This window comes from Streptacidiphilus sp. EB103A (genome assembly GCF_041261405.1).
In the GTDB taxonomy this organism is placed as follows: Bacteria; Actinomycetota; Actinomycetes; order Streptomycetales; family Streptomycetaceae; genus Streptacidiphilus.
This window is the reverse complement of record NZ_JBGCAQ010000034.1, coordinates 1-52,835: the sequence shown is the minus strand read 5'-3', so window position 1 is coordinate 52,835 and position 52,835 is coordinate 1. Positions and strand designations below refer to the sequence as shown.

General features: G+C 71.1%; 47 protein-coding genes, 1 pseudogene and 1 riboswitch. Of the genes and pseudogenes, 29 read left to right on the top strand and 19 right to left on the bottom strand.

The genetic code is table 11. The annotated features are described in order from the left end of the window. A partial coding sequence (locus ABH941_RS38555) for a hypothetical protein (protein ID WP_370135875.1) occupies positions 1-243 on the top strand: 243 nt, incomplete at its 5' end. 104 nt (positions 244-347) lie between these two features. Here the strand turns inward: ABH941_RS38555 and ABH941_RS38550 are convergent. After that, a pseudogene (locus tag ABH941_RS38550) lies at positions 348-550 on the bottom strand (cold-shock protein). 338 nt (positions 551-888) lie between these two features. On the opposite strand from ABH941_RS38550, the gene ABH941_RS38545 reads away from it, so the two are divergent. Continuing rightward, positions 889-1,173, top strand: a complete 285-nt coding sequence (locus tag ABH941_RS38545) for a hypothetical protein (protein WP_370135872.1) — start codon at positions 889-891, stop codon at positions 1,171-1,173. 295 nt (positions 1,174-1,468) lie between these two features. Here ABH941_RS38545 and ABH941_RS38540 read toward each other — a convergent pair whose 3' ends face one another. From ABH941_RS38540 to ABH941_RS38530, 3 genes are all read right to left on the bottom strand, one after another. Continuing rightward, positions 1,469-2,014, bottom strand: a complete 546-nt coding sequence (locus tag ABH941_RS38540) for a hypothetical protein (protein WP_370135870.1) — start codon at positions 2,012-2,014, stop codon at positions 1,469-1,471. A gap of 51 nt (positions 2,015-2,065) precedes the next feature. Further along, entirely contained in the window at positions 2,066-2,221 is a 156-nt protein-coding gene (locus ABH941_RS38535) for a hypothetical protein (RefSeq protein ID WP_370135867.1), read from the bottom strand. Between the two features lie 516 nt (positions 2,222-2,737). After that, positions 2,738-3,058, bottom strand: coding sequence for a DUF6879 family protein (locus ABH941_RS38530; protein WP_370135864.1), 321 nt, complete (start codon positions 3,056-3,058; stop codon positions 2,738-2,740). Positions 3,059-3,789: 731 nt separating this feature from the next. Here ABH941_RS38530 and ABH941_RS38525 point away from each other — a divergent pair. Next, the gene (locus ABH941_RS38525; protein ID WP_370135861.1) at positions 3,790-3,999 is read left to right on the top strand and encodes a hypothetical protein; all 210 of its coding nucleotides are present in this window, start codon (positions 3,790-3,792) and stop codon (positions 3,997-3,999) included. 547 nt (positions 4,000-4,546) lie between these two features. On the opposite strand, the gene ABH941_RS38520 is transcribed toward ABH941_RS38525, so the two are convergent. Continuing rightward, complete coding sequence (locus ABH941_RS38520) at positions 4,547-4,768, bottom strand: DUF6479 family protein (protein WP_370135858.1); 222 nt, start codon at positions 4,766-4,768, stop codon at positions 4,547-4,549. A gap of 377 nt (positions 4,769-5,145) precedes the next feature. On the opposite strand from ABH941_RS38520, the gene ABH941_RS38515 reads away from it, so the two are divergent. Beyond that, on the top strand, positions 5,146-5,958 hold the full coding sequence (locus ABH941_RS38515; RefSeq protein WP_370135856.1) for an MHYT domain-containing protein: 813 nt from the start codon (positions 5,146-5,148) through the stop codon (positions 5,956-5,958). A 538-nt stretch (positions 5,959-6,496) separates the two neighbouring features. Here the strand turns inward: ABH941_RS38515 and ABH941_RS38510 are convergent. Next, complete coding sequence (locus tag ABH941_RS38510) at positions 6,497-6,718, bottom strand: hypothetical protein (protein ID WP_370135854.1); 222 nt, start codon at positions 6,716-6,718, stop codon at positions 6,497-6,499. 22 nt (positions 6,719-6,740) lie between these two features. Between ABH941_RS38510 and ABH941_RS38505 the strand changes: the two genes are divergently transcribed. The 12 genes from ABH941_RS38505 (at position 6,741) to ABH941_RS38450 (ending at position 17,419) form a co-directional block, all read left to right on the top strand. After that, on the top strand, positions 6,741-7,046 hold the full coding sequence (locus ABH941_RS38505; RefSeq protein ID WP_370135851.1) for a hypothetical protein: 306 nt from the start codon (positions 6,741-6,743) through the stop codon (positions 7,044-7,046). Positions 7,047-7,134: 88 nt separating this feature from the next. Further along, positions 7,135-7,329, top strand: coding sequence for a hypothetical protein (locus ABH941_RS38500; protein WP_370135849.1), 195 nt, complete (start codon positions 7,135-7,137; stop codon positions 7,327-7,329). 299 nt (positions 7,330-7,628) lie between these two features. Then, a complete protein-coding gene (locus ABH941_RS38495; RefSeq protein ID WP_370135846.1) occupies positions 7,629-8,048 on the top strand; it encodes a hypothetical protein in 420 nt (139 codons plus the stop codon). Positions 8,049-8,222: 174 nt separating this feature from the next. Beyond that, the gene (locus tag ABH941_RS38490; protein ID WP_370135843.1) at positions 8,223-11,066 is read left to right on the top strand and encodes a PKD domain-containing protein; all 2,844 of its coding nucleotides are present in this window, start codon (positions 8,223-8,225) and stop codon (positions 11,064-11,066) included. A 139-nt stretch (positions 11,067-11,205) separates the two neighbouring features. Further along, positions 11,206-11,532: an STAS domain-containing protein gene (locus tag ABH941_RS38485; protein ID WP_370135840.1), complete on the top strand. Its 327-nt coding sequence runs from the start codon at positions 11,206-11,208 to the stop codon at positions 11,530-11,532. Positions 11,533-11,673: 141 nt separating this feature from the next. Then, on the top strand, positions 11,674-12,801 hold the full coding sequence (locus tag ABH941_RS38480; protein WP_370135882.1) for a molybdopterin-dependent oxidoreductase: 1,128 nt from the start codon (positions 11,674-11,676) through the stop codon (positions 12,799-12,801). Next, a complete protein-coding gene (locus ABH941_RS38475; protein ID WP_370135837.1) occupies positions 12,798-13,277 on the top strand; it encodes a hypothetical protein in 480 nt (159 codons plus the stop codon). The genes ABH941_RS38480 and ABH941_RS38475 overlap by 4 nt, the downstream gene beginning before the upstream one ends. 90 nt (positions 13,278-13,367) lie before the next feature. After that, a complete protein-coding gene (locus ABH941_RS38470) occupies positions 13,368-13,955 on the top strand; it encodes a sigma-70 family RNA polymerase sigma factor (protein ID WP_370135835.1) in 588 nt (195 codons plus the stop codon). Next, positions 13,952-14,719, top strand: coding sequence for an anti-sigma factor domain-containing protein (locus ABH941_RS38465; protein ID WP_370135832.1), 768 nt, complete (start codon positions 13,952-13,954; stop codon positions 14,717-14,719). Before ABH941_RS38470 ends, ABH941_RS38465 begins: the two co-directional genes overlap by 4 nt. Positions 14,720-15,878: 1,159 nt before the next feature. Further along, positions 15,879-16,547, top strand: a complete 669-nt coding sequence (locus tag ABH941_RS38460) for a LysE family translocator (RefSeq protein ID WP_370135830.1) — start codon at positions 15,879-15,881, stop codon at positions 16,545-16,547. Positions 16,548-16,601: 54 nt separating this feature from the next. Next, the gene (locus tag ABH941_RS38455) at positions 16,602-16,841 is read left to right on the top strand and encodes an RNA polymerase subunit sigma-70 (protein WP_134002169.1); all 240 of its coding nucleotides are present in this window, start codon (positions 16,602-16,604) and stop codon (positions 16,839-16,841) included. Positions 16,842-16,843: 2 nt separating this feature from the next. Continuing rightward, a complete protein-coding gene (locus ABH941_RS38450; protein WP_370135826.1) occupies positions 16,844-17,419 on the top strand; it encodes a Clp protease N-terminal domain-containing protein in 576 nt (191 codons plus the stop codon). Positions 17,420-17,526: 107 nt separating this feature from the next. Here the strand turns inward: ABH941_RS38450 and ABH941_RS38445 are convergent, their stop codons facing one another. Continuing rightward, positions 17,527-19,278 carry an LCP family protein gene (locus tag ABH941_RS38445; protein ID WP_370135823.1) on the bottom strand — a complete coding sequence of 584 codons (1,752 nt, stop codon included), beginning with the start codon at positions 19,276-19,278 and terminating at the stop codon, positions 17,527-17,529. Positions 19,279-19,787: 509 nt separating this feature from the next. Here ABH941_RS38445 and ABH941_RS38440 point away from each other — a divergent pair. From ABH941_RS38440 to ABH941_RS38430, 3 genes are read left to right on the top strand one after another with little or no spacing between them, the layout of a single operon-like run. After that, positions 19,788-20,948 carry an ABC transporter ATP-binding protein gene (locus tag ABH941_RS38440; RefSeq protein ID WP_370135820.1) on the top strand — a complete coding sequence of 387 codons (1,161 nt, stop codon included), beginning with the start codon at positions 19,788-19,790 and terminating at the stop codon, positions 20,946-20,948. Beyond that, complete coding sequence (locus ABH941_RS38435) at positions 20,948-21,586, top strand: ABC transporter permease (RefSeq protein WP_134002163.1); 639 nt, start codon at positions 20,948-20,950, stop codon at positions 21,584-21,586. The genes ABH941_RS38440 and ABH941_RS38435 overlap by 1 nt, the downstream gene beginning before the upstream one ends. Beyond that, on the top strand, positions 21,583-22,254 hold the full coding sequence (locus tag ABH941_RS38430; RefSeq protein WP_370135816.1) for an ABC transporter permease: 672 nt from the start codon (positions 21,583-21,585) through the stop codon (positions 22,252-22,254). The genes ABH941_RS38435 and ABH941_RS38430 overlap by 4 nt, the downstream gene beginning before the upstream one ends. Before the next feature lie 175 nt (positions 22,255-22,429). Here ABH941_RS38430 and ABH941_RS38425 read toward each other — a convergent pair whose 3' ends face one another. From ABH941_RS38425 to ABH941_RS38410, 4 genes are all read right to left on the bottom strand, one after another. Next, on the bottom strand, positions 22,430-22,957 hold the full coding sequence (locus ABH941_RS38425) for an ATP/GTP-binding protein (RefSeq protein ID WP_236655659.1): 528 nt from the start codon (positions 22,955-22,957) through the stop codon (positions 22,430-22,432). Positions 22,958-23,009: 52 nt separating this feature from the next. After that, positions 23,010-23,480: a DUF742 domain-containing protein gene (locus ABH941_RS38420; protein WP_134005952.1), complete on the bottom strand. Its 471-nt coding sequence runs from the start codon at positions 23,478-23,480 to the stop codon at positions 23,010-23,012. A 185-nt stretch (positions 23,481-23,665) separates the two neighbouring features. Then, on the bottom strand, positions 23,666-24,121 hold the full coding sequence (locus ABH941_RS38415; protein ID WP_370135813.1) for a roadblock/LC7 domain-containing protein: 456 nt from the start codon (positions 24,119-24,121) through the stop codon (positions 23,666-23,668). Beyond that, a complete protein-coding gene (locus ABH941_RS38410) occupies positions 24,118-26,805 on the bottom strand; it encodes an ATP-binding protein (protein WP_370135811.1) in 2,688 nt (895 codons plus the stop codon). Before ABH941_RS38410 ends, ABH941_RS38415 begins: the two co-directional genes overlap by 4 nt. Before the next feature lie 386 nt (positions 26,806-27,191). Here ABH941_RS38410 and ABH941_RS38405 point away from each other — a divergent pair, with 386 nt between their 5' ends. Continuing rightward, on the top strand, positions 27,192-28,160 hold the full coding sequence (locus ABH941_RS38405; RefSeq protein WP_370135808.1) for an ABC transporter substrate-binding protein: 969 nt from the start codon (positions 27,192-27,194) through the stop codon (positions 28,158-28,160). Between the two features lie 75 nt (positions 28,161-28,235). Here the strand turns inward: ABH941_RS38405 and ABH941_RS38400 are convergent, their stop codons facing one another. Next, positions 28,236-28,805: a MarR family winged helix-turn-helix transcriptional regulator gene (locus ABH941_RS38400; RefSeq protein ID WP_370135805.1), complete on the bottom strand. Its 570-nt coding sequence runs from the start codon at positions 28,803-28,805 to the stop codon at positions 28,236-28,238. 118 nt (positions 28,806-28,923) lie between these two features. Between ABH941_RS38400 and ABH941_RS38395 the strand changes: the two genes are divergently transcribed. The 4 genes from ABH941_RS38395 to ABH941_RS38380 all read left to right on the top strand — a co-directional run bounded on the left by ABH941_RS38395 (position 28,924) and on the right by ABH941_RS38380 (position 33,458). Beyond that, a complete protein-coding gene (locus ABH941_RS38395) occupies positions 28,924-30,261 on the top strand; it encodes an MFS transporter (protein WP_370135802.1) in 1,338 nt (445 codons plus the stop codon). 152 nt (positions 30,262-30,413) lie between these two features. Continuing rightward, a complete protein-coding gene (locus tag ABH941_RS38390) occupies positions 30,414-31,349 on the top strand; it encodes an undecaprenyl-diphosphate phosphatase (protein WP_370135799.1) in 936 nt (311 codons plus the stop codon). Between the two features lie 166 nt (positions 31,350-31,515). Further along, on the top strand, positions 31,516-32,127 hold the full coding sequence (locus tag ABH941_RS38385) for a thioredoxin family protein (RefSeq protein WP_370135796.1): 612 nt from the start codon (positions 31,516-31,518) through the stop codon (positions 32,125-32,127). A gap of 224 nt (positions 32,128-32,351) precedes the next feature. Then, positions 32,352-32,483, top strand: a riboswitch (cyclic di-AMP (ydaO/yuaA leader). A 12-nt stretch (positions 32,484-32,495) separates the two neighbouring features. Continuing rightward, the gene (locus tag ABH941_RS38380) at positions 32,496-33,458 is read left to right on the top strand and encodes a M23 family metallopeptidase (protein WP_370135793.1); all 963 of its coding nucleotides are present in this window, start codon (positions 32,496-32,498) and stop codon (positions 33,456-33,458) included. Positions 33,459-33,571: 113 nt separating this feature from the next. On the opposite strand, the gene ABH941_RS38375 is transcribed toward ABH941_RS38380, so the two are convergent. The 5 genes from ABH941_RS38375 to ABH941_RS38355 all read right to left on the bottom strand — a co-directional run bounded on the left by ABH941_RS38375 (position 33,572) and on the right by ABH941_RS38355 (position 41,012). After that, complete coding sequence (locus tag ABH941_RS38375) at positions 33,572-35,257, bottom strand: hypothetical protein (protein ID WP_370135790.1); 1,686 nt, start codon at positions 35,255-35,257, stop codon at positions 33,572-33,574. Between the two features lie 156 nt (positions 35,258-35,413). Beyond that, positions 35,414-37,189, bottom strand: a complete 1,776-nt coding sequence (locus tag ABH941_RS38370) for a PrsW family intramembrane metalloprotease (RefSeq protein WP_370135788.1) — start codon at positions 37,187-37,189, stop codon at positions 35,414-35,416. A 78-nt stretch (positions 37,190-37,267) separates the two neighbouring features. Next, entirely contained in the window at positions 37,268-38,038 is a 771-nt protein-coding gene (trmB, locus tag ABH941_RS38365) for a tRNA (guanosine(46)-N7)-methyltransferase TrmB (protein WP_370135784.1), read from the bottom strand. Between the two features lie 34 nt (positions 38,039-38,072). Then, on the bottom strand, positions 38,073-39,281 hold the full coding sequence (gene lhgO, locus ABH941_RS38360; RefSeq protein ID WP_370135781.1) for an L-2-hydroxyglutarate oxidase: 1,209 nt from the start codon (positions 39,279-39,281) through the stop codon (positions 38,073-38,075). Positions 39,282-39,482: 201 nt separating this feature from the next. Further along, complete coding sequence (locus ABH941_RS38355; RefSeq protein ID WP_370135778.1) at positions 39,483-41,012, bottom strand: MFS transporter; 1,530 nt, start codon at positions 41,010-41,012, stop codon at positions 39,483-39,485. 691 nt (positions 41,013-41,703) lie between these two features. Between ABH941_RS38355 and ABH941_RS38350 the strand changes: the two genes are divergently transcribed. The 3 genes from ABH941_RS38350 to ABH941_RS38340 are packed head-to-tail and all read left to right on the top strand — an operon-like array spanning position 41,704 to position 45,528. Next, on the top strand, positions 41,704-44,043 hold the full coding sequence (locus ABH941_RS38350; RefSeq protein WP_370135775.1) for an asparagine synthase-related protein: 2,340 nt from the start codon (positions 41,704-41,706) through the stop codon (positions 44,041-44,043). Positions 44,044-44,078: 35 nt separating this feature from the next. Further along, positions 44,079-44,828 (top strand): universal stress protein, encoded by a 750-nt coding sequence (locus tag ABH941_RS38345; RefSeq protein WP_370135772.1) that lies wholly within the window; start codon positions 44,079-44,081, stop codon positions 44,826-44,828. A gap of 22 nt (positions 44,829-44,850) precedes the next feature. Beyond that, on the top strand, positions 44,851-45,528 hold the full coding sequence (locus ABH941_RS38340; protein ID WP_370135769.1) for a DsbA family protein: 678 nt from the start codon (positions 44,851-44,853) through the stop codon (positions 45,526-45,528). A 32-nt stretch (positions 45,529-45,560) separates the two neighbouring features. Here ABH941_RS38340 and ABH941_RS38335 read toward each other — a convergent pair whose 3' ends face one another. Continuing rightward, a complete protein-coding gene (locus tag ABH941_RS38335; RefSeq protein ID WP_370135766.1) occupies positions 45,561-47,423 on the bottom strand; it encodes a sigma-70 family RNA polymerase sigma factor in 1,863 nt (620 codons plus the stop codon). Positions 47,424-47,726: 303 nt separating this feature from the next. Continuing rightward, complete coding sequence (locus tag ABH941_RS38330) at positions 47,727-48,383, bottom strand: TetR/AcrR family transcriptional regulator (protein WP_370135762.1); 657 nt, start codon at positions 48,381-48,383, stop codon at positions 47,727-47,729. Between the two features lie 633 nt (positions 48,384-49,016). On the opposite strand from ABH941_RS38330, the gene ABH941_RS38325 reads away from it, so the two are divergent. Both ABH941_RS38325 and ABH941_RS38320 read left to right on the top strand, forming a co-directional pair. Continuing rightward, positions 49,017-50,345: an NAD(P)/FAD-dependent oxidoreductase gene (locus ABH941_RS38325; protein WP_370135878.1), complete on the top strand. Its 1,329-nt coding sequence runs from the start codon at positions 49,017-49,019 to the stop codon at positions 50,343-50,345. A gap of 220 nt (positions 50,346-50,565) precedes the next feature. Beyond that, a complete protein-coding gene (locus ABH941_RS38320; RefSeq protein WP_370135759.1) occupies positions 50,566-52,563 on the top strand; it encodes a SpoIIE family protein phosphatase in 1,998 nt (665 codons plus the stop codon). Positions 52,564-52,835 lie beyond the last annotated feature (272 nt).

Here is a 52,835-nt window from a genome sequence, read left to right as displayed (position 1 = left end):
CCGTCCGCTGACTGCCCCGACCCAGCCACAACCACACCCACTCAACCGGAAAACTGCACCTCATCGAGCTACAGCACAGTTCACCACCACGCTCTGAATCGCCAACTCATCACCACGAAGCACGTCCTGATCTTCTGCTGCCTCATCCTGCCCTTCACTTTCGGAGCCGTCCTCATCCTGATGGAGCTGATAAGCCCCGGCAGCACCTCCGTGCAGGGCGGTGTCGGGGGCGGCGGAAACTGACGCCATGCCCACGCGGCCAGGTGCCGCTACGACCGGGCGGGCTGGGGTGCATCGGGTCGGGAACGTCGAGGTGCCCCGTGCGGGGCGCTTCTGGTGTCTCTGGATCAGGCCGGGACGATGTTCTCGGCCTGGGGCCCTTCTGGCCCTGGGTGACGTCGAAGGTGACCTTCTGGCCTTCCTGGAGCTCGCGGTACCCCTGGGCGTTGATGTTGGAGTAGTGGGCGATGACGTCGGCGCCGCCGCCGTCCTGCTCGATGAAGCCGAAGCCCTTTTCGCTGTTGAACCACTTCACGGTGCCGCTGGCCATGATGCTTCCCGTCCGGGACGCGGGGCACTGGCTGGTCAGTACCCCTTGGGGTGTTGATCGCCCTGGTCCTCGGACTGCTGGTACAGCTGGACTTCGAACCGCGCGTTCGACCCCAACGCTGCGCCCGGAACGATCACCCGCGCCGGGGATCACGGCAGACGGTCAGGCTCCGCGGTGAACAGTCCCCGGCTACGCTGCGCGCGGGGTCCCGGCATGGGTCGAGCGGTGCCTCCGACTGAACGGCTCGACAGGCCACCGGTATCCGTTCAGTAACTCTCCGCGTGCGGCAAGTGCGCTCCTGGAACGCTGATCCTCCAACCACGTGGGGGACCAGTGCCATGACCTACCCGCCGATGCCCGACGGCCAGCCCGATGTGGACGCGCTCAAAGCGCAGATGCGCAAGAACAAGACCAACGGCTGTGGCTGCCTCGCCCTCGCAGCCCTGGCCGTCGCGTTCGTCGTGGGCGGCATCATTGCCAGTGCTTTCGGTGACAGAAACCGCAGCACCACCCCGAGTAGCCCCAGAAGCCGGGACACGGTGACTGCGGCCAGCACGGCAGCCGCACCACCCACCACCGCGGCGTTCGGCACTGGTGCAAGCAGTCGGTCCGCAGGCGGCTGAAGGCCCCGGCCGGTACGACCGGGCTGGTCCGCCCGAGGCGGGCATCACTTTGAGGGCGGACGTTAAGGCCGGGCGCAAGGATCGTGGCGCAGCTGTTCGAGGAAGTATGCGCACGCCTCCGCCTCATCCCGAAACGGGCGCAGACCGGAACGGATTCCGCGCTCCGAGTAGTAGACGACCCAGCCATTGCCCTGCTGACTGAGGCAGTACGTCTCACTGGGCAGGCCACCGTTAAGGCTGTAGGCATCGGGACGGAAGCCCTCCGATTCCAGGATTGTCCTCAGTTCGGTCCGATTCACCGTGCCTCCCTGTCTCCGGCTGACCGCGGTGGCCGTCTACTCGGTGGGCGGTGCGGATCGCGGCGATGCCCTGCTCGATCGTCGAGGGCATCGCGTTCAGCGGCCTCTTTGAGGGCGATCCGGAGGTCTCGACGGTGGCGGAACCACTCGACGATCGAGCCGGTCTCATCGCGCAGGTGGGGCGGTGCCAGGAACTTCGGCCAGTTGAACCACGCCACTGTGGAGTGAGCTGCCACGGACAGCAAGAGGCCCGGCACGCAGGCGCCGCCGATCAACGTCACCACTTTGCTCGCCTCGCCGGTCAGGAGGGAGCCGGCGAAAATGGCGGTGAGCATGACGGTCAGGCTCAGCGGGAATCCGACGAAGGGCAGGACGCCACGGGCGTGCCCGCGGATCACCGACGGGTCGCTCGACCTGGTCAAGCGGATGCTTGGGACGCGCTCGGGGTGAAACCAGATGAGCCACGCCACACGGGCGAAGAACATCGTGATGCTCAGGAAGAGCAGCCAGGCGAGCGCTGCGACGATGATGTTGATAACCATGGTCCCCCCACTGTGACGGCGCCCAGTATGGGGCTGGGCATAGGGGGAACGTCACGCGGGGTGCTGCTCCGCGCGCTGACGCTTCCAGTAGCCGCGGCCGGCGTCGACGACCGCCGCGGCGAGCAGTTCCTCGCGCTCGGCATCGTCACCGCGCAGCTCCGCCGCCATCACCGGCAAGGCGTCCCGCGTCGCCGAGTCAACCGCCATCCGACACACCGCCCGCCATCGCAACGAGCCACTGGTCGACCTGGCTGTACTGGCCGTCCTTGTCACGGTCCAGATCAGCGAGCTTCACGTGCCGGTCGATCAGCGTCGTTGCGCCGCGAATGAGCGCCAGCCGCTCCGCCGCGGGGCCGCCGCTGCAGTGGCGGTTCGTGCGTCATTCGTCGTGGGCTGCGATTGCGCCGTGGGGCTTGGGTTTCTTGGCGCTGACGGTGTTGTCGGCGGGTTACGGGTGGTGGTTCTACGGGAGTCCGGAGAGGGTGGCCGCGCTGCAGGCGAAGAAGGCGGCGCGGCGGTCGGGCCGCTGACTAACGATCTGTCTGGGTGCCCGGCCGGTGGAGGTCCGGCCGGGTGGGTACGGGATGCTCCGCGCGCTGACGGGAGGATGTCGGGCGACGCGCAGATGCGGGACGCTGGGGGTCCGCGGCCGATGCGACGCCTTCCAGCACGGTCATGGCATCGGCCCTGCTGCACGCTGGACGACGGCGAGGTAGTCATGGATCAGGCGAGCTGATACTTCTCATGCGCAGTGGCCCGCTCCCACACCCGGGCGAAGGTTGTGGAGCACAGCTCGATGACGACCTTCTCGTCGCGCAGTTCGTTGCCGAGAGCGTTGCCGTCACCGGTGAACTGGTTGAAGACGACCCGGCGGTCGTCAAAGAGCCAGAAGTCATTACTTGGTAGCGCCAGATCGGACGCCAGGCGCCGCGGCGGCCACCGCACCTCTTCTCCGGCCTCGACGTTCGTGCAGGTCACCGCGTGCTCGAATCGGATGTACTCGGTGACCGGCTCGGAGACGATTCGGGCCCGCTGGACCGACACCCCGCGGGCGCCTCACGTGATCGACGTGTACTCGGCCAACCGCGCGCTTGGTCACGGACGATGGGATTGATGTCCCGCTCGGCATCTCACCGCCGGACACCCCCGAAGAGGAGAAGGGCAAGGTCGCCGCTAAGTTCAACATCGGCAAGCCCGCGATCATCGTCGGCGTCGTCGGCCTCACCGATATGTTCCAGTTCCAGCGGGGTTCTCGTGCCCCGCCAGTCGCTCCGGGGTGCGCGGGCCGTGAGACGGATCCGCTTCGTGGTCCGATGCCTCCGAGCGGTCGCGCGCTGGTGTGCGCCCTGGGATCGGGAGGACAATGGACACCCCATCCGGGAGGCCGCGATGCCCTTCCATGCCAACCATGGCACCCCAACGAGCCACTACGGCCAGACGTGGATCTTCCTCGCCATACTCGGGATCACCCTGATCATCGTCTTCACTCTCCTTGGCCGCTAGACCGCGTGCACGCGATCAGGTTCTGGTGTCGACTCACAGCCCGTGCCTGCCCAGCAGTCGGCGAGTGACGATGACCCACAGGAGGGCTGCGCCGCTTGCTGCCTTGGCAGCGGAGATTTCGCGAAATTACCGCTCAGGAGCGGCGGCTGTTGCAGCTCGGACGGTGGCGCCCGCGATCTGTCCATTGGCGTACGCCGGCCCTGAAAGAGCTGGGTATGAACAGCTGAGGCCCGAGCATCGGCGGAGTGCCCTTCGGGGCAGAATCATCCTCCATGAGCACCATGATCGAACTTCTCGTGGCCATCGTCATCGCCGCCGGCCTCTTCCTTGCCCTGGTCTACGCAACACGCCACCAGGGCCCGGCTTCGTCCACCGACTCCTACCGGCCCGACACTCAGGCCCGGCCGATGTCGGCTACCGCTCCGGGTCGCGGAACCGGCGGAACCAGGGGCCGGAACCGGAAGGGAAGCCGGGCGCGATAGGCGGTAGGCCGACACCGGCCGCATACGGCTTCCCTGCTCCCAGTACGCATACAGGACCGTTCCGGCTCCGCTTCGCGAAGTAGGCCGACCTCAGCCTCCTCACTCCGCCGCTTCTCTCCGGCTCCTGCCAGGTCGCCAACGCCTCTGCCTACCTGGGCGGTTGACCTCGCCCTGGCAGAGGCCGCCCAGGGAATCGAGGCCCCTTGAGCGATGTAGTGCGGGACGGGGATGCCGCTCGCGCTCCAACTGCCCACTTGGTCAGGGGCGGTGTATTCGACGGGACCTGGTGGGACTTCGCAAGGCGTGCTCTGCGGACCCGCCCTTTCGTTGTGGATCATCGAAGGCAGCCAGCCCCGTACCTCGGACCGGCCGCCTCCGTCGCGCCCTGCTCCCGCTCGCCTGCCTCGGCGGCCTGGTGCGCGGGTTCGACGTTACGGGCTGGGACTGACAGGCGGAGGTGTCAGCGGGTCGCGTTCACGTGGTAGCAGGTAGCCGCCGCATCCCGAATCCGGGTCATGGCGGGCACCCCCGCGCTCGGCCCCGGGCGTCACCGTCTGAACTTCAGGTGTTCCGGGTTCTTGCTGTCCCCCAGTGGGGCGTGTCCCGGTGTGGACGGCGGTGTCGACCACGACTCGCGTTCCGGCGAGTGGGGGGAGCGGTCCGGGACCGGTTCCCGGTCCTTGCGTCGCGCTCCCAGGACGAACGCGAGGATCAGCACGCCGACGACCAGCACACCCACGACCACGCCCAGAGTCAGTCCCGCAGACATGGCATTCTCCCTCCGCTCAGGATCGGACCCCGGCGGAACGTCGGTGCTACCAGCCTGCGCCGATCAGGGGTCTTGGGCCAGTCGGGGCGTCGGCGTCGTGCAGCGAGACCGTTTGTGCGCACCCCCACGGTTGCTCTCGGTCGATTGTGGGTGAAGCGTGAATATTTTTCGTATACATGCCAAAGATATCCCGCATGAATACGGACACAAGCACTCAGAACCGAGCGAAGTCACCCTGAGGCGATCGCGAGCCGACCTTACCGCTTGGTAATGTGCAGCGCGTAGACCGGCCGGAGATATCGCCCCTTTCACCGGATAGGCGGATCCGGCCCTCACGACTCCCTCCCCCCTGTGAAAGCGGTACAGCTGTGGGTGAAATGAGCGAGACCGCGTACGGTCTGGTGACTCCGGTCGTCGCGTACATCACCGCCTGCTCAGGTTCGGCGATCGCGCTACGCAGCGTCAGATGGGCGCTGGCCAGCGAGGGCAAGCGGCGGCGGAACTGGCTGGCCGCCGCCTCCCTGGCCCTGGGCGCAGGCATCTGGGCCATGCACTTCGTCGCCATGCTGGGCTTCACGGTCTCGGGCATGGACATCCGCTACAACCTGACCGAGACCGTGTTGAGCCTGGTCGTGGCGGTGGCCGTGGTCGCCGTCGGGATCTTCACCGTCGGCTACGGACGGCGCCGGTTCCTGCGCCTGCTCGCCGGGGGACTGGCCACCGGCGTGGGCGTGGCCTGCATGCACTACCTCGGCATGGCCGCGATGCGGATGACCGGCCTCGTCGTCTACGACCGGACGACCGTGGGACTGTCCGTCGTGATCGCCGTCGTCGCCGCCACGGCCGCTCTCTGGGCCACGCTCTACGTGCGCGGTCGATGGGCCGTTCTCGGCGCCTCCCTGGTCATGGGCCTGGCCGTGTGCGCCATGCACTACACCGGCATGGCGGCCGTCTCGGTGCACCAACAGCCCCTCGCCGACCAGAACATGGTTGCAGGTGCCTCCCCGCTCACCTTTATCGTCCCGCTCTTCCTCGGCCTCGGGCTGTCCACGTTCTTCAACTTCATCTCGCTCGGCTACGCCCCGCCGCTCGAGCGCCCCGCCCCGGCCCTCGCACCTGTCCCCGCCCCCATCCCTGCGCCGGCTCCGGGTCCGGCGGTCGCGGAGCTCCGCCAGGTGGTACGGCTGTAAGGCCTTGCAGGCGAACAGCGCTCTCGTGGACGTGATGGGCCGTACATGCGCTCGGTGCAGGCGGGACACGGGTGATTGACGGAACGTCAATTCGGGTCGGCCTCACTGCACGGCCCGGCGATCGCTGAGCTGAGAGCGCAGACGAGGGCGAGCCCTATGCAGCCGACCATGCCTGCCCAGACCGATCGTTTCGGGCCCCGGCCCCGGGCGACGGCGTAGACCGCTGCTGCCGCCAGGCCCAACATGGCCAGTCCGAACAGAACGATGGTCAGCCAGCCGCAGATCGCCGCGAACCCCACTGCCTCCCAACCGCCCTCGGCGGTCCGCTGCACCGCTGCGGCTGCGGCAGGGCGGCAGGAACAGCGGTGGCAACGATGGTGCCGCCACGGGCGTGTTCATGGTGACAGGTCGCGTGCAGTGACTCTGCATTCGGAAATGATCTCCACTCAAAGGGCGGGCCAGTGGCAAGCGGAGAAAAGCGGTCGGCATGGGCGGCGCTGGTGTTGGCCGGCTGTCTGGGGCTGGCGGGGTGCAACGGTCATTCCGGCGCCTCGACGAGTGCGGGGTCCACTGCGGGGGGCGAATCCGCGACATCGGCGTCCCCGGCAGTGGCCGGCTCCGACGGTGGGGCCCCGCCGAGTTCGTCGGATGCGTCGGGTGCGTCGGGTACTTCCGTCGCCTCCGGTTCGCCCGGTTCGGCGAGTCCGTCGGCGTCTTCGGTCCCTTCGGTCTCTTCGGCCTCCGGCGGCGACGCGTGCAAGAACCTGACGGTCTCCGCCGACGTGAAGTCCGCAGTGACGCAGACCTGGGAGAACGCCAAGAAGATCAGCCACGTCCAGCCCCGGACCGGCAGCTTCTACTACGGTGGATGTGGCGCCGACCTCTATGCCGCGGTCCGGTTCGAAGCCGCTGCCGGCGCCACCGGGAACGACCTGGTCGCGCTTCAGGACGAGGGGGCGGTCCTGCAGTTCTTCCGTTTCAGCCCGGGCACCGGGTGGCAGTTCGTCGCCTCCGACTCCTTCCCGGCCACCAATGACTGCGCCGTCGTCGCCCCAGCCGCGCTCGCTTCGGAATGGAACTGCCGGTGACGTCGGCGTTCGCGGCCTGAGTGTTCCGGGATGGGTTGCCTCGGTGCGGCGGCGTGTCCCGGAACTGTGCTGAATCGTTTATCCGGGTATGGACACTGCCCTCGCCACTGCCACTGTTCCCGCGCCCGTCGGGCGCCGCCGCCGCTCCCGACAGTTCGTCGCGGATCCGGACGAGCCCGTGTACGCGGCCCTGGTCGCCGAGTGGCGTGGGCGTGGGCAGTCGGTGCCCGGTGACCTGGACTGGGAGTGGGTCGACCTCGCCGCGCGCGACGGCCGGCGGTAGTCGGGATCCGGTGCCGACGCGGTCAGCGCCTGTCGGCGGCGGGGTGCAGGATGTGCCGTGGGCGCGTGGGAGGCGGACGATGGAAATACCTCCGCTCCCGAGGAGCAGCCATGCGTACCCTCTATGGCGCAGTGGGCATAGCCATCGGTGTCGTCCTTGCCCTTGCCGGCTGCGGCGGGACCACGGCCAAGAGCAGCGTCGCCCCGCCTGCGACCGCAACGGCTGCGGCGACTACGACGAAGCCCGTCGTCGCCTCAACCCCGGCACCGGCAGCCCCTACGTCGGCTGCTGCTCCTACCATGGCTGCGACGACTCCGACCGCCGTGACGCCGAGGACCACCGCGCCGGCCCCGGCGAGGACTTCTCCGGCGGCTGCTCCCGCCGCTCCGCCTCCCGCGCCGGCTCCGGCGACTCCCGCACAGCAGATCAACGCCGAGGCTGTCGTCACGCAGTACTACCAGGACCTCACCGACCACAACTACGCGGCGGCCTGGGCTCTTGGCGGGGCCAATATCGCCGGGGAGAGCTACTCGCAGTACGTGGCCGGATTCGGCACCACCGCGAGCATCAGTCTGGGGACGGTGAGCCGGTTCGGTTCGGACCAGGTGTCGGCGGTACTGTACGCGACGCAGTCCGACGGCAGCGTGAAGGTGTTCGACGGGACCTACACCGTGTCCGGAGGTGTGCTGGTCGGGGCCGCTATCAAGCAGGAGCAGTAGGTTGGGCGGCTGCAGGTGCTGTCGGCTTTGGGCCGGATCAGTGCCATTGGCGCGGATTTGTTGATCTTCCGCGGATCCGCTCGTCCGGATAGGCTCAGCCGACACACAGGCATTGCACGAATTGATCAGCCGGGGTTGTAGCGCCACACGCTCCCCTGCAACTGGGGGACCCACATGCCGCGCAGAACCCGCGCGCTCATCGCCACCACTGCTGCCGCGCTGCTGCTCGGCGGGCTTGGTACTTCCACCGCCCGGGCGGACGGGTCGGTCACCGACCTCTACGTCGACAATGCCTCGACCGTTTGCACGGACGCCGGTTCGGGCAGTCAGGCCGCGCCCTACTGCAGCGTCCAGACGGCTGTCGACGCAGCGCTCCCGGGACAGACCGTGCATGTCCTCAGCAACATGAACGTCGACGGTGACAAGCCCGTGGTGATCACGCATTCCGGAGATCCCGGGAAGCCGATCACTCTCGACGGCGTTCAGAACCTGCCAAGATCAGCGATGCTCCACCCCAGTACGGGACCGGCGCTCATCCTCTCCGGCGCGCACGACATCGTGCTGCACAATCTGCGACTGTCCTCGACGGATGCCGACGCACTCGAGATCAGCGGTTCCCACAGCATCAGCGTCGACAACGTCTGGGCCGTGAGCCAGCTCACCGCGCCTGCCTCGTCGACCGCTTCTGCCGACGCCGTGGTCATCGACGGTGCTTCGGGTTCCGTCACCTTCGAACGGAGCGTTGCGACGGCACACAGCGGGACAGTCGTCGATGTGCGGTCCGGTGCCACCGATGTGACGATCGCCAGCGACTTGTTCCCCTCCACCTCGAAGACCTCGGTCGGTGGGGTCCACGCAGACGGTGTCAACGGGATCCGCCTCGCCGGGAACACCTTCAGTCTTGAGTGCGGCTACGCGGTGGATGTCACCGGGGTGTCCACCGGTTCGATCGAGAACACGGTGATTCAGGACGAACTCCCCGCTGCAAGTGCGTCCAACTACTGTGCGACACCGCAGGCGACCGTCGGTATCTCGGTCTCCCCCGACTCCACCGCCGGCGTCCGCAGTGACTACAACGCCGTGCAGGAGGGCCCGACCGGTACCGACTACGACTGGGGCGGCACCACCTACACGAGCAGTTCCGCCTTCAGCGCCGCGACCGGACAGGGCAGCCACGACCTGGACCAGTTCCCCTTCGTCTCGGGGACACCGGCCGAGCACTCCCCCCTGATCGACTCCGGCGACCAGAACGCTCCCGGCGAGGCCTCGACGGACAGGATGGGCAATGCTCGTATCGATGACCCCCTGGTGCCGAACACAGGCACCGGGGCTGGATATGTCGACCGTGGAGCGTTCGAGTTCCAGGATCCGTACAGTCTCTCGGTCGCGTCGAACCTGTCCCAGGGCCCCGCGCCACTGAAGGTGACAGCCACCGCAGTGGAGTCGAACCCGTGGAACGTCAAGGCTGCGTTCTCCTTCGACTTCGGCGACGGGGGAGCGGCAGTGCAGTCGTCCAGCCCGACTGCGACGTACACCTACACCCGGGCCGGTTCGTCGAAGTACGGCATCGCGGTGACCGCGACACTGCCCGACGGCAGCCAGCACAGCCCGTGGCCCCCAGCCGAGGTCAGTGTGCTGCCTCCGGGACCGCTCTCCGCGTACGTCAACCCGGTCAACGAAGACCACACTGCGACGGGATTCTCGCTCGAGGTCGCCAGCCCTTGGCCCATCACCAGCCAGTACCTGGACTTCGGCGACCACAGCGGCGTCCAACTGCCGGTGAATTCGGGCTACGTGCCCCCGCACGTCTACCCGAAGCCTGGCCCTTACACCGCCACGCTGACGGTGACCGACCAGGGTGGCCGTCGTACGACGGCCACCTGCGAGGTCGTCGTCGGCACGTCGTTCGTGGGTCTCGCGCCGCACCGCGTGCTGGACACCCGGTCGGGTACCGGCGCCCCGAAGCGGAAGGCCGGACCGGGCTCGGTGCTGCGGCTGAAGATCGCGGGGGTGGACGGCATCCCGACCAGTGGTGTGGCCGCCGTGACGATGAATGTCACCGACACGAACGCCTCCGCTGCCAGTTGGATCGCGGCCTATCCGGACGGCGTTGCCCGTCCCACCGCCTCGAACCTCAACTTCCTTGCCGGACAGACCAATCCCAACGAGGTCACCGTCGCGGTCGGGGCGGACGGCTACGTCGACCTCTACAACGCCAACGGCAATGTCGACATCCTCGCCGACGTTCAGGGCTACTACACCGCAACTCCGAGCGGGAGCAGCCCGATCAGCGGCCTGTTCACGCCCACCGCGCCGACCCGGGTGCTGGACACCCGCAAGGGCACCGGCGCCCCTGCCCGTGCGGTCGGACCCAACAGCAGCATCACGGTGAGCGTGGGCGATCTGCTGCCCGCAGACGCCACTGCGGTGGTGGTGAGCGTGACCGCCACCTCGGCCACTGCTGACAGCTGGGTCGCCGCCTACCCGAGCACCGGCGCCCGTCCCACTGCCTCGAACCTCAACTTCCAAGCTGGACAGACCACTTCGAACCAGGTGGTGGTGCCGGTCGACAGCTCGCGCCAGATCAGGCTCTACAACCAGGCTGGTCGGACGGCTCTGATTGCCGACGTCGAGGGCTACTTCAGCCCGAACGGCGCCTGGTACGTACCGGTCGGCCCCATGCGTCTGGTCGACACCCGCTACGGCATCGGTGAGAAGTGGCCCCTCCCCGCGAACGCGACGCTCCCGGTCTATGTGAAGGGGCAGCACGGGATCCCCTGGACCGCGACCGCTGCCGTCGTCAACATCACCGGTACCCAGGCCACTGCCACCACCTGGCTTGCCGCCTCCGGCAACACCAACACCCCCAATGCCTCCGTCCTCAACCTGAGCCCCGGCCAGACCCGTCCTGTCCTGGCGACCTCCCCCATCGACGGCGACTGGGGCGCCGTCGAGATCTACAACTCCCGTGGAGAGGTCGCGGTCATCGCCGATCTCGAGGGCTACTACGCCCGCTGAGGACCGCGTGGCGGCGGCCCCCGTACGGGAGTTGTTCCTACTGCCGTCTGTGAATCATGGAGAAGATGTGCCCAACTGGTCTGGTCTTCAACTACCTTGATGGCCCGGCATGTGGGTGACACAGGGAGAGCTGGCAACCATGGGCACTGGACCGAGCACCGCCGTGGTGGTCCTGGACGGGGGCCCCATCGTGGAGATTCTGCTGGAAGGCGATCTGGATCTGGCCGTCGCCCCGCTGCTCGCACCGGTGGTACGGCGGGTGCTGGCGGATCCGGCGGTGCGGTCCATCGAACTGGACGTAGCCCTGGTCGCGTTCTGCGACAGCAGCGGACTCAGCGCGCTGCTCAACGCCAGGAACCGGGCGGCGGAGAAGGGCGTGTCGCTGCGACTGGTACGGGTGGGGGCGCGGCTGGAGCGACTGCTCACGGCGACCGGGCTCGGACGGGTCCTCGGGGTCGCGAACTGAGCCGGTGAAGGGGCGGGGAATCCGGCGGTCGGGCGGCTCCGTAGGACTTCCGTAAGCAGGTCATTGACGGGATTCGGTGATCCGCGGAGGTCTGATGGAGAGGTGTCCAGACAGAGTCTCCCAAGATCCATTCTCGCCAAGGTGCCGCCCGGGCTGCGCCCGGCGGCGCTGCAGTCCTCGTTCCGTTCCCGGCTGCATGAGCCGCGCACCGCCGTGGTGATCGGACGGTGGCTCGGCGCCGCTTTCGTGGTCTGCTTCCTCACCGGTCTGATCAGCCATGGGTTGCAGGATCCGCCCGGATGGCTGCGCGGCCACCTGCCCAGCCGACCGGTGAACGGCTACCGCATCACTCAGGGACTGCATGTCATCAGCGGCATCGCGGCGATCCCGCTGCTCGGCGCGAAACTGTGGACGGTGTATCCCCAGCTGTTCGCCTGGCCGCCGGTGCGCAGTGTGCTGCACGCACTGGAGCGGCTGGGCATCGTCCTGCTGCTCGGAGCGGCGCTGCTGGAGGTCTTCACCGGGCTGCTGAACACCCTGCAGTGGTACCCCTGGCCGTTTCCGTTCCGACAGACGCACTTCTGGCTGGCCTGGATCGCCGTGGGCGGCCTGCTGCTCCATATCGCCGCCAAGTACCCGGAGATCAGCGCGAACTGGAGCAGGGCCAGGGCGGTCCCGGTACCCGGACGGCGGGCGTTCCTGACCGGGGTGGCGGTGTCGGTGGTGACCGTCAGCACCGTCACGGCGGGCCAGACGGTGCCCTGGTTGCGGCGGCTGGATCTGCTGGCGCCCCGCCGCCCCGACATCGGTCCGCAGGGCCTGCCGGTGAACCGGACCGCGGCCGCTGCCGGGACCGCCGACGTCGCGGTGGCCGACTGGCGGCTCACCGTCGTCGGCCCGACCCGGTACACCCTCACGCTCGCCGAGCTGAGCGCCCTGCCGCAGCACACTGCGGTGCTGCCGATCTCCTGCGTCGAGGGTTGGAGCGCATCGGCGCACTGGACCGGCGTCCGGGTGCGCGACCTGCTGGAACGGGCCGGCGCGCAGGCCGGGGCGCGGCTGCGGGTGGTGTCGCTGGAACGCTATGGCGGATATGCGACGACCGAGATGGAGGCGTCCTACGCCCAGGACCCGCTGACCCTGCTCGCCCTCCGGGTCAACGGCCAGGTGCTGGCGCCCGACCACGGGTTCCCGGCGCGGATCATCGCGCCGAACCGGCCGGGAGTGCTGCAGACCAAGTGGGTGTCCCGGCTGGAGGTCGTCGGATGAACCGGACCGCGCGGGTGCGGCTGGCGCTGGTGGTGGCGGGGGTCTCCCTGCTGGTGTTCGGGATCCAGGGCCTGCTGGAGGAGCCCTATCTCACCGGGCACCGGCTGGAGGTGCTGTTCTGGGGTGCCAGGGGAATCGTGCTGCACGACGGGGTGTGGATGCCGATCGTGCTGACGGCCGGACTGCTCCTCCGCAGGGCGGTACCGGCCCGGGTGCGGGGCGCCCTCACGGCCGGGCTGATGACGGCGGCTGCCCTCACCGCGGTGGGGCTGCCCGCCGTGCTCCGCGAGAACGACCACCACGGGAACGCCACGCTGCTGCCGCTGCCGTACCTGCGGAACTGGCTCCTGCTGCTGGCCGCGGTGGCCGTGGGGACGGCGGTGGCCGCCGCGGTGCTGTGGTGGCGCGGCGGAAGACCGCCTGCGGCATTGTCCGGACGGCGAACGCGAAAGTCGGGATCATCGACGGCATCCTGAACATCATCAGAACCGCCGGGCGAACCGACCAATCCGTTCGCCCGGCGGCGACGAACCCAAGGGTGACCGCTGATCCCATCGGAGGTACCGATGCATGTGGCAGTACGCGGCGACGAGCCCACGGCTCCCGGCCCCGGTTCCCTGGAGACACTGCTCGACCGTGTCTCCAGGGGCGACCAACAGGCCTTTGAGACCGTCTACTCGGCTGTCGCCGGGCCCGTGCTCGGCCTGGTGCGCCGGTTGCTCCGGGATCCGGCGCAGTCGGAGGAGGTGGCCCAGGAGGTGCTGATAGAAGTGTGGCGCTGCGCCGCCCGCTTCGATCCCGCCCGGGGCAGCGCGATGGCCTGGATCATGACCCTGGCCCACCGCCGCGCGGTGGACCGGGTGCGCTCGGCGCAGGCGTCCAGCGAACGGGAGCAGCGCGCGGCGGCCCGCGACCACACCCCGGCCTTCGACGAGGTCAGCGAACAGGTCGAACGGCGGCTGGAACGTGAGCAGGTACGCCGCTGCCTCGGGTCGCTCACGGAACTGCAACGGGAGTCCGTGACGCTCGCCTACTATCGCGGCTGTACCTACCAGGAGACCGCTGACCTGCTCGGGGCCGCTCTGGGGACCGTCAAGACCCGGCTCCGGGACGGACTCATCCGGCTCCGCGACTGCCTGGGGGTGACCGCGTGAGCAGCGCCGACCTGCACACGCTGACCGGCGCCTTCGCGCTGCACGCGCTCTCCGACCGCGAGTCCGAGGAGTTCTCCCGCCATCTCGCCGCGTGCGAGGCCTGTGACCAGGAGGTACGTGAACTCCGGGAGACGGCGGCACGGTTGGCGCTCGCCGCGGCCGTGACGCCGTCGGAGGATTTCCGGGCCAGGGTGATGGCGGCGCTGCCGGAGGTGCGGCAGCTTCCGCCGCTGGTCAGGAACAGGAGCGGCGCATCCGTCCGGCCGCTGCGCTGGTGGCGGATCCAGCGGCGGCTGCCGCAGCTGGCGGTGGCCGCCTGCCTGGTGCTGGCGCTGGTCGCGGGCGGGATCGCGATCAACGAACAGCAGCAGGAGCAGAAGCAGCATCGGGCCACCGAGCAGGTGCAGGCGCAGGCGGCGGCGTTGAGCGCGCTGCTGGCGGCGCCCGACGCCCGCTTCCACAGCGCGGTGGTGAAGGGCGGCGGCAGCAGCACGATCGTCAGCTCGCTGACGCTGCAGCAGGCCGCATTCGTGTACCAGGGGCTGACCGAACTTCCGTCCGGCAAGGTGTACGAGCTCTGGTACAGCAAGGGCGGGCACATGGTTCCGGCCGGGCTGCTGTCGGCCCGGGCGGTGGACGGCGCGACGATGCTGACCGGGACGCCGAGCGGTGCCGCGGGAGTGGGGGTGACCGTGGAGCCCGCGGGCGGGTCGCCGCAGCCCACGAGTACGCCGGTGGTGCTGGTGGGACTGCCGACGACGTGACGGTCGGCCGTCACGGCGGCGGGACCGCCGTGACGGCGTCTGTCCGGCGTCGGCTGGGGGGAGTGTGGGCGGCCGGGTCCGGGGGACCCGACCGCCCACACGTGACGGCCAAATCCTGCCGCGGTTGAGTTCTGCAACGGGGGCCCTTCCTGGCGGCGACGGCGCTGTCACTGCCGCGGATCTTCCCCGCCGTCTCGCGGCTCCTCCGCAAAGCGCCAACTACGGCGGGGGAGCGGCATCTTTGAGCGGAACGTGCGCTCCCGGGCAAAGCTCCGGCGCGGGAGCGCTCCACGCTTGCAACGGCAGCGTGTGGTGGGGCGAGTTGGCCGCCGCTTCCCGGGCTCGCGCCCGGAAGGAAGGCGCTTCGCGCCAGCGACAAGGCCGGGGGCGACTTGGGTCCGGCGCGGAGCGCTTCGCGGTGGGCGGGGGTGGCGCCCCACGCCTGCAACGGCAGCGTCCGGTGGAGCGAGTTAACCGCCGTCTCCCGGCCTCCGCCCGGAAAGATGCGGCTTCCTCCCCAAGCACTTCGTGCAGGGGATACCCCATGCGTGACAGAGGCCGGGGGCGGCCGGGGTCCGGCGCGGAGCGCTCGCCGGGGGCGCGGGGCGGGGGCCTTCGCGCCTGCCGTTCGGGGGTTGGGGAAGTCCAGCCTCACCCTGGGGAGTGCTGGACCCGCTCAGCGAGTCGGATCCACCCCAGGGTGAGGCCAGACGTCCCCAACGACCCCGTTCGGGGGCCATTCGAGCGGTTTGACGGGCTGCTGGGGGGAGTTACAACCACGCTGGGTGCCGTAGCAACCATATATGGGTGTAATTCACCCCAGCATGGTTGTAACTCCCCCCAACCCGGCGCGCACGCCCCTCCCCGCCAGGAAACCGGCGTGCACCTGGCAACGCACGCCCCACCAACCGCCCCGCTCCTCGTAGTCGGCCAGCGAGCGGAGCGAGCCACCCCAGCCCGGGACCGACCGGCGTGCCCCAGGGAGGTGATGGTGAGTCAGCGGGAGCGAACGCGCACGTCGGAGGCGGGGTCGGGACGGGGGCTCGGTCGCGGTGGGGTATCCCCTGCACGAAGTGCTTGGGGAGGGACCCCGCTGCGCCGATGGACGACGCCCCGCCTCCCCCGACCCCCCCGAGGGCCGCACGTAAACTGAGCGGGCATGGACACCATTACGGCACTCTGGTCATTCGCCCTGGTCGTCGGCCTGCTGACACTGACTCCCGGGCTCGATACGGCGCTGATCCTGCGGACGGCCGCTCTGCGGAGTCGGCGTGAGGCGTGGGGGGTTGTGCTGGGGATACAGGTGGGGACGCTGGCCTGGGGGACGTTGAGTTCGCTCGGGGTGAGCGCACTGCTGACGGCGTCGCACACGGCGTACGAGGTGCTGCGGGTGGCGGGGGCCGGGTACCTGCTGTGGATGGGTGGCCGGATGCTGTGGGGGACTCTGCGACGGCGGCAGGGTGAGGACGCCGACGCCAACGCCGGGGATGCGGATGACGCGGCGGCAGCCCATGCCGGCAGGGGCGGCGGCGGGTTGCTGCTGGGGCTGCGGCGGGGGGCGTTGACGAATCTGCTCAACCCCAAGGTGGGTGTGTTCTACGTCGCGGTGCTGCCGCAGTTCATTCCGGCCGGGGCGCCGCACTTGGCTATGGGGATCTTGTTGACCTGTGTGCATGTGACGGAGGGGCTGATCTGGTCGGCCGCGTTGGTGGCCTTCGCCGGGGTGCTGCGGAGCTGGCTGCGGCGGCCGGTCGCGCGGCGGGTGATGGATCGGATCACCGGGGTCGTCGTGGTCGGGTTCGGGCTGAGGCTGGCGCTGGGGGACTGACATCGCTTGTCAACTATGGTTGACGACTCCCCCGTGTCAACGTACATTGACAGCATGAGTGAGACCAGACAGCTCGCGGACGACGCGGGCAGCCGCGACCCCGCGGTGGGGCTCAGGGCGGTTCGCGCCCTGCGTGACCTCGCGGAGCGGCTCGAGGATCTGCAGGTCGGCAACGCACGGGCGCAGGGTTGGTCGTGGCAGGACATCGCCTCCTGTCTCGGCGTCAGCAGGCAGGCCGTGCACAAGAAGTACGCCCGGCGCGGGCCGGGGATCTTTGGAAGAGGTGACGAGTAGCCATGCTCGAACGGTTCACCGAGCCCGCGCGTCGGGTGGTCAACGAGTCGCAGCTGGAGATGCGGGCGCTGCACCACGGCTATGTGGGCACCGAGCACCTGCTGCTCGCGCTGCTCCGCCAGCCGGCGGAGCCCGCCGCCGCCCTGCTGGTGCGGCACGGCCTCGATCTGGGCACGGCCCGAGCGGCGGTGCAACGGCTGTTGGGGGAGTCCGGCGCGACGATCGACGGTGCGGCGCTGGAGGCCATCGGCATCGACCTGGACGCGGTGACCGCACGGGTCGAGGCCGCGTTCGGGGCCGGTGCGCTCTCCGGCGCAGGCCCGGGCGGGGCTTCGGCCGCGGGCCGGGGGCGGACGAGGACCCTGGGGCGGGGCGTGTTCACCGATCGCGCCAGGAAGGTCCTGGAGCTGGCCGTGCGCGCCGCGCAGGGGCGGGGGGACCGGAGCATCGGCACGGGGCACCTGCTGCTGGGTCTGGTGCGCCAGGGCGGCGGGTTGGCGGTGCGCGTGCTCCGGGACCACGGCCTGGACCTGGCCGAGGTCGAGCGGGAGACCGAGCGGACCCTCGGCGCCGTCTGATCTCTGATTGCCCACTCGACGATCGCGCACTCGACGATCGCGCGTTCGACGGCGGAGGGCCGGCCCGAATCGGGCCGGCCCTCCGCCGTCGAACGCGACAGCTCACGTCACGGCGCGGAGTCCGGGACCTTGGGGCTGAGGGTGTAGGCCCGTATCGGGGTCATCCCGCCGTAGCCGGGGAGGCTGACCGTGTCCTGGGTGCCGACCTGGGCGCAGGAGCCGGTCTGGTTGCCGGTCTGGACGTTCGCGTTGTTGAGCGCGACCTTGGTGTTGACCGGCGCGGCGGAGGACTTGCCGCCGGGATAGGTGTTGCCGGTGGGCCAGTCGGTGCCGATGAGGAGGTGTATGCCGCTCGCGGTGCCCTGCTTGAGCGCGCTGCTGGGCAGGCCGAGACTGTTGGCGACTTCCTGGGCGTCCGCCTCGCGGCCGGGGCCGTAGGTGAGCGTGGTGGTCTTGACGTTGGTGGACGCCGGGCTCTCGATGTTGCTGTTGGAGGCGTAACCGTCATCGGTCAGCGCCTTCAGGACGGCGGCGGCCCGACCGGTGAGCGTGGTGGTGCCGTTGGCCACATGCACCGCGATGTTCCCGGGCGCCAGCGCCGACTTGGTCGAGGCGGGCGCGGCGGCCGTGGACGGGCTCGCGGCGGCCGACGAGGGCGCGGCCTTCGCGGTGGCCGCGGCGGCACTGGACTTGGCGCCGCTCGCGGTGGTCAGCGACTGGTCGTTGATGATGGTGGAGAACAGGGTCTGCGCGCCCGTGCCGATCACCAGGCGGTTGATGTTGGCCGGGTCGGCCCCGGTCTGCATGGTGGTGAAGGTGATGCGGTCGGTTGCGACCTTGTTCAGGTCCTCGGCCAGGCCTGTCAGCTTGGGGATGCTGTCGAGGGAGGTGTCCACGGTGAGGGCCTTGGTGGCGGCGTTGGCCAGGTCCCACAGCTTGGTCGGGCTGGTGAGAGTACCGGCGCTCTTCATCTGGTTGATCATCGCGGTCAGGAAGATGTGCTGCGCCGCGGTGCGTCCGATGTCACCGCCGTTCCCGAAGCCGTGCCGGGTGCGGACGAACTCCAGCGCGGCCACGCCCTTGAGCGTGTGTGTGCCCTTCGTCAGCTTGAGGTGCGACTGGGGGTCGTAGACGTTGTTGCTGACGCAGACCTTCACGCCGCCCACCGCGTCCGACATGGAGACCACGCCGCTGAAGTCGACCATGGCGAAGTGGTCTATCGGGATGCCGGTCAGCTGGTGGATGGCGGCGACGCTGCAGCCGGGGCCGTACTGCAGGGCACTGTTGATCATGCCGAAGCCGCCGCTGGTGCTGGCGCCGGTCTTGCTGTCCTTGCAGGCGGGCAGCTCCGTCATCAGGTCGCGCGGGACGCTCATCACCGTCGCGTTGCTGCGGTCGGCGGAGATGTGGACCACCATCTCGACGTCGGCGTTGCCCCCACCGCTGCTGCCGCTGGCGCAGTCGCCGCCGAGATTGCAGTCGGCGGCGTTGGCGCGGATGTCGGAGCCGATCACCAGCATGTTGATGGGGCTGCGGCCGAAGGCGTCGACCTTCTCGGTGCCCGCGTTGCCCGAGGTCCCGGCGAAGAGCGCGTCGCTCTTGATGTTGCCGTTGAGCTTCTCGTAGGCGTAGACGCCGCCTGCGGTCGCGACGACCATGATGCCGGCGGCGCTGATGGCTATGATCTTGAGCGGTTTCCTCTTCCGGCCCTTCTTCGAGGCCTTGCGCATCGCCGCACGGCCGCCGGGGGGCAGGCCGCCACCGGTACCGGGACCTCCGGGCGCCGAGCCTCTGCCCTGGGATGGACTTCCACCACCACGGCGGGCGGCGGCCCGGCCACCGGTACTGGTGTCGCTCATGGTCACATCCTTGGTCAGGCGAGCCCGGAGGCTACCGGTCGAAACTTTTACTACTCATCGAACGTGCATGCTGCTGTGCTGGGGGCAGAGGGGCACAAGAGGTAGGACTGTCTGCTCCCGGGTCCCGGTTCCACGGCTGGGCAATTTAGCAAGTGTTTGTGAGTACGACATAAGGACAACCCTGCGAATCGTTTCTGCGGAGTAACGAACTGCTGTGCGTGACAGGTCTCGTCACTTCCGGTGACCGGAGGGCCACGCGGACGCACATGAGGGTGAGCGGGATCACGTAGGCGCGCCAGTACGACAGAACGACAACCCGGCGGATGCCACCCACCGGGGTTTAAGGACCTACTGTGCCACCTGCGCCCGCCGGTTGGGGTGAGAGTGGCACCAGGGACGTCCACGCACAGTTGTGGCACCTGCTTTTGAACGTTGACGGGCATGTGTTCGGGCCAGGAAAATGAAGCTCCGCTGATACTTTTTGCGTGTCCGAAGGGTTATGTACCGCTTTGATACTGATCGACGCTGTGACGAAGCGTTACCCGGACGGCACTACCGCCGTGGACCGGCTCACCCTGGAGATTCCCGACGGTTCCATCACCGTCCTGGTCGGACCGTCCGGCTGTGGCAAGACCACGACGCTGCGCATGATCAACCGCATGATCGAGCCCACCGAGGGGCGGATCACCCTCGACGGCGCCGACATCCGTGAGCAGCCGGTCAACTCGCTGCGCCGCACCATGGGTTATGTCATCCAGCACGCCGGACTGTTCCCGCACCGCACCATCGCCGAGAATATCGCCACCGTCCCCCGGCTGCTCGGCTGGGACCGCAGGCAGGCCAGGGCGCGTGCGCTGGAACTGATGGAGCGGGTCGGCCTGGACCGCTCGCTGGCCAAGCGCTACCCCTACCAGCTCTCCGGGGGCCAGCAGCAGCGCGTCGGTGTGGCTCGCGCGCTCGCCGCGGACCCGCCGGTGATGCTGATGGACGAGCCCTTCTCCGCCGTGGACCCCATCGTCCGCAAGGGGCTGCAGGAAGAGCTGATCCGGATCCAGTCCGAGCTGGGCAAGACCATCGTCTTTGTCACCCATGACATCGACGAGGCCATCAAGATCGGCGACATGGTCGCCGTGCTCCGCGAGGGCGGGAAGCTCGCCCAGTACGCGCCGCCCGCCGAGCTGCTCTCGGCGCCGTCCGACGGCTTCGTCGAGGACTTCCTCGGCCTGGACCGGGGCATCCGCAGGCTGTCCTTCTTCACCGCGGCGGGACTCGAACTCAACACCGTGCCGATCGTCGCGGTCGACAGCACCGCCGAACAGCTGGCGGCCCGCACAATCCCACAGACTCCTTACCTTCTGGTCACCGACACCGAGGGCCGCCCTCTCGGCTGGGCCGACGCCAAGGAGCGGTCGGCGGGCAGTGAGGCCCTGATCGCCTTCGGCCACTCCTTCACGGCCGGACGCGACTCGCTCCGCGCCGCACTGGACTCGGCGGTGCTCTCGCCGACCGGCTGGGCCGTCGCGGTCGACGAGAACGGACGCGCCGTCGGCGTCGCCGCGCAGGAGACCATCGCCGCTGCGATCCGGGCCGCGCACCTGGAGCAGACCGGTAGCACCGAGCCGGCTCCTGGTACTCCCGGTGCTCCCGACGACGCCGCCGTGGAAGCGTGATGAACGGCTTCTTCGACATCCCGAGCGACCTGCAGGCGAGTTGGTGGGGCCTGATCGGGCTGCACCTCCAGGAAGCGCTGATCCCAGTGCTGTTCGGCCTGCTGATCGCGCTGCCGCTGGCCCAGCTCTGCGCCCGCTTCCGCTGGCTCTACCCGCCCATGCTCGGCATCACCACCGTGCTCTACGCGCTGCCGTCGCTGGCCTTCATCGTGCTGCTGATCAACTGGACCGGCCTCAGCACCACCACCGTCGAGATCCCGCTGACCATCTACAGCCTGGTGGTGCTGATCCCCGCCATCGTCGACGGAGTGCGCTCGGTGCCCGAGGAGACCCATGCGGCGGCCACCGCGATGGGCTTCGGACCGATCCGCCGCTACCTCCAGGTGGAGCTGCCGATCGCGGTCCCCGCGATCTTCGCCGGGCTGCGGGTCGCCACGGTGTCCAGCATCAGCCTGGTCAGCGTCGGCGCGCTGATCGGCAACGAGGGCGGCCTCGGCAATCTGCTGTCGGACGCCCTGCACTACCACCGCCCCATCCTGGCCTGGAACTCGGTCATCACCACCGCCGTCCTGGCGATCCTCATCGACGGCCTGCTGGTGCTGCTGCGCCGGCTTCTCACACCCTGGGCGGTGCGGTGAACCTCTTCCACTACGCCAATGTCTTCTTCAGCGACAACGCCAACTGGAGCGGGGCCGACGGCATCCCGACCCGGCTGTGGGAGCACGTCCAGTACTCGCTGATGGCGCTCGGCATCGCCGCGGTGATCGGGCTGCCGCTCGGGCTGGTCACCGGCCACACCGGGCGCGGGGGCAATGCGCTGGCGCTGGTCGCCACCGCGGCCCGGGCGCTGCCCAGTTTCGGTCTGCTGGTGCTGCTCACGGTGCTGATGGGGCTCGGGCTCACGCCGGTGATGGTCCCGCTGGTGGCCCTGGCGGTGCCGCCGATGCTGGTCACCACGTACGAGGCGATTCGCTCGGTGGACCGGGCGCTGGTGGACGCGGCCCGGGGGATGGGCATGGGTCCGCTTCGGGTGATGTTCCAGGTGGAGGTGCCGGTGGCGCTGCCGCTCATCCTGAGCGGGATCCGCTCGTCTGCTGTGCAGATCGTCTCGACGGCGACGATTGCGGCGTATGTGTCCTTCGGCGGGCTGGGGCGCTACATCGTGGACGGGCTGTACCAGGTTGACTACAACAAGGTGGTCGGTGGGGCGGTGCTGGTGGCTCTGCTGGCGGTGCTGACGCTGGGTCTGTTCTGGCTGGCCGGGAAGGTGTTGGTGTCTCCGGGGGTACGCAGGCAGCAGCGGTAGGGTTTCTGACCGTTTGCGGCTGCGGACCGTTATTGGCTTGTCGCGCAGTTCCCCGCGCCCCTGGGGGTGCAACTTGCTCGCAGCGGATCAGTTGCAGCACCGTAGGGGCGCGGGGAACTGCGCGACGAGCCAGCTACGGTCCGCAGACAAAGTTCCGCCCCTAACCCCCTAGCGGTCACCGCTCCGCGCGGGCCAGGGCCAGCTCCAGCACCACCAACAACGCGTCGCGGACGGACCCGCGTTCGCGGGCGTCGAAGAGGACCAGGGGTACGTTCTCGCCGATGTCCAGGGCCCAGCGCACTTCGTCGAGGTCGTGGCCCAGGCTGCCGTCGAAGACATTGACGCCGACCGCGAAGGGCAGGCCTTTGTTCTCGAAGTAGTCGACGGCGGCGAAGCAGTCGTCGAGCCGCCGGGTGTCCACGATGACCAGGCCGCCGAGCGCGCCCTCCACCAGGTCGTCCCACATGAAGCCGAAGCGGTCCTGCCCCGGCGTGCCGAAGAGGTAGAGCTTCAGGGTGGGGTCCAGGGTGATGCAGCCGAAGTCCATCGCGACCGTGGTCGTGGTCTTGTGCGGGGTGTGGGTGAGGTCGTCGACCCCGGCCGCGACCTCGGTGATGCTGGCCTCGGTGGTCAGCGGCTCGATCTCGGAGATGGCGGCGACCGTGGTGGTCTTGCCCACGCCGAAACCGCCGGCGATGACCATCTTGACGGGGAGCGGGGGACGGTTGGAGACGGCGGTGCCGAGGTGTTCTGACTCAGGCAGGGCGGTCGCTGTCACGTGGAAGTCCTCGGGAGTCGGGGACGGCGCGGAGACCATCGATAACCCTTCGCAGTACGGAAACGTCTTGGGCGGTGCTGGCCTGGGGAACGTAGACGGCCAGGTGCCGGGCGGTGCGCAGGTCGCCGGCGATCACCCGGACGACATTGAGATGGAGCCGCAGCCGGGCGGCGAGCTCGGCCAGGGACAGCGGGACCCGACAGGCGGCGACGATCGCATGCTGTTCGAAGGTGAGGCCCGGGAGCGCGGTCAGACCGTCCGTCGTCGCCACGACCTGGGTCTCCAGCGGGAGTTCGGCCGCCCCCGCGACGCGTCCGGTGGTGAGCAGGAACGGGCGTACGGCGAGGCTGCTGCGGGTGCTCTCGGGCACGGGGACCGGAGCGGGTTCCGGCTCCGGCTCGGCCGCCGGGGCGGGGGGCAGGGGTGGCGGCAGCGGGTCGTCCGCCATCACGTACGGGCGCAGTGGCCGTACCTGCGGGGAGCCGTACGGGCCCTCGGTGGTTGCCGCGCTGCCCACCATGCTCGTCCTCTCTCGCTCGTCCCGGTGCCTTGATGATTCGTCAGTCACAGTAAGCAGTAAGTATATTGGCTAGGTTGTTCGAGCACAGTCAGAAACGATCAACCGGCTGACGATCAACCGGTTGCGGAGGCGCCGACACCGTTCTTCAGCTCGATGATCAGCTGCGGGCTCAGCGCGGCGCCGGCCCGGTTGGCGAACAGGGTCATCTCATAGGCGATGTTGCCGAGTTTGGCCTCCTTGGAGGCCACCACGCCGAGGACTGATCCATTGCCGATGGAGGAGACCAGCAGATGGCCGCCCTCCAGGTCGATGATCACCTTGTTCAGGGCGCCCAGACCGTAGTTGCCCGAGGCGCCTGCGGCGAGGCTGGTGATGCCCGACACGATGGCGGCGAGCCGCTCGGAGTCGGCCGGGTCGCGCAGCCGGGACACGGCGATCAGCAGTCCGTCCGAGGACACGGCGATGGCGTCAACCACGCCTGCCGTCTCCGTGGCGAAGCGGTTCAGCAGCCAGGTGAAGTCAGCGGCGGCGGAGGCCAGGGCGGCGGGGTCGTCTGTGGGCGTGGTCACGGTCCCACTCCTTCCGGAAGTTCTTGTGGTGCGGCGTCAGTTGGAGCGGCATCGGATTGTGGTGAGCCTTGTTGCGGCGAGCCGTGTTCTGGCGAGCCTGGTTGCACCGCGCCCTGTTGGGGCGGGTCCTGGGGCAGCGGGCCCGGTTGGGGACTGATGCGGAGTCCGGTCAGCGTGCTGTCGCGCTCGGCGCGGCTCACCGCCTCCTCGAACTCCTCCAGGGAATCACGCACGGCCTCGGCGTCCAACTGCGGTGGGGCGAAAGCGGCCGCGGCGGGCTGGGTCGGCCGGCCCTGGTTCAGGGTGGCGCCGCGGACCCGGCGGCGCAGGGTGCCGCCCTCGGTCCCGGGCCGGGCCGTCTCGCCGGTCTGCGGTTCGATGGCGCTCGCCTGCGTGTGGACCGGTTCGTCGGTGGTGCGGCGCGGGGTCCGCCGGGGCAGTCCGCCGTCCGGCGGCTGTGCCGCGGCTGCCGGGACCGGCGCGGGGCCGCCCGGGGCCGGCCAGCCGGTTGCGACCGCAGCAGGGGCTGCCGGGGCCGCAGCGGGGGCGACGGGTGCCGCCGGCTCGGCCGGGGCTGCCGGTGCGGTCAGCGCGGTCAGCGCGGACGGCACGGCGGGGGCGGGCACGGCCGGCGCCGCCGAGGCCGCCCTGAGCAGCGCGGCGGGCACCAGCACCAGGCTGCTGACGCCGCCGCCGGGGGTCCTGGACAGGGTGACCGTGATGCCCCAGCGCCGGGCCAGGTTGCCGACCACGAAGAGGCCGAGCACCCGGGTCGGCACCAGGTCGAGCCGCTCGCGCCGGACCAGCCGGGCGTTCTCCTCGGCCAGCCGCTCCGAGCCCATGCCCAGACCGTGGTCGACGATCTCGATCGCGGCGTGCCCGCCGGACACCCGCACCGTCACCTCGACGCTGCTGTGCGCGGGGGAGAACGACACCGCGTTCTCCAGCAGTTCGGCGAGCATCAGCACCAGGTCGCCGACGATGTCCGGGGCGACCGTCGGGTCCGACTCGGCGCGCAGCACCACCCGCTGGTAGCCCTCGATCTGGCCCAGCGAGGCGCGGATGACATGGCTGACCGGTGCGGGACGGCCGTCCAGCTCGGACTCGCGGATGCCGGCCAGCAGCATCAGGCTGTCGGCGTTGCGCTGCATGCGGACGGCGATGTGGTCGATCCGGTACAGCTGTTCCAGCAGCTCGGGGTCGGTCTCGCCGCGCTCGACCGCGTCGATCAGGGCGAGCTGACGGTTGGTCAGGTTGCTGACGCGCCGGCCGATGTTGCCGAACATCTCGGCGATGTTGCGGCGGCTGGTGACCTGCCGCTCCAGCAGTCCGGCCGCGGTGATCTGGACCTGGTTGAACGCCTCGGCCAGGGCCCCGAGTTCGTCCTGCGCCAGCACCGGCACGGCCTCCAGCCGGGCCGGGCTCTCGTCCACCGCGTCGTCGTCGGCGACCCGGGCGAGCTCCTTCTCCGAGATCGCGGCGACCTTGCGGGCGGCGTTGGTGAGGCGCTGCACCGGTCGCACCACCGAGTGCCTGATCAGCACGGACAGGGTGAGCCAGGTGACGAAGATCAGCAGGGCCAGGGCCAGCAGCAGGATCGCCTTCAGCCAGGCGCTGTTGGAGGCGCTGTCCGCGCCGGCCGCGATCTCCTGGGTGAGCTTCTGGGTGATGCCGAGCCGGATCTGCGACTCGCCGACGATCTTCGGCAGGGTCTGGTCGACCTGCGCCGCGGCGGCCCGCATCGACGCCTTGTCGGCGACCGAGGAGAGGTCGCCGGGGGAGACCTCCAGCAGCGCCAGCTGCTGCCCGATGTAGACCTGGTTGGTGTTGTGGTCCATCCCGCCGAGCTCGGTGGCCTGGGCCGGGGTGGCCAACTGCGCGAAGCGCTGCACCTGGTAGGTGTACTGCTCCTGGGCGCCGACCGCGGCGAGGAACTCGACCAGGGCGTTGGAGTCGCCGGTCTGCGTCGACAGCACGCTGGTCTCGTACACGGCGTGCGAGGCGTCGGCCCGCAGCAGCGCGTCCAGGGTCTGGGTGGTCGGGGAGTTGACGCTGTCGTCGGTGGTCAGGCCGAGTCCGTCGATCAGGGCGGCGGCGGCCGGGCTGTAGGCCTGGTCGATATTGGGGGCGGGCAGCACGCCGCCCACGACCTGGTCCCTGGGCAGGGCGTCCAACTCGGCCAGGGCGATGCTCTCGGCGGCGCTGATGCCGGAGCCGAAGGCCTGGCGGACCAGGGCGACCTGGGCGGTGGTGTCGGCGACCGCGGCGCGGAAGGCGGCGCTCGACGGCGCGGGGTCGCCCGTGTTCTGTCGGTCGAAGTGCGCCCAGAGCAGCAGCGCCTGCTGCTGCTCGGACTGTACGTCGTCGACCAGCAGGGCGACCTGGTAGCTGTTGCGGACCAGGTCGGCCTGGGCGGCGGCGGTCTGCGCGGTGGAGATCTCGCTGTTCACGACCACGGCGAAGAGGATCGAGATCACCACGACCGGCACGGTGACCAGGACATTGAGCTTGTGACGGAAGGGGATCCGGTCGAGGTAGCGCCCCAGCCGGGTGCGCAGGTCGGTCGTCTCCAGCGGCTCCGGGATGCCCGGGCTGTCCGGGGTGCCCGGTATGACCGGTTCGCCCTGGTCGAGAGGTGCGTCCGGGGCGGCCGGTGCGGCTGGATGCGCGTCCTGGAGGGACAACCGAATCTCCTCGATCGGCTCCGGTGCCTGGCAGTTGGCACGCCCCTGCCCTGACGGGTGGTCGGCGGGAACCGGAACGCTCTCGTCGAATAAGTGACCGTGCGGAGACTACCCGTTGGCAGGGTCCCCGGGACAGGAGAGTTGTGAACATTGCGCTACGAAGTGATCAGAAACCTTCCCCAAGTGCAGCTCTGCGTTCCAGTATCGTCCGGTCGCACCCGCAGCACCAGTACCACCTGGTTGCGGCCGCGCACGGGGGGCCGACCGCAGGATGATCTTCGGTTGACTACCGCTCATGCAAGCGGATTTGATCGTCCGTGAGCTATACCCTCTGCCCCGCACGTCCCCTGCGCCCCAAGCCTCCCCCCATCATTTGGAATGGAACAGTGACTACTTCCACTACCCGCGGCCGCACCCGTATAGCCGCAGTTCTCGTCGCCTCTGCTGCCGCTGTCTCCCTCGCGGCCTGCGGGTCGTCCTCCAGCAGCTCCTCGAACCCGCTGGCGCCTGCCCAGCCCACCGCCACCGGCTCCGCCGCCGCGAGCGGGCCGATCATCGTGGGCTCCAACAACTTCGCCGAGAGCACCATCCTGGCCGACATCTACGGCGAGGCGCTCAAGGCCAAGGGCCTGAAGGTCACCTACAAGCCCAACATCGGCAGCCGCGAGGTCAGTTACGGGCTGCTGAAGAGCGGCACGGTCACCCTGATGCCGGAGTACAACGGCGCGCTGCTGGCGTACCTGGACCCGAAGGCCGTCCCGGCCACCCTGCAGGACAACGAGACCCAGCTGGCCGCCAAGGTCGCCTCCAACCTGCAGATCCTCACCCCTGCGGCGGCCGAGGACAAGGACTCGCTGACGGTCAACGCGGCGACCGCGACCAGGTACCACCTGACCGCCGCCTCCAAGATCTCGGACCTGAAGAGCATCGCGGGCCAGCTGGTGCTCGGCGCCGCTCCGGAGTTCCAGACCCGCCAGGAGGGCGTGGTCGGCCTGAAGGCGGTCTACGGCCTGACCTTCAAGAGCTTCAAGGCGCTGGACGCGGGCGGCACCCTCACCGAGGCCGCGCTGCAGAAGAACGACATCCAGGTCGGCGACATCTTCACCACCGACAGCACCATCGCCGCCCAGAAGTGGATCACCCTTCAGGACGACAAGAGCCTGTTCGGCTTCCAGAACGTGATCCCGGTGGCACAGAAGACCCTCCCGCAGACCGCGGTGGACGCGCTCAACGCGGTGTCGGCGAAGCTGGACACGGCGACGCTGTTGGACCTGGACACCAAGGTCGGCGCCAAGGGCGCGGACCCGCTGGCGGTGGCCGACGCCTGGCTGAAGACGGCCGGTCTCACCTCCTGAGCAGTCAGCCAGTACTGAGGGCCCTCCACCGTTCGCCGCGGTAGAGGGCCCTCAGCGTTTCCGCCCGTAGGGATTTCAGTCGTCCAGGTCGTCGCAGCGGCCGAGCGCGTCCGGCTGGTGCTGCTCGACCCGGCGCAGCATCCGTCCCAGCTGCCCGGAGAGCACGGCGCGCTCCTCGGGGGAGGCGTCCTGCAGCAGCTCCTCCTCGAAGACGGCCGCCATCCGCATCGAATCCAGCCACTTCTCCCGGCCCGGACGGGTCAGCTCGATGATCACCCGGACCCGGTTGCTCTCGTCGCGGGTGCGGGTGACCAGCTCGGCGGCGGCCATCCGGTCGATCCGGTGGGTCATCGCCGCCGGGGTGAGGCCGAGCCGCTTCGCCAGCTCGCCGGGCCCGAGCCGGTACGGGCTGCCGGCCACGATCAGCGCCTTCAACACCTCCCAGTCGGCCGAGCTGATGCCCAGCTCGTTGAGCTGCCGCCCGTAGGCGACCGACATCCGCCGGGCCAGCCGGGTCAGCGTTGACACGATCGTCTCGACCTGGGGGTCCACCAGCGGGAACTCACGCTGGTACGCCGCGACCTGCTCGTCGATCCGCAGCTCGCCGGCTACCTCGTCCTGCGGTACCGGGGCGTCCGTGGTCATGTCTCCCAGTGTCGCATAACGGGGCTAAAGGGTTCTCCTCTGTAGCATTTCTCACTGAAGACTTTAGTAGTGTACTCTTTGGGAAGAAACTTGGGACGACGGTGAAGGGTGGTGCAGCATGACGCTCGCGCTGAGACATCAGAATCTGTGGCAGAAGAAGAACCAGCAGTACGGAACGGCGGGCGGCACGCTGCGCCGGGTGCAGATCGGCAACGCGCTCAGCGCGTTCGGCAGCGGCTTCACCGTCCCCTACATGTTCGTCTACGTGAGCGCGGTCCGCGGTCTCGGCTCGATGACCGCGTGGCTGGTGTTCACCCTGTTCGCGCTGGCCGCCCTGGTCGCGCTGCCCCTCGCCGGGCGCGGCATCGACCGCTACGGGGCCCGTCCGGTGCTGGTCGCCGGGGCGGTGACGGCCGCCGCCGGAGCGCTGGCCTTCGGCCATGCCTCGGGCAGCGGGCACATCCTGATGTCCGCGTTCCTCTTCGGCGCCGGGGTCGCCGCGGTGCAGCCGGCGCTGGCGACGATGATCGTCCGCTGCTCCACCCGGGAGACCAGGGCGCATGCCTTCGCACTGCAGTTCACCCTGGTCAACCTGGGCATGGGCATCGGCGCGCTGATCGGCGGCCAGATCGTGGACGTCAGCCGTCCGGCCAGCCTGACCCTGCTGTTCACCGTCGAGGCGATCATGTTCCTGGTGCTCGCCGCCGTCACCGGCACCATCCGGATGCCCGCCGCAGCGGCGGCCCCGGCAGTAGTGGTCGCGAAGCCGAAGTCGGAGCTTCGGACCCTGCTGGCGGACAAGGCCATGGTGCGGATCTGCCTGCTCGCCGGGCTGATCTTCTTCACCTGCTACGGCCAGTTCGAGTCCGGCGTCGCCGCGTACGCCACCGACGTCGTCGGCACCTCGCCGTCCGTCCTCGGGCTGGCGCTGGGTGTGAACACGCTGGCCATCGTGGTGCTGCAGATGATCGTCGTACGGATCACCGCGCGCCGTCGCCGCAGCACCGCGATCGCGGCGACCGGCGTGGTGTGGCTGAGCGCCTGGGCTGCGGCCGCCGTGGCCGGCCTGGTGTCCGGCGGCACGGTGGCGACCGCCGCGATGCTCTCCGTCTACATGCTGTTCGGCGTCGGCGAGGCGCTGCTCGCGCCCACGCTCGGGCCGATCATCGCGGACCTGGCCCCGGCGCATCTGCTGGGCAGCTACAACGCCGCGTTCGCGCTGGTCAAGCAGGTTGCCATCGCTATGGGCCCGGCGGCCGGGGTGCTGCTCGTCGGCGCCGGTCTGCCCGCCGAGTACATCGTGGTGATGGCCGGCTGCACGGTGCTGATCGTGGTGCTGGCGGTCCGGCTGCGGACGCAGCTGACCGGCGCGCAGGACAACGCCGTGCGCCGGACCAGGGTGGTCACCACCTCGGTCGAGCCTCGGCTGGCGGCGGAGCTGCGTCCGGCGGCGTGACGCGGGTTCGGGGACGTGACGCGGGTTCGGGGACGGCTTCGGTGAACGCTCGGGGACCGAGTGGTGAATAAGGGGCGCGAGGGGGTGGAGGGTCTACAGCGCTGTAGTACTTTCTGACTGCCCGCTGTCGATCCCCTTGCCGAAGGCCACCGATGTCGTCCGTCCTCACCTATCCAGAAGCGATCGGCGTCGGCCTGCTCCAGGGCGTCACGGAGCTCTTCCCGGTCTCCAGTCTCGGCCACAGCATCCTGGTGCCCGCCCTCATCGGCGGCTCCTGGAAGCGCGACCTCAATGTCGCCGCGGCCGACTCCCCGTACCTCAATGTGCTGATCGGCCTGCACCTGGCCACCGCGCTGGCGCTGGTGGTGTTCTTCTGGCGGGACTGGGTCCGGGTGATCTCCGGCTTCGTCAGCTCGGTCCGCGAGCGGCGGATCGAGACCGTCGACCAGAAGCTGGCCTGGCTGCTGATCGTGGCGACCATCCCGGTCGGCATCGCCGGACTCGCGCTGGACAAGGTCTTCCGTGAGCACCTGGGCAAGCCCATCCCGGCGGCGATCTTCCTGACCCTCAACGGGCTGGTGCTGTTCGTCGCCGAGCGGCTCAAGCGCGGCGGGACCGGTCGGCGCAGGGCCGGGGACGCGGTCCCGGTCGAGCCGGGCCTCGGCGAGGAGGAGGTGCACCCCGACGTGCTCTCCGACCGCAGGATCACCAAGCTGAGCTGGGGCTCGGCCCTGGTCGTCGGCTGCGCCCAGATCCTGGCGCTGCTGCCGGGCATCAGCCGTTCCGGGGCGACCATCAGCGCGGGCATCTTCAAGGGCCTGCGGCACGAGGACTCGGCCCGCTTCGCCTTCCTGCTGGCGACCCCGGTGATCGGCGCGGCCGCGCTGCTCAAGGTGCCCTCGCTGATGGGGCATCAGGGCGACGGCATCCGCGGCCAGGTGCTGGCCGGCGCGGTGGCGGCGTTCGTCGCCGGGTATGTCGCCGTGCGGTTCCTCACCAAGTACTTCGAGACCAGGACGCTGACGCCGTTCGCGATCTACTGCACGGTCGCGGGACTCGGCAGCCTCGCCTATCTGACCCTGGCGTAGCCGCCACAGCCGGCTACGGCGGCGTAGGGCCGTCCGGGGTCGTCCCTCGTACGGGTGATCGGGGCGCTCCTTCCGCGTTGCTGCACCCGGGAAGCTCCATTCCTCTGATCCCATGATCGTGGAAGATCCTCCGCTGTCGCGGGGGTGGAGCGTGGGAGGGAGTGCCGTGCGAGGGGTTCGGCGACGGATTGCCGCGATCGCCGGTGCGGCTGGGACGTTGCTGCTGCTCGGCGGCTGCATGACGGTGACCGGGCAGGCGCCGGGCCACCGGGGCGCGCCGGGCGACGCCGCCACCCCCGGGGCCGCCCACGGCGCCGGTGAGGTGGGCTACGCCCACCCGTTCGTGCCGTTGCCCTCGGTGAGCCTCGCCCCCGTCCCGGACGGCTACGACCCCTCGGCGGACGCGAGTGCCGCGGTGGCAGCGGCCGTTGCCGCGGCCTCGGCGGACGGCAGGCCGGTCCTGCTCGACTTCGGCTCGTCCTGGTGCGAGGACTGCCGGGCACTGTCCGCGCTGGTGGACACCGGGGGGGTGCACCGGATCCTGGCCCGCAACTACCACCTGGTGACGGTGGATGTCGGGCACTACGACCGCAACACCCAACTCGCCTCCCGCTACGTCTCCTTGGCGCAGAGCGGAATTCCCGCCCTGGTGCTGCTCGGCCCGGACGGCACCAGGACGGACACCGGGGACCCGTCCGAGTTCGCCAACGCGCGCAACCTGGACGCCGACGGATTCGCCGGAACCCTGGTGGACTGGCTCTATCTGCGGTCCCGGTGAGACTGCCGCAAATGTGAGATTGGCGGGAAGGTGAGATTGGCGGGAAGGTGAGAACAGTCGGGCTGATGCATACTCAGGGGTGGTCAGTACGGGGCAGAACCGGACAAATCTCGGTACCGCTCCGTGAGCACTCAACTGCACCCCCGGGATTGCTTGGCATCAACCGTCACTGGGATTACCGTTCAATAACGCAGTGCGAAGGTCTGCCGTTGCTTTGACGGCGTCGTACGCGGTCGCCTAATCCTGTCTGGAACCGGGGAACCACGCACGCAGGGGTGAATCGGCCGAAACTGGCCGTAGGGGACCTTCCTCTCCGAACCCGTCAGCTAACCCGGTCGGCGAGATGGAAGGAAAGGAGCACGCCGAACGTGGCGTCGAACTCGCCCGCCTGGGCACCCGTGGCACCCGTACAGCCGATTCCGCCGCAGCGCAGCGCCCCGGCGGTGCTGGGCTTCGCGGCGATGGCGGCGGTCGGTGCCACCGGAGCCGTCGCGCTCGCGGCCCCTTCCGCGTCGGCGGCCGTACGCGAGACCGGGGGCAGCACCCTGGTCGCCCAGGAGCAGGCCCACGGCGCGACGGCGACGCTCACCAGACCGACCGGCGACCCGGGCACTGCCCTCGCCGACCGGATCCGCACCCAGGCCACCCAGCAGCGGGCGACCGTGGAGGACACGGCCCGGCGCCAGGCGGCGGTCGAGGCGGAGGCACGCAAGACAGCCGTCAGGGAAGCAGAAGCCAGGGAAGCAGCAGCCAGGGAGGCGGCGGCCCGTGAGGCGGCCGCACACGAGGCGGCGGAACGGGCCCGGGCAGTCGAGCAGGCCGCCCAGGAAGCCGCGACCCAGGCGGTGGCGGAGGCAGCCCGGCAGGCCGCGGCGGCGCAGGCGGCGGCCCAGGCCGCGGTGACACAGGCGCAGAACGCGGCCGGCGGCGTCGGCACCCTGGTGTCCCCGGTCGCCTCGGCGGTCGCCGGATCCGGCTTCGGCCAGTCCGACTCGCTCTGGTCCCAGCTGCACACCGGGCAGGACTTCACCGCCCCGACCGGCACCCCGGTCGCCGCGGTCGGCAGCGGCGCCATCACCTCGGCCGGCTGGGCCGGCGCCTACGGCTACCGCGTGGTGGAGACCCTGGCCGACGGCACCGAGGTCTGGTACTGCCACCTCTCGGTGATCGGCGTCGGCTCCGGCGAGGTGACGGCCGGTCAGCCCATCGGCCGGGTCGGCGCGACCGGCAGCAACGTCAACGCCCCGCACCTGCACCTGGAGGTGCGCCCCGGCGGCGGCGAGCCGGTGGACCCGGCGCTGTGGCTGTCCCAGCACGGCCTCGCGCTCTGACCCGGGAGAACTGAGTACCGGAGAACTGAGCACCCCTGAACTCCGACGGTCCCGGTGACAACCCCCCGACACCGGGACCGTCGGTCTGTCCGGCCACCGGGTGCGTTCCTTTCTCAGTTGGTCCTGGTGTTCCGCAGGTGCAGGCCCATGTAGCCGATGTAGATCTTCCCCGTCCCCGAGCAGTCGTCGAAGTAGTGCAGCCGGGGGGCGGTGCCGCCACCGCCTATCCGGAGGTGGGCGCCCATGAAGACCTTGCCGCCGGCGTTGACCTCGACCGGGACCGGGAGTTCGCGCTCGCCCTTCCACTTGGTGTTGGTGCGGACGGTGCGTGACTCGTCGCGGATCACCTTGCGCGGCGGGAAGACATGGCAGTCGACCGGGGTGTTCTCGCACCAGCGGCGGAAGTCGCCGCCGGACTCGCCGTGCACCGCGGCCTCGGCGTAGTCCTGCAGGGCGAGCAGCGCGTCCCAGGCCATCCTGACCCAGGTCGGGTGGTCGGTCTGGTCGTCCAGCTCCCGGGTCAGCCGGGGGTCGCCGGTGAAGGAGAGCAGCGGGAACTCGCCGATCCGTTCGATCAGTTCGGCGAAGGAGACCGGGTCGACCCGGCCCGCGGCCGGCTCGGCGCGGGTCGCGCCCTCGCCGCCGTCCGCCTCGGCCAGCCGCCCGCGCAGCGACCTGACCTGGGTGCGGGCCTCGCGCAGCTCGCTGTACTGCTCGTCGTACTCGGCGGCCAGCTGCGACTCGCGCTCCTCGGCGTCGCGGAGCCAGCGGCGCACCTCCTGGAGTTCCTCGGCGCGGGCCCGCTCCTCGTGGACCTCCTCCTCGTGGTGGTCCACCAGCAGGCTTCCGGGCTGGACGCCGTCGATCGCGGCGATGTCCGCGCTCTCCTCCGACCAGGGGGCCGATCCGCCGCGCAGGTTCTGGGCGCGCAGCGGCGGCAGCCCGGCGAGGGCGTCCGGCAACGGGGACTGGACGGCGAGCCGGCGCGGCAGCCAGGCCAGCAGGCCCGAGGCGCGGCGCAGGTCGGTGTCGAGGGTGTGCCGGCCCATCACCCGGTGCCGCTGGGCCTCGGGGGCCCAGGCCGGGTCCAGGCCGGGGAGGTAGGTGCGGACGGCGCCGCCGTAGACGCGGTGGTGCTCCAGGGCCCGGTTGAAGTCGCGCTCGGCGCCGGGGGCCAGCGCGTAGAGCACGGCGAGGCCGGCGCAGCCGCGCAGCAGCGGGTCCACGGTCTCGGCCAGCCAGTCGTCGAAGTCGACACGCGGGGGAGTGCTGGCGACGACGATCGGCATCCGGCGGTCGGGGTCGCAGAGTTCGTCGAGCACCTCGTCGACGTCGCCGCGTTCGATGACGGTGGGCATGCCGTGCACCCGGGCCGCGCCCTGGTGCTCGCCCTCGGCAGCGGCCAGGACGTCCAGCAGGCCTCTGGCCAGGGCCGGGACCGGGGCCTTGGTCGCCGAGGCGCCGCGTACCGGCAGCTGTTCGGCGTCCAGGCGCACCCAGGTGCCGCCGGTGGGAGGGGTGCTGATCGTCAGTGAGGTCTGCCAGATTCCCTGAGGCGTGAACTCGCGTAGTCGCCAGCGCGCCACCGACTCCTTGGCGCCGCTGGCGCCTCTGACCCGGTCCTTGAGGGCGCAGTCCAGCACGGCCTGCGCCCCGACCCGGTGGCGGCCGTCCTCGGCGCCGGGGTCCTCGTAGTGCTGGGCCTTCAGCCAGTGTCTGACCTGCTGTCCCGCGAGGGTGACCGTGTCGCGGTGGCTGTGGCCACTGGTCACGGCCATGCGGTAGATGCCGTCTGTCATCCGCGGGCCTCCTGACGCTGTGTCGGCGTCTCCGCACGCTGCATGCGGGGTCAACAGGTCCAACGCGGGAGGGGCCCCCGATGGTTCCGGTGCGATCAGCCAAGGGCGTGAACGGATGGTGCGCGCGCCGTGTGTGTGCGCCGGTGGACGGCTGGGTCAGCCGGGGGGTTCCACGGCGGCGGGGGCGTCGGAGGTCTGCGAGGGCTGGGGCTGTGGGGACTGGTGCTGCGCTGGCTGCGGCTGCGGCTGCGGCTGCGGGGACGGGGACGGCGCGGACGGTTGCGGCCGGGGCTGGACGGGGGCCTGAGCCTGGGCCTGGGGGTACTGCTGCGGGTACGGCCGGGCCTGCGGGTAGCCGTAGCCGTAGCCGTACGCCGGGGGTTGCGGCCAGGGCTGCGCCGGGCCCGGGTAGCCGTACCCGACGCCCGGCGCGGCGGGCGCGTAACCGCCGTAGCCGGGGCCCGGCTGGGCCGGCAGGTAGGCGGCCGGCGCCGGGGCCGCCGCATAGCCGGGCATGGGGTAGCCGCCGGGCGCACCGAAGGCCCGTGGCACCCCGAACACCCCGGGCATGCCGGGCCCACCCAGGAACCCGCCGAAGCCCATGGCCTGCGGATTGCGCCGGTACCACTCCTGCGCGCCGACCCGGGTGAAGATCTCCGCCACCCGCTCCCTGCGCTCCCACAGGTGGTGCAGCAGCTCCTGCTCCCGCTCCACGAAGTCCGCCCCGGCCAGCCCGCGCTCGGCGCGCTGCCGCAGGAAGGCCAGCGCCGTCGCGAAGCCCACGTACTCCCGCATCGCCTTGTCGCCCACCGGGCCCTGGGTGAACTTCGCCAGCTCCCTGGCCTGCTTCCGGGTCCGCATCGTCGACAGCACCAGCGGGACCGGCTGCGCGATCCACCCCGCCGCCGCGTACACCGGCAGCTGGCGCTCCAGCGCCCGCAGCTCGTTCCGGCGCGACCACACCACCAGCCACACCATCAGGCAGAACACCGGCACCATGAACAGGAAGTACACACCTATGAAGCCCAGCGGGCCGAGCACCGAGGAACCGTTCCAGGTCCCGTGCATGAACATCGCGCAGATCCAGCCGCCGATCGGCGCCGACACCTTCGCCCAGCGCCTGCGGGACACCGCGGCCAGGCCGAAGCCCACCCCGGTCATCGCGGTGAACAGCGGGTGCGCGAACGGCGACATCACCTCGCGCAGGATGAAGGTGATCACGGTCTGGGCGAATCCGGCGCCGTCCTTGTTGCCGTCCAGCACCGAGCGCCCGATGTAGAGGATGTTCTCGGTGAAGGCGAAGCCCGTCGCGGTGAACCCCGCGTAGACCACGCCGTCCACGATGCCGCCGAAGTCGCGGCGCCGGAACAGGAACAGCAGCAGGAGCGCGGAGCCCTTGGCCGACTCCTCCACCAGCGGGGCCACCAGGCTGGCGCCCAGGGTCTCGCCGCTGCCGATCTGATGGCTGATCAGCAGCGAGGTCGCCCAGGTGTTCGCCAGGATGGCGACCAGCGTCGCCGCGCAGGAGCCCCAGGCGAAGCAGAACAGCAGATTGCGCAGCGGCTTGGGCTCCAGGCGGTCCAGCCAGTAGAAGGCCCCCAGCACCAGCGGTACCGGCAGTACCGCCAGGCAGACCCCGATCAGCAGCCCGGAGGTGCCGGTCTGCCGCTGCACCAGGGCCAGGATCGCCACCCCGCACAGCGCCAGCAGCACGACCAGCGCGGTGAGTCGGAGGGCCTTGCTGTCGAACGGGTTGCGGCGCGCCGTGTAGCGGAAACTGCCGGTCAGCTGGAACTGCGGCTGCTCCTCCGCCTGCGGCACCGGCGGGGACTGCGGCGCGGGCGCGGCCGGCGCGGGCGTGGCCTCCGCGAGCGGGGGCCGGGGCGCGGCTATGTCGGCGGTCGCGGTCGGGTCCGGCTGCGGGCTGCTCACCGTACGACCTTAGCGGGGTGCATAAGCCTCCCGTAAGCCGTTACCGGTTCTCCCTCGGCCGCTCGCCCGGCCGCTCCCTCAGCGGCGGCGGAAGACCAGATCGTGCACGACATGGCCCTTGTCGAGGCCCTGCCGCTCGAACTTGGTCACCGGGCGCCACTCGGGTCGCGGTGCGTATCCCCCGTCACTGTCCGGGTGCAGGTTCTCCAGCTCGGGCGAGGCGCTCAGCACCTCCAGCATCTGCTCCGCGTACGGCTCCCAGTCGGTCGCGCAGTGCACGGTCGCGCCGCTGCGCAGCCGGTCCAGCGCCAGCTCCAGGAACTCGGGCTGCAGCAGTCGGCGCTTGTGGTGCCGCGCCTTGGGCCAGGGGTCGGGGAAGTAGATCCGCAGCCCGGCCAGCGAGGCCGGCGCGAGCTGGTCGCGCAGCAGGACCACCGCGTCGCCCTCGGCCAGGCGGACGTTGTTCAGGCCGTCGGACTCGATCCGGCGCAGCAGGTTGCCGTGGCCGGGCGTGTGCACGTCCACCGCGAGGATCCCGGTCCCGGGCTCGGCGGCGGCCATGGTCGCGGTGGCGTCGCCCATGCCGAAGCCGATCTCCAGCAGCACCGGGAGCTCCGGGTCCCCGAACAGCTCTGCCAGGTCCAGCTGCCGCCTGCCGTCGACCCGGAGGCCGTACTGCTCCCACAGCCGTGCCAGTGCCGCCCGCTGGGCGTCGCTCATCCGCCCCTTGCGCGGGTGGAAGCTCCGGATCCGCCGCTCGCGGTGGAGGTCGTCGGGCACGGGTGCGCCGAGCTGGGTCGGAATCGTGGGCTCGGGGAGGGCAGCGGGGGATGCGGGGTGGCTGGTCACAGTGGGGTCCAGTCTAACGGCGGCCTTGCCGACCTCAGCCGGCCAGCTGCGCCAGCGCCCGGCGGGCGATCTCGCGGCCGATCGGGAGCGAGGCGGTGGCCGCGGGCGAGGGTGCGTTGAGCACATGGACGGTGCGTGGGGCCTCGGCGAAGGCGAAGTCGTCCAGCAGGGTGCCGTCGCGGCCGACCGCCTGGGCGCGGACCCCGGCCGGGGCCGGGATCAGATCCGCGGAGGAGACCGCCGGCAGCAGACGCTGGACGTCGCGGGTGAAGGCGCGGTGCGACAGCGAGCGCCGTACCTCCACCGCCTCCGCCCGCCAGTGCTTCGCGGCCAGCCGCCAGGCGCCGGGCCAGGCCAGCGTCCCGGCGAACTCGCGCGGACTGATCCGGCTCCAGCTGTAGCCCTCCCTGGCCGTGGCGGGCACGGCGTTGGGGCCGACGTGCACGCCGCCGTGCAGATCGCGGGTGAGATGGACGCCGAGGAACGGGAAGGCCGGGTCGGGGACCGGGTACACCAGGCTGTGCACCAGCTCGGCCGCCCGCGCCGACAGCTCGAAGTACTCGCCCCGGAACGGGACGATCCGCACCCCCGGCTCGTCCCCGGCCATCCTGGCGATCCGGTCGCTGTGCAGCCCGGCACAGTTGACCAGCACCCTGGCCCGTACCTCGGCGAGGGTGGTGCCGACCGTCACCCCGTCCGCCCGGCGCGCGATCGAGACGACCGCCCCCCCGGTACGCACCTGTGCGCCGGAGAGCTTGGCGTACGCCCGCGCGACCGCCGGGTAGTCGCAGATCCCGGTGTCGCCGATGTGCAGCGCGGCCACTCCGCTGACCTGCGGCTCGTACTCGGCGATGCCGGCCGCGCCCAACTCCCGGACGCTGAGGCCGTGCTCGCGGCCGCGCTGCGCCAGCGCGTGCAGCCGGGGCAGCTCCTCGCTGCCGGTGGCGACCACCAGTTTGCCGGTGGACCGGTAGGGCAGCCCGTGCTCACGGCAGAACGCCGCCATCTCCCGGGCGCCCTCGACGGCGAAGCGGGCCTTGAGGCTGCCCGGCTTGTAGTAGAGGCCGCTGTGCACCACCCCGCTGTTGTGCCCGGTCTGGTGCCCGGCCACGGCGGGTTCCTTCTCCAGCACGATCACCGAGGTCCCGGGCGCGGCCCGACCCACCGCGTACGCCGTCGACAGGCCGACGATCCCGCCGCCGACCACCACCACATCGCAGTCGTATCCGCTGGTCGTGTCCACGCCGGGCATACTCCCACGTGGGGGCGGCTGTGCGCAGGGGGCTCCGGGCGGATTTTTGGCTGCGGACCGTAGTTGGCTGGTCGCGCAGTTCCCCGCGCCCCCAGCATGTGCAACTGGGCCAGTTGCAGACACATAGGGGCGCGGGGAACTGCGCGACCAGCCAGGCACACGCCGCAGCCGCTGGACGGGCACAGCCAGAACTCAGGCCGGCGCCGCCAGCACCAGCCGGGCCCGCTCCGCGAGTTCCACCGCCGCCCGCTCGGTCTTGAAGTGCTCCAGACGTTTGAGCATCTCCTGGACGTACTCCCTGGTCCGCTGCGAGGAGATGCGACCGGCGACCTCCACCGCCCTGGTGCCCGCCGCCACCGCCGCGTCCAGGTCGCCGTCGTCCAGCTCGGCCAGCGCCGAGACCACCAGCCGCAGACCGTGCGAACGCACATACGCCTCGGTCGGACGGGCCAGCGCCTGCGCGGTGAACTGCCGTACCTTCAGCGGGACTCCCAGGTCCCGATAGCACTCGGCGGCGTCCGCGGCGAGGCGGTCCTGGGAGAAGAAGTCGATCCAGGCCGGGTCGTCGTCGCCGGGCCGGGAGCGCTCCAGCCAGGTCTCCGCCGCGCTGAGCGCCGTCGCGCAGGCGTGCGCGCTGCCCGCGCGGGCGTGCGCGCGGGCCTCCACCAGGTGGAAGAAGCTCATGGTCCGGGTGGTGGCCAGGCCCCGGTTGCGTTCGATGGCGGCCTGGGCGAGGTCCACCCCCTCCTCGGCCGCGCCCCGGTACGTGGCCTGGAGGCTCATCGACGCCAGCACATAGCCGCCGAACGGCACGTCCGCCGCCGCCCTGGCCAGCCGCAGCGCCTGGATGTAGTAGCGCTGGGCGGCCTCGTGCTGGCCGGTGTCGAAGGCCATCCACCCTGCCAGCCTGGTGAGTTCGGCGGTCGCGCCGAACAGTGCCCGGCCCACCTCGTCGCTGTAGGAGCCGAGCAGCAGCGGCGCCGCGTCGTGCCGCAGGCACTCCGGGACCATGGACGAGCGCCAGTCCCCGCCGCCGTAGCGGGAGTCCCAGCGCCGGGCCTCCTCCGCCGCCTGCCGCAGCTTGGCCGCGTCCGCGTGCCCGACCCGGTAGGCCCGCCCGTCGCCCGCCGCCGCCCTTGCCTGAAGCGCTTCGCGCTGCCCCTCCTGTTCGCCGACCACGGCCCGGACCCGCAGCGCCTCCTCGGAGAGTTCCAGCGCCGAGGCGTCCCGGGCGACCGAGCCGTCCACCGGGGTGATCAGCCAGCGTGAGACCGGAGTGGCGTACGCGGTCACCGAGAAGGTGCCCGCCAGGTTGTCCCACCAGCCGCGCCTGACGCTGCCGGAGGTGCCCGAACTCCCTTGCGGCGGACCCGAGTCGAGCCCCCACAGGGCCGTCACATGGCGCACCGCCTCGGGAACCTCGCGGGGGAAGGCCAGGCCGATCTCCGGTGCCGGGTCGGTGCTCCCCAGGCCGATCTCGTCCAGTGGGACGGTGCGTCCCAGCTTTCCGCCGATCGCCGAGGCGATCAGCTGCGGCACCGGGCCCTGCGGCACCATGCCCTTGCCGACCCAGCGGGCCACCGAGGTCTTGTCGTAACGGAACGTCAGACCACGTTGCGCGCCCAGGTCGTTGACCCGGCGGGCCAGCCCGGCGTTGCTGATGCCGGCGAGCGCCAGCAGCGTGCCGAGCTTGTCGTTGGGCCCTCGCCCTGTGGTGGTCATGCCCTGTGCCACCTCCCCGCCGGTCAGCGTTCTACCCAGAGTAGTTCCCCGCGTTCCCACGGTTAAGAGGTTCCGTTCCGGATGGCGGGATACCGCTCTCTCACTTCGGACCACCGCCGTGCTGCCGACGCGCCGCAGCGAGGGCGCCATGCACCCGCCGAGTGTGGCCGTGCGCCCTCCCGTGCCCCCTCCCCGGCGCCGGCCCGCAGGGCTTCGATGGCCGGTGTGGGTCGGCCTGCGGTCGAGGAGGGCAGGTCGGGGGACGCCGCCGCAGCTCCCCGCGCGGTGGCGGGCCGACTCGGGGGGTGTGCGGACACCCCCCGAGCGGGCGGGGACGAACGGGCACGGGGAACAGTCCGCGTCCGGGTCGGGGAGGGAGCGGCCCGGACGTGGTCCCGCCGACTCCCCGACCCGGACGCCGGTACGGAATGCCCGAAACTGACCGCAATCGGTCGGTCGGCTTCCGGCAGCCGGTCGTCGGTGCCCGCGTCCTGACGGGATTCCCCATGCCCTTTTTCTGCTCACGTCCGCAAACGATCGCGTCCGGCCCGGCGAAGTCGGGCCGTCCAGATGGCACGATGTCTCTGAACGGTTCCTGACGGTGCGACAGCAGGTCCGCTGCCGTCCGTCCGGGGCCCACGGAGGCGAGGCGTCGATGCGGTGGTTGGTGGGGTGGAACGGCGCGTCCGCCGTGACCGATCCCGGCCTGCGCGAACTGCGCCCGCTCGGCGGGCAGTTGCTGTGGGGCGGGCCTGATCCGCTCTGGGCCGTGGGCGACTGGCGCCCCGAGGAGATCCGCACCATCTCCGTGCACCGCCAGTTGCGCCCGGACGACACCGTCCGCACCGGCTTCCCCGACCTGCCCGAGGACCCCGACGACCCGGCCGCCGCCGACGGCGCCGTGGCCCGGCTCGCCGTCGTCGGCCACTGCGGCGCCGGGGACGCCGCGCTGCGTACCGCGCTGCTCACCGCCAGCGGCGGCGCGCTGCGCCATCTCACCGTCTGGCCCGGCAGCTATGTCGTGGTGCTCCAGCAGGGCACCAGGACCACGCTGATCGGCGACCTGGCCGGGGTCCGCCCGCTCTTCCACACGCAGTGGTGCGGCGGCACCGCCTTCGCCACCGCGGCGCTGCCGCTGGCCGACCTCGTCGGCGCACCGGTGGACCCGCTGTACCTGGCCGCCCGACTGGCCGTCCCTGACGCCCCGGAGGCGGTGGACGGCGGCAGCCCGTTCGCCGGTGTTCGCCGGGTGCCCCCGGGGCGCGCGCTCAGCATCCGGGCCGGCCGGCCCCAGCTGCAGGGGTACGAGCCGCAGCTCCCCGCCGTCGGCGGCAGCACCGAGATCACCGAGGCGGCGGCGACCGGCGAGGTCACCCGCAGCCTGCTGGAGGCCGTCCGCTGCCGGGTCCGCGGCGACCTGGACCGGCCGCACCGGGTCAGCACCGACCTCTCCGGCGGCAGCGCCTCCACCGTGGTCACGCTGCTCGCCGCCGCCATACCCACCCCGCCCACCCGTCGCCCACCACCACCCTTGTTCGAAACGCTTCGCGCTGCACCCCCTGGAAGTCGCCCACCACCTCTCTTGTTCGAAACGCTGGGAGTCACGTCGTCCGGACGCGGCGCGTTCCCCCCAGCCCAGGGGCAGGAGCAGATCCTCGCCACCAGCCGCAGCGTCGACGAGCGCTGGGGCGACCCCCGCAGCTACCGCACCCTGCACCACGGCCCGCCGACCACGCTGCCCACCCCGGCCCGCAGCGGCGCCATCCGCGGCTCGTGGGCCAGGGGCAACGGCGCGGCGACCGCCACGGACGCACCGCTGCTCGCCGTCACCTACACCGACGGCGCCTCGGCCGATCCGAGCCCGGACCCGGCCCGCACCGCGGAGCTGGTCCGGGTCAGATCGCTGGCGGGGGACCACCCCCGCCTGGAACACCTGCTGATCGCGGGCGGCCCCGACACCCTCCCCTACGCGGACCTGCTCGACCCCGACCTGGCCGGCCCGCTCACCGACGAACCCGGCGCCGCCCTGGTCGCCGGCGCGCGCCACCGCCGCAGGCTGGCTGAGGCCGGCACCGACCACCTCGGCGGCCACGGCGGCCGCCAGGTCCTGGACGGCCACCCGGCCCGGCTCGCCGACCTGCTGCTGGAACACCGGAGGCTGCCGCTGCTGCGGCCGATCACCGCCCTGGCCCGCGCCGACAGCACCGACCACCCGGTGCACGGAGCCTTCGGCACCCCGGTCTCGGTCCTGCGCGCCGCCCGCCGCCTCGCTCGCACCAGCTACGCCGAGGGCCTGGAGGACGCCGCCACCCAGCTGATGTCCCGTCATGTCGCGCTCCCCGGAACGGCGGGGGCGGCCTCGATCCAGTCGCTCAGCTGGTGCGACCCGGGCCCCGCCGCCCGCTGGCTGACCGACGACGCCCTCTCCGCGGTCTCGGTGCGGCTGCGGCTGGCCACCCGGCGAACGGCCCCGGACGAGCGCCCGGGCGCCCGGCGCGCACGCCTCGCGCTGCACCGTCAGGCCGGCGAGTTCCGGGTGCTCACCCAGCTCGCCGAAGAGGCGCACGGGCAGCGGCTGCACGCCCCGTACCTCGACAGCCAGGTGATCCGCGCCTGCGGCCTGGTACCGCCCTCCGCGCGGGTCCAGCCGGGCTCCCGGCACGCCATCCTCCGCAGCGTCCTGGCGGGAGCGGGCGCCGAGTCCGTACCCGACTGGGGCAGCACGCCGCCGGACCCCTACTCCGCCGCCGACAGCGTCCGCGAGGGACTGCGCCGGGCCCTGCCCGCCCTCGACCGGATCTTCGCCGCACCGCTGCTCGCCGACCTCGGCCTGCTCGACGCCCGGGCCTTCCGCAAGGCGCTGCACAACGCCGCCCGCGACCGGCCGGTCCCGCTGGACGGACTGGCCGCCGTGGTCTCCACGGAGGTCTGGCTGCGCCGCCTGCACGCCCGTCAGGGCTCCTGCTGGACCGGGATGCCGCTGGCCGAGCGCCGTGCGATCGGCGGCCTGGACCCCATCGGCGTGCCGTAGCCCGCCCCACCGCGCCAGGCGCAAGCATGAAGAGCATGCCCCGCACCAGCCCGAACCGCCCCGGCCACACCGGTTCCGCGCACACCGGCTCCGCGCGCAGCCTTCCTCCGCACACCGGCCCGGCGCGCCACCAGCACCCGGTGCCGGTGCTCCGCGAACTCCCGTCCGGACCGCCCGGCATCCTGGTCGGACTCGACGGCTCGGACGGCTCGCTGTGGGCCCTCGACCGCGCCTTCACCGAGGCCATCGCCCACGAGCTGCCGCTCTACGTCCTCGCCGCCGTCGACCCCGCCCCGGCCGGCTATCCACCGGGGATGGCCGACCTCACCGAGGAGAGCGCCGACCGGCTGATCGACAGCATGGGCCAGGTCGCCCTGCGCGCGCTCGCCGCGGTCCGGGCCAACCACCCGCCGATGCCGGCCGTGACCGTGCACATCATCCTCGGCGACGCCGTGGACACCCTGCTCAAGGCCTCCGCCCAGCACGGCACCCTGGTCGTCGGCGCCCGTGGCAACGGGGGATTCGAGCGGCTGCTGCTGGGCTCCATCGCCACCGCCGTGATCCACCACTCCGCCTGCCCGGTCCTCCTGGTCCCCGGCGGCACGGCGGACTCCAACTATCCGGGCGAGGATCGGCCCGCGCCGGTTGGGGCTGCGGACTCCAATGATCCGGGGGGCGACCCCCCGCGCCCCCACGAAACGCAGACGTGGCGGGGCCCCGAGGATCGGCGTCCGCCGGTCGGGGCCGAGGAATACGAACAGGCCGGCCCTGGTTCCGACACCTGACGACGCAGACCCGAGGGAACCCATGAAGATCGAGATCTACAGCGACATCGCCTGCCCCTGGTGCTACATCGGCAAGCGCCGCTTCGAGCGCGCCCTCGGCGCCTTCAACCAGCCCGTCGAGGTGGTCTACCGCCCCTACCAGCTGGTCCCCGACGCCCCGGCGGAGGCCACCCCGCACCGCGCCTGGCTCGCCGAGCGCTACGGGCCGCAGTCCCGGGCCATGGACGACCGCGTCGCCGCCCTGGGCGCGGCGGACGGCATCAGCTACGACTTCGACGCCGCCCTGCACGCCAACACCTTCGACGGACACCGCCTGCTGTGGCTGGCCGCCACCGAGTACGGGCTCCCGGTGCAGCACGTCCTCAAGGAGAAGCTGCTCGCGGCCCACTTCACCGACGGCGTCGACGTCGGCGACCACACCGCGCTCACGGCGGTCGCCGTGGCGGCCGGGCTGGACCGCGACCGGGTCACCGCCTTCCTCGCCTCCGACGAGGGCAGCACCGAGGTCCGGGCCGAGCTCGACCACGCCCGCGCGCTTGGCATCAGCTCCGTCCCCACCTTCGTCATCGACGAGAAGTGGGCGGTCCAGGGCGCCCAGGAGACCTCCACCTTCCTGCGCGCCCTGGAGCAGGCGGCGGCGGACACGGCGACGGACACCGCGACCGCCGGCAGCTGCGACGACGACACCTGCGCGGTCTGAGCCGCCGAGCCGGTCGCCTCAGTCCTCAGTCCTCAGCGGCAGGTGAACCTCGCGTCCGCCCAGTCGGCCACGTTGGCGAGCAGTGACCAGGCGGCCGGCTCGGTGACCAGCCGGATCGCGGAGACACCCGCCAGCGGCACGCTGACCGGCACCGCGGCCTGACCGCCGCGAACCGTCCCGGAGCTCCACAGCTGCCGGCCGGTCGTCGCGTCCAGCACCGAGAAGCGCACCGCTCCCAGCCCCAGTGTCATGTCGTCGATCCCGGCGTCGGCGGCGAACTCGCTGCACTGCCGGTTGAGGTCGATCGTCACCGACGACGGCGCGTGGACGGTGATCCCACGGCTGTACGACCTGCCGCCCACGCGGACCCCGTTGCTGCGCTGCCACAGCCAGCTGGAGGCGTCGGGGGCCACGGTCGGGCCGTCGGCGGAGCCGATCCCGCCGTACGGGAGGGCGTCCACGTAGTAGTCCGCAGGGGTGACCACCGGAGGAGTCGGCACGGGCCGCGGCGACGGGGTGGGAGTCGGCTTCGGCGTCGGTTTCGGCCGGGGCTTCGGCGAGGCCTTGACCGCCGGCGTCGGACTCGGCTGGACCACCGGCTTGGGCGTCGGCTTCGACACCAGCGGCGCCACCACCGGCGGAGTCGGGGTCGGCGTGGGCCGGGGCACGGGCGGGGCCGCCGGCCGGGGCACCACCTTCACCGCCGAGGGCCTGGCGGCCTGCGGCGGTTTCGGCTTGGTGTCGTTGCCGCTCAGTGCGAACACCACCCCGGCCACCGCGACCACGGTCACCAGCGCCGCGATCCCCGCCTTGGCGGGCACCCCGAGCCCCTCAGCGGCGGCACCGCCCGCAACGCCGCCGCTGCTCCCGGCACCGGCGCCGGCTGCTCCGGCGGCAGTCGCGCCGGCCGCACCTGCCGTACCGGCCCCGGCCGTCGCACTCGCGCTGACCCCGGCCGCCACCCCGGCGGCGCCGGCCGCCCCGGCCGCACCCGCGGCGAGCACGGTGAAGTAGCCCGATCCGACCCACCACACCAGCGCGCCGGTCGGCAGCAGCTCCCGCAGGCTGTGGTTGAGGTCCACCAGTTCCAGGTAGGCGGCCGAGCAGCGGTCGCACTCCTTCATGTGCCCGCGTACGTCCCCGGCCGCCCGCTTCCCCAGCGAGCCGCGCGCGAACGCGCCCAGCCTGCGCGCATAGGCCTCGCACGCGGTCTCCTGGGTGTCGGAGATGTGCGCCTGCAGGAACTCGGTGGCGAGCCGGTCCCGGGCCCGACTCGCCTGCACCGCCGTCGCGTTGGCGGTCTTGCCGATCAACTCGGCGACCTGTCGGGGCGGTTCGCGTTCGACCGCGGTGTGCCAGAGCACCATCTGGTCGTCCGGCTCCAGCCGGCTGAACGCCCGGACCACCAGCGAGTGGTCGATCCCCGCCATCGCCCAGGCGTCTGCGCCGGGGTCGACGACGCTGACGTCGGCGACGGCCGCGGAGGTGGCGGCGAACAGGGTGAAGTCGTCGACCAGCTGCTCGCGCCGGTCGCTGCGGCTCCAGCCGGCCGCGATGTTGCGGACCGCCGTCAGCAGGTAGGCGCGGACGGCGATCTCGGGGCCCTTGCCGGCCCGCAGCGCCTGCAGGGTACGGGCGAAGACCTCGCCGGCCAGGTCCTCGGCGGTGAAGGTGTCGCGGCAGCAGGTACGGGCGTACCGGCGCACGGCGTCGGCGTGCCGCCGGTACAGCTCCTCGTAGGCCGCGTCGTCCCCGGCCCGTACCGCCGCGGTGAGTTCGGCGTCGGAGACGGGCAGCGGTTCGTCGTCGACGGGTCCGCCGGGAGGCGGCACCGTGGCCGCCGCTGGGTCCCCGGCGGCGGTGCCCGGAGCGGCCCCCGACGGGGCCGCTGGCACGGGGCCTCCGGCGCGGTGCCGCGCCCCCTGGGCCGGAACCTGGGGCAGGGGCTCCGAAGGCCCTGCGGATCCGATGCCGGAGCCCTCCCCCGATTCGTCCTGGCCGTCAACGCGCATGGCTGTCCCCGTGTCGTTCCACGGTCAAAGATTCCCACGCGGATCCCGCACGGACGTGGTCTTCGGCATCCGACCACCCGTCCGGGGAACGAGGAACTGAATACCTGAACGATTCTCGCAGCGATGGACTACCGTGCTGGTCCGCGCTGCCCGGCCGCGGCCTGTCGTTCGACCGCTGACCGTCCGTCATCCGTCGGATCGCAGACCGTCCAGCAGGATGCGCAGCAGCCGCGCCGACGACCCCTGCGCCCCGGGCACGCCCTCGGCGCCGGCGGCCTCACCGCTGGGCTCCGTGTAGGAGGGCACCGAGGCGGTCAGTACCAGCACCACATCGGTGACCCGGACCCCGCTGCGCAACTCGCCCGCGCTCCGGGCCCGTTCGACCAACTGCCCGAGCAGCTCCAGCAGTCGGGCCGGATCCGCGTCCCCGGTGCCGTCGCCCGGCGGGGGCGGTGGCGCCGCGATCTCCATCGGGGGCACCTCGCCGGCCGTCCGCTGGGCGGGGACCTGGTCCATCCGCTCCGCGTAGCGGAAGGCCTCCGGCGGAAGCAGCCGTCCCGCACCGGTGGCCACCGCCCGGGAGAGGTAGCCGGCCAGTGCGTCCCAGGGCTGCGGGTCGCCGTTCAGCGACTCCCAGGCCTGCGCCGTCAGCCAGGCGACCTCCTCCGAGGCGATCCGCCTGACCAGGACCTCCTTGCTGGGGAAGCGCCGGTAGACGGTGCCGACGCCGACCCCCGCCCGCCGGGCGACCTCCTCCATCGGCGCCCCGTAGCCGAGTTCGCCGAAGACCTCGCGCGCAGCGCGCAGCACGCTCTCCAGATTGCGCCGTGCGTCGACGCGCAACCGGCCGCCGCCACCGCCGGCACCGGATCCCGGTGCTCCCGATGACGCAGCCGACACCGACGCCGCTGCCGGGCGTCCGTTTCGCGGATCCGGTATGGACCGTTCCCCCACATGCGGAAGCGCATGTTCCCGCTGAACCATGACTTTAGTCCTCCCCCGTGGGCACCACGTCCGATGCGGTGCCCCCCTACGCGCACACGATGTAGCGAACCGATGACGGATTCGCAGACACCCCGACCATAGTTGAGAGCAGATCAGGCCGAACAGGGGCCTTCCCAAGACTCGGGTGCCGGGGACTCACCCGGGAGCACCGAGTATCTCCGTCGGGACGTAGGACATCTGGGCCGATAAGCGGATGATCGAGCGGACATTCCCGGTCGTTCTCCTCATCGCGTTCACCGCACCGGTCCCACCAGTTCAGGCGCGGACTATGTACAAGATGCCGTCGAGGGTGCGGAATGGACCGGTACTCACACCACTCGGGGAGCGACCCCCGATGCCAGCCGGAAACGACGACCGGAAACTACGAGTCGAGACTGAGTGACGCCGGTGACCACCCCACCACCCCCAGCCGCGTCGACCCCCGCCCACCAACCCGCCCGCGCATCCGCTCCCGGCCCCGCTCCGGCCAGGATCCTGCTCGTCGGCGGCGGCCATGTCGGCCTCTACGCCGCCCTGCGGCTGCAGCAGCGGCTGCGCCCGGACGAGGCCGAACTGACCCTGGTCGACCCCAAGTCGTACATGACGTACCAACCGCTGCTGGCCGAGGCCGCCGCGGGCGCCGTCGACCCCCGCCATCTCGTCGTCCCGCTGCGACGGATACTGCCGCGCGTCCAGGTGGTGCTCGGACGGCTCAGCGCCCTCCAGCCAGCCGTCCACCGGGCCACCGTGACGGTCCCCCCACCGGTGCAGCAGCAGTCCGAACGCGATCTCCGACTCGACTACGACCTGCTGGTCCTGGCCCCCGGCGCGGTGCCCAGGATCCTGCCGGTCCCGGGACTGGCCGAGCACGGCATCGGCTTCGGCAGCGTCCAGGAGGCCGTGTCGCTGCGCAACCATGTCCTCACCCAGCTCGACCTGGCCTCCTCCACCCGTGACGCGGCACTCCGCGAGGCCGCGCTGACCTTCGTCTTCGTCGGCGGGGGCTACGCGGGCACCGGCGCCATCGCCGAACTGGAGGACATGGCCCGCTACGCCGCCCGCCACTACCCGGGCATCCAACCCGAGGACCTGCACTGGGTGCTGGTCGAGGCGGGCGACCGCATCCTCCCCGAGACCGAGCCCGACGTGGGCCTGCGCACCACCGCCGAACTGCGCGGACGCAATATCGAGGTCAGGGTCGGCACCCGGCTGGAGTCGGTGCACGACGGAGTCGTCGCCCTCTCCGACGGCAGCCGGTTCGCCGCCCGGACGCTGGTCTGGACGGCCGGCGTCCGGGCCCATCCGGTGCTCAGGGAGACCGGGCTCGCCTGCGACGCCCAGGGACGGCTGCGCTGCGACGCGACGCTGCGGGTGCTCGGCACCGAGGACGTCTGGTCGGCCGGTGACGGTGCGGCAGTCCCCGACCTGACCCGACAGGGCGAGTGCTGCGCCGCCACCGCCCAGCACGCGGTACGGCAGGCCAGGGTCCTCGCCGACAACGTGGTGGCGCAGCTGCGCGGCGAGCCGGCGACGGAGTACCGCTACGAGTCCAAGGGCTCGCTCACCTCGCTCGGCCTGCACAAGGGCGTCGCCCAGCTGCGCGGCCGCGCGCTGCACGGCCGCCCCGCCTGGCTGCTGCACCGCGCGGTGCACCTGCGGCGGATGCCGACGCTGGACCGCAAGGCCCGGGTGCTGGCCGACTGGATGCTGGCCGGACTGCTGAAACGCGAGATCGTGTCCATGGGCGCACTGGAGCAGCCGCGCGCCGGCTTCGAGACCCTGATGGAACTCGACCAGGACTTATGGACGGACCAGGACTGACGGCCGGAAGAACGCTACGAGACGGCTGTGAAGAGACGTCAGCTGGATGGGGCGGAAGCAGGGGAGGAATCCCCACGACGCACAGGATGGGTATCTCTTAAGAGTGACCGACCCTGATGTTGCTCGCGGAGTCCATCAGCCACACTGGTCCGGACGTCCCGCCCCCGCCGTCCCCCCACCGTCGGACAGCCAGTTCTCCCCACTCCCACAGAAGGGTCCCGTGAACCTCACGCGCTGGAGCTCGCGGCTCCCTGGAGTACAGCGACGGTCCGCTCTGTCGCCGCAGGCCCAGAAGGCGGAACCCGGCGGCGGCCACGTCGAGCAGCCGACCGACTCCAAGGACGAGGAGTCCGACTTCGGACTCGCCGGGGACGTGGCGAACGTCCGCGCGCCCCTGCCTGCTCCCGCGAAGGGCGCCGCCGGGAGCGAGGGCCTGCCCGGAGCCGGGGTGAAGGGCGGTGCGGCCGCCGGGACCGCTGCGGCGATCGCTACCGGAGTCACCGCCCCAAGGGGCTCCTCCGACGGCTATGACCAGCCCACCGTCCACGACGTCCTGGCCCACCTCCCGGCCCTGGTGGCGGTCAGTTACGGGCCCGGTCACCGCGTCGGCTACCTCAACCGTGCGTATACGGATGTCTTCGGGCCCAGGCCCACCGGAGTGCCCGCCCACCAGGTGATGCCGGAGCTGGAGGAGCTCGGCCTGCTCCCGCTGATGGACCAGGCGTTCCGTACCGGACGACCCCGCACGGTCAAGGCGCGCAAGGTCACACACCCTTCGTTCACCAGTTCCGATCAGGGCCCGGATTCGGCTCCTGGCTCCGGGTCCGGCTCGGGAACTGAGCGGCCCCGCTACTTCACCTTCGTCTGCGCCCCGGTCCGTGACAGCGAGGACCTCGGCCGTCAGGTCACCTCCCTCGCCGCGACCCACCAGCACCAGCAGGGCCGGATCACCACCAGCCCGCGCAGCCCCTTCGGCGCCCTGCGCCGCAGCACCAACGCCGCAGACGTCTGCGGCGTACTGGTCTTCGGCGCCGAGGTCACCGACCAGGTCCAGGTCACCGAGCGGCTCAGGGAGAGCGAGCGCCGCCACCGCGAGGCCGCGGTCACCCTGCAGCGCAGCCTGCTGCCGCAGAAGCTCGAACAGCCAGACGACCTCAGAGTCGCCGCCACCTACCAGCCCGGCGGCGCCGACGCCGCCGTCGGCGGTGACTGGTACGACGTCATCACCCTCGGAGGCGGACGCACCGCCCTGGTCATCGGCGACGTCATGGGACGGGGAATGCGCGCCGCCGCCGTCATGGGCCAGCTCCGTACGGCGGTGCGGGCCTACGCCCGACTCGACCTGCCCCCGCACGAGGTCCTGCAACTGCTCGACGGCCTCGCCTCCGAGATCGACGCCACCCTCATCGCCACCTGTGTCTACGCCGTCTACGACCCCAGCGAGCAGCGCCTCGTCTACGCGTCCGCCGGCCACCTGCCGCTGATGATCCGTGAGGCCGACGGCTCGGTCACCCGCCCCGAGGAGCCCTGCGGTCCGCCCCTCGGCACCGGCGGCTACCTGCACACCTCCGCCAGCGTCGCGCTGGGCACCGGCGCCACCGGCGTCCTCTACACGGACGGCCTGGTCGAACGGCGAGAGCAGGACATCGACGAGGGCCTGGACGCCCTGGCCCGCACCTTCGCCGGCGCCACCGGCCAGCCGGACGTCATCTGCGCCCGGCTGCTCCGGGCCATGGGGGTGACCCCGGACCACGATGACGACGTTGCCGCCCTGGTGTTCCAGCTCCCCGAGCGCGACACCGAGACCGCCGAACTGTTCCGCAGCGCCTCACTGGACCTGCTGGGCGGCGCGGAGGCGGTCTCCAGCGCCCGGGCCTTCACCAGCGGCGTGCTGTCCAGCTGGCGACTGGGGGAAGAACTGCTCGACCTGGGTGTCCTCGCGGTCAGCGAACTGGTCTCCAACTCCTTCACCCACGGCCACCCCCCGATGCGCCTGCGGCTGCGCCGCACCGACCGCCGCCTCACAGTGGAAGTCACCGACGCCGACGACCACCTCCCGCGCCGCCGCCGCGCAGAACCGGCCGACGAGACCGGCCGCGGCATCGCCATCATCGCGACCATCGCCAGCAGCTGGGGCACCCGCCGCACCCCGGACGGCGGCAAGGCCGTGTGGTGCGACTTCCTGCTCCCCACGACACGTCAGACACCCCGTCAGTAATGGGTTTGACTTCGTGTCGGCGGCCGCCTAATGTACGTCGAGCTGCCTGAACAGGAGCTCCGAACGCGCTGAGCGCGGGCGGTCCTGTGATGAGGGTGGCCATCCCCTGGAAGTTCGGATCATGCAACCTCTGGTTCGTCATGCTCATTTCCCGGGAATGCAGCGGAATTGGCTTGCACCGAGGAATTCCGCTAGAGTTTCACTCGTCGGAACGGGCCGGAAACAACGGGCCGGGAGGACGGAAAGCAAGCCGGAAACGGTCTGCTAGGCTG

Excerpts from the sequence above, each read along its gene's own strand:
- ABH941_RS38545 (WP_370135872.1), top strand. The coding sequence starts at position 889 with ATGACCTACCCGCCGATGCCCGACGGCCAGCCCGATGTGGACGCGCTC.
- ABH941_RS38540 (WP_370135870.1), bottom strand. The coding sequence starts at position 2,014 with ATGGTTATCAACATCATCGTCGCAGCGCTCGCCTGGCTGCTCTTCCTG.
- ABH941_RS38535 (WP_370135867.1), bottom strand. The coding sequence starts at position 2,221 with ATGGCGGTTGACTCGGCGACGCGGGACGCCTTGCCGGTGATGGCGGCG.
- ABH941_RS38525 (WP_370135861.1), top strand. The coding sequence starts at position 3,790 with ATGAGCACCATGATCGAACTTCTCGTGGCCATCGTCATCGCCGCCGGC.
- ABH941_RS38520 (WP_370135858.1), bottom strand. The coding sequence starts at position 4,768 with ATGTCTGCGGGACTGACTCTGGGCGTGGTCGTGGGTGTGCTGGTCGTC.
- ABH941_RS38515 (WP_370135856.1), top strand. The coding sequence starts at position 5,146 with ATGAGCGAGACCGCGTACGGTCTGGTGACTCCGGTCGTCGCGTACATC.
- ABH941_RS38500 (WP_370135849.1), top strand. The coding sequence starts at position 7,135 with ATGGACACTGCCCTCGCCACTGCCACTGTTCCCGCGCCCGTCGGGCGC.
- ABH941_RS38495 (WP_370135846.1), top strand. The coding sequence starts at position 7,629 with ATGGCTGCGACGACTCCGACCGCCGTGACGCCGAGGACCACCGCGCCG.
- ABH941_RS38490 (WP_370135843.1), top strand. The coding sequence starts at position 8,223 with ATGCCGCGCAGAACCCGCGCGCTCATCGCCACCACTGCTGCCGCGCTG.
- ABH941_RS38485 (WP_370135840.1), top strand. The coding sequence starts at position 11,206 with ATGGGCACTGGACCGAGCACCGCCGTGGTGGTCCTGGACGGGGGCCCC.
- ABH941_RS38475 (WP_370135837.1), top strand. The coding sequence starts at position 12,798 with ATGAACCGGACCGCGCGGGTGCGGCTGGCGCTGGTGGTGGCGGGGGTC.
- ABH941_RS38470 (WP_370135835.1), top strand. The coding sequence starts at position 13,368 with ATGCATGTGGCAGTACGCGGCGACGAGCCCACGGCTCCCGGCCCCGGT.
- ABH941_RS38460 (WP_370135830.1), top strand. The coding sequence starts at position 15,879 with ATGGACACCATTACGGCACTCTGGTCATTCGCCCTGGTCGTCGGCCTG.
- ABH941_RS38455 (WP_134002169.1), top strand. The coding sequence starts at position 16,602 with ATGAGTGAGACCAGACAGCTCGCGGACGACGCGGGCAGCCGCGACCCC.
- ABH941_RS38450 (WP_370135826.1), top strand. The coding sequence starts at position 16,844 with ATGCTCGAACGGTTCACCGAGCCCGCGCGTCGGGTGGTCAACGAGTCG.
- ABH941_RS38445 (WP_370135823.1), bottom strand. The coding sequence starts at position 19,278 with ATGAGCGACACCAGTACCGGTGGCCGGGCCGCCGCCCGCCGTGGTGGT.
- ABH941_RS38435 (WP_134002163.1), top strand. The coding sequence starts at position 20,948 with ATGAACGGCTTCTTCGACATCCCGAGCGACCTGCAGGCGAGTTGGTGG.
- ABH941_RS38425 (WP_236655659.1), bottom strand. The coding sequence starts at position 22,957 with ATGGTCATCGCCGGCGGTTTCGGCGTGGGCAAGACCACCACGGTCGCC.
- ABH941_RS38420 (WP_134005952.1), bottom strand. The coding sequence starts at position 23,480 with ATGGCGGACGACCCGCTGCCGCCACCCCTGCCCCCCGCCCCGGCGGCC.
- ABH941_RS38400 (WP_370135805.1), bottom strand. The coding sequence starts at position 28,805 with ATGACCACGGACGCCCCGGTACCGCAGGACGAGGTAGCCGGCGAGCTG.
- ABH941_RS38395 (WP_370135802.1), top strand. The coding sequence starts at position 28,924 with ATGACGCTCGCGCTGAGACATCAGAATCTGTGGCAGAAGAAGAACCAG.
- ABH941_RS38390 (WP_370135799.1), top strand. The coding sequence starts at position 30,414 with ATGTCGTCCGTCCTCACCTATCCAGAAGCGATCGGCGTCGGCCTGCTC.
- ABH941_RS38375 (WP_370135790.1), bottom strand. The coding sequence starts at position 35,257 with ATGACAGACGGCATCTACCGCATGGCCGTGACCAGTGGCCACAGCCAC.
- ABH941_RS38355 (WP_370135778.1), bottom strand. The coding sequence starts at position 41,012 with ATGACCACCACAGGGCGAGGGCCCAACGACAAGCTCGGCACGCTGCTG.
- ABH941_RS38345 (WP_370135772.1), top strand. The coding sequence starts at position 44,079 with ATGCCCCGCACCAGCCCGAACCGCCCCGGCCACACCGGTTCCGCGCAC.
- ABH941_RS38340 (WP_370135769.1), top strand. The coding sequence starts at position 44,851 with ATGAAGATCGAGATCTACAGCGACATCGCCTGCCCCTGGTGCTACATC.